This window comes from Tatumella sp. JGM118, assembly GCF_018257515.1.
In the GTDB taxonomy this organism is placed as follows: domain Bacteria; phylum Pseudomonadota; class Gammaproteobacteria; order Enterobacterales; family Enterobacteriaceae; genus Tatumella; species Tatumella terrea.
The window spans coordinates 1-57,671 of record NZ_JAERJR010000006.1; the positions used below are offsets into that span (position 1 = coordinate 1).

33 protein-coding genes, 1 tRNA gene and 6 pseudogenes (1 of these 40 running past the window's edge) are annotated in these 57,671 nt (G+C 52.3%); 24 read left to right on the plus strand and 16 right to left on the minus strand.

Annotated elements, in window-relative coordinates:
- Nucleotides 1–388: 388 nt before the first annotated feature.
- The 3 genes from JK223_RS08015 to pepA all read right to left on the minus strand — a co-directional run bounded on the left by JK223_RS08015 (nucleotide 389) and on the right by pepA (nucleotide 5,343).
- Nucleotides 389–3,244 carry a valine--tRNA ligase gene (locus JK223_RS08015; RefSeq protein ID WP_212713672.1) on the minus strand — a complete coding sequence of 952 codons (2,856 nt, stop codon included), beginning with the start codon at nucleotides 3,242–3,244 and terminating at the stop codon, nucleotides 389–391.
- Nucleotides 3,245–3,249: 5 nt separating this feature from the next.
- Nucleotides 3,250–3,708 (minus strand): DNA polymerase III subunit chi, encoded by a 459-nt coding sequence (locus JK223_RS08020; protein ID WP_212713673.1) that lies wholly within the window; start codon nucleotides 3,706–3,708, stop codon nucleotides 3,250–3,252.
- A gap of 123 nt (nucleotides 3,709–3,831) precedes the next feature.
- A complete protein-coding gene (pepA, locus tag JK223_RS08025; RefSeq protein WP_212713674.1) occupies nucleotides 3,832–5,343 on the minus strand; it encodes a leucyl aminopeptidase in 1,512 nt (503 codons plus the stop codon).
- A gap of 265 nt (nucleotides 5,344–5,608) precedes the next feature.
- Here pepA and lptF point away from each other — a divergent pair, with 265 nt between their 5' ends.
- Together lptF and lptG are read left to right on the plus strand one after the other, a co-directional pair.
- A complete protein-coding gene (lptF, locus tag JK223_RS08030; RefSeq protein WP_212713675.1) occupies nucleotides 5,609–6,709 on the plus strand; it encodes an LPS export ABC transporter permease LptF in 1,101 nt (366 codons plus the stop codon).
- Complete coding sequence (gene lptG, locus JK223_RS08035) at nucleotides 6,709–7,785, plus strand: LPS export ABC transporter permease LptG (protein WP_212713676.1); 1,077 nt, start codon at nucleotides 6,709–6,711, stop codon at nucleotides 7,783–7,785. Before lptF ends, lptG begins: the two co-directional genes overlap by 1 nt.
- Before the next feature lie 55 nt (nucleotides 7,786–7,840).
- Here the strand turns inward: lptG and JK223_RS08040 are convergent, their stop codons facing one another.
- The 3 genes from JK223_RS08040 to JK223_RS08050 all read right to left on the minus strand — a co-directional run bounded on the left by JK223_RS08040 (nucleotide 7,841) and on the right by JK223_RS08050 (nucleotide 14,026).
- Nucleotides 7,841–11,446 (minus strand): S6 family peptidase, encoded by a 3,606-nt coding sequence (locus tag JK223_RS08040; protein ID WP_212713677.1) that lies wholly within the window; start codon nucleotides 11,444–11,446, stop codon nucleotides 7,841–7,843.
- Nucleotides 11,447–11,710: 264 nt separating this feature from the next.
- Nucleotides 11,711–13,000: a DUF445 domain-containing protein gene (locus JK223_RS08045; protein WP_212713678.1), complete on the minus strand. Its 1,290-nt coding sequence runs from the start codon at nucleotides 12,998–13,000 to the stop codon at nucleotides 11,711–11,713.
- 108 nt (nucleotides 13,001–13,108) lie between these two features.
- Complete coding sequence (locus tag JK223_RS08050; RefSeq protein ID WP_212713679.1) at nucleotides 13,109–14,026, minus strand: LysR family transcriptional regulator; 918 nt, start codon at nucleotides 14,024–14,026, stop codon at nucleotides 13,109–13,111.
- Nucleotides 14,027–14,184: 158 nt separating this feature from the next.
- Here JK223_RS08050 and JK223_RS08055 point away from each other — a divergent pair, with 158 nt between their 5' ends.
- From JK223_RS08055 to tnpA, 3 genes and pseudogenes are all read left to right on the plus strand, one after another.
- Nucleotides 14,185–15,612 (plus strand): M20 family metallopeptidase, encoded by a 1,428-nt coding sequence (locus JK223_RS08055; protein WP_212713680.1) that lies wholly within the window; start codon nucleotides 14,185–14,187, stop codon nucleotides 15,610–15,612.
- The gene (locus JK223_RS08060) at nucleotides 15,609–16,871 is read left to right on the plus strand and encodes an MFS transporter (RefSeq protein WP_212713681.1); all 1,263 of its coding nucleotides are present in this window, start codon (nucleotides 15,609–15,611) and stop codon (nucleotides 16,869–16,871) included. The genes JK223_RS08055 and JK223_RS08060 overlap by 4 nt, the downstream gene beginning before the upstream one ends.
- Before the next feature lie 296 nt (nucleotides 16,872–17,167).
- Nucleotides 17,168–17,622 (plus strand): annotated as a pseudogene (tnpA, locus tag JK223_RS08065) (IS200/IS605 family transposase); the annotation flags it as partial.
- 117 nt (nucleotides 17,623–17,739) lie between these two features.
- Here the strand turns inward: tnpA and JK223_RS08070 are convergent.
- Nucleotides 17,740–19,239 carry a helicase HerA-like C-terminal domain-containing protein gene (locus JK223_RS08070; protein ID WP_212713682.1) on the minus strand — a complete coding sequence of 500 codons (1,500 nt, stop codon included), beginning with the start codon at nucleotides 19,237–19,239 and terminating at the stop codon, nucleotides 17,740–17,742.
- Between the two features lie 413 nt (nucleotides 19,240–19,652).
- Here JK223_RS08070 and JK223_RS08075 point away from each other — a divergent pair, with 413 nt between their 5' ends.
- Genes JK223_RS08075 through JK223_RS08085 form a run of 3 tightly spaced genes read left to right on the plus strand, consistent with a single transcriptional unit; the run spans nucleotide 19,653 to nucleotide 23,455 of the window.
- Nucleotides 19,653–20,381, plus strand: a complete 729-nt coding sequence (locus JK223_RS08075; protein ID WP_212713683.1) for a gluconate 2-dehydrogenase subunit 3 family protein — start codon at nucleotides 19,653–19,655, stop codon at nucleotides 20,379–20,381.
- Nucleotides 20,382–20,409: 28 nt separating this feature from the next.
- Nucleotides 20,410–22,179, plus strand: coding sequence for a GMC family oxidoreductase (locus tag JK223_RS08080; RefSeq protein ID WP_212713684.1), 1,770 nt, complete (start codon nucleotides 20,410–20,412; stop codon nucleotides 22,177–22,179).
- 4 nt (nucleotides 22,180–22,183) lie between these two features.
- Nucleotides 22,184–23,455 carry a cytochrome c gene (locus JK223_RS08085; RefSeq protein ID WP_212713685.1) on the plus strand — a complete coding sequence of 424 codons (1,272 nt, stop codon included), beginning with the start codon at nucleotides 22,184–22,186 and terminating at the stop codon, nucleotides 23,453–23,455.
- A 39-nt stretch (nucleotides 23,456–23,494) separates the two neighbouring features.
- Here JK223_RS08085 and JK223_RS08090 read toward each other — a convergent pair whose 3' ends face one another.
- Both JK223_RS08090 and JK223_RS08095 read right to left on the minus strand, forming a co-directional pair.
- A complete protein-coding gene (locus JK223_RS08090) occupies nucleotides 23,495–24,169 on the minus strand; it encodes a MarC family NAAT transporter (protein WP_212713686.1) in 675 nt (224 codons plus the stop codon).
- 238 nt (nucleotides 24,170–24,407) lie between these two features.
- Nucleotides 24,408–24,923 (minus strand): DUF2501 domain-containing protein, encoded by a 516-nt coding sequence (locus JK223_RS08095; RefSeq protein ID WP_212713687.1) that lies wholly within the window; start codon nucleotides 24,921–24,923, stop codon nucleotides 24,408–24,410.
- A gap of 893 nt (nucleotides 24,924–25,816) precedes the next feature.
- On the opposite strand from JK223_RS08095, the gene JK223_RS08100 reads away from it, so the two are divergent.
- The 4 genes from JK223_RS08100 (at nucleotide 25,817) to JK223_RS08115 (ending at nucleotide 33,583) form a co-directional block, all read left to right on the plus strand.
- Nucleotides 25,817–25,901: transfer RNA gene (locus JK223_RS08100), tRNA-Leu, on the plus strand.
- A 1,077-nt stretch (nucleotides 25,902–26,978) separates the two neighbouring features.
- Nucleotides 26,979–30,500 carry a type I restriction-modification system endonuclease gene (hsdR, locus tag JK223_RS08105; protein WP_249213532.1) on the plus strand — a complete coding sequence of 1,174 codons (3,522 nt, stop codon included), beginning with the start codon at nucleotides 26,979–26,981 and terminating at the stop codon, nucleotides 30,498–30,500.
- A gap of 66 nt (nucleotides 30,501–30,566) precedes the next feature.
- On the plus strand, nucleotides 30,567–32,189 hold the full coding sequence (locus JK223_RS08110; RefSeq protein WP_212713688.1) for an N-6 DNA methylase: 1,623 nt from the start codon (nucleotides 30,567–30,569) through the stop codon (nucleotides 32,187–32,189).
- Nucleotides 32,186–33,583, plus strand: coding sequence for a restriction endonuclease subunit S (locus JK223_RS08115; RefSeq protein WP_212713689.1), 1,398 nt, complete (start codon nucleotides 32,186–32,188; stop codon nucleotides 33,581–33,583). Before JK223_RS08110 ends, JK223_RS08115 begins: the two co-directional genes overlap by 4 nt.
- Nucleotides 33,584–33,632: 49 nt before the next feature.
- Here JK223_RS08115 and JK223_RS08120 read toward each other — a convergent pair whose 3' ends face one another.
- Nucleotides 33,633–34,550 (minus strand): restriction endonuclease, encoded by a 918-nt coding sequence (locus JK223_RS08120; protein WP_212713690.1) that lies wholly within the window; start codon nucleotides 34,548–34,550, stop codon nucleotides 33,633–33,635.
- Nucleotides 34,551–34,735: 185 nt separating this feature from the next.
- On the opposite strand from JK223_RS08120, the gene JK223_RS08125 reads away from it, so the two are divergent.
- Nucleotides 34,736–35,311, plus strand: coding sequence for a hypothetical protein (locus JK223_RS08125; protein ID WP_212713691.1), 576 nt, complete (start codon nucleotides 34,736–34,738; stop codon nucleotides 35,309–35,311).
- Nucleotides 35,312–35,440: 129 nt separating this feature from the next.
- Here the strand turns inward: JK223_RS08125 and JK223_RS08130 are convergent.
- Nucleotides 35,441–35,765, minus strand: a pseudogene (locus JK223_RS08130) (transposase); the annotation flags it as partial.
- Nucleotides 35,766–35,832: 67 nt separating this feature from the next.
- Here JK223_RS08130 and JK223_RS08135 point away from each other — a divergent pair.
- Nucleotides 35,833–37,077: pseudogene (locus tag JK223_RS08135) on the plus strand (IS110 family transposase).
- A gap of 229 nt (nucleotides 37,078–37,306) precedes the next feature.
- On the opposite strand, the pseudogene JK223_RS08140 reads toward JK223_RS08135, so the two are convergent.
- Nucleotides 37,307–38,099 (minus strand): annotated as a pseudogene (locus JK223_RS08140) (IS3 family transposase); the annotation flags it as partial.
- 335 nt (nucleotides 38,100–38,434) lie between these two features.
- Between JK223_RS08140 and JK223_RS08145 the strand changes: the two are divergent.
- On the plus strand, nucleotides 38,435–41,953 hold the full coding sequence (locus JK223_RS08145; RefSeq protein WP_212713692.1) for an AAA domain-containing protein: 3,519 nt from the start codon (nucleotides 38,435–38,437) through the stop codon (nucleotides 41,951–41,953).
- 418 nt (nucleotides 41,954–42,371) lie between these two features.
- Here JK223_RS08145 and JK223_RS08150 read toward each other — a convergent pair whose 3' ends face one another.
- Nucleotides 42,372–42,740, minus strand: a complete 369-nt coding sequence (locus JK223_RS08150) for a DUF1493 family protein (protein ID WP_212713693.1) — start codon at nucleotides 42,738–42,740, stop codon at nucleotides 42,372–42,374.
- Nucleotides 42,741–43,053: 313 nt separating this feature from the next.
- On the opposite strand from JK223_RS08150, the gene JK223_RS08155 reads away from it, so the two are divergent.
- The 9 genes and pseudogenes from JK223_RS08155 to JK223_RS08195 form a co-directional block, all read left to right on the plus strand.
- Entirely contained in the window at nucleotides 43,054–43,413 is a 360-nt protein-coding gene (locus JK223_RS08155; protein WP_212713694.1) for a type II toxin-antitoxin system RelE/ParE family toxin, read from the plus strand.
- A complete protein-coding gene (locus JK223_RS08160; RefSeq protein ID WP_212713695.1) occupies nucleotides 43,397–43,714 on the plus strand; it encodes a DNA-binding transcriptional regulator in 318 nt (105 codons plus the stop codon). The genes JK223_RS08155 and JK223_RS08160 overlap by 17 nt, the downstream gene beginning before the upstream one ends.
- A gap of 505 nt (nucleotides 43,715–44,219) precedes the next feature.
- On the plus strand, nucleotides 44,220–45,053 hold the full coding sequence (locus JK223_RS08165) for a YPO3983 family protein (RefSeq protein WP_212713696.1): 834 nt from the start codon (nucleotides 44,220–44,222) through the stop codon (nucleotides 45,051–45,053).
- A complete protein-coding gene (locus JK223_RS08170; protein WP_212713697.1) occupies nucleotides 45,053–45,511 on the plus strand; it encodes a DUF943 family protein in 459 nt (152 codons plus the stop codon). The genes JK223_RS08165 and JK223_RS08170 overlap by 1 nt, the downstream gene beginning before the upstream one ends.
- Nucleotides 45,512–45,688: 177 nt before the next feature.
- Complete coding sequence (locus JK223_RS08175) at nucleotides 45,689–46,156, plus strand: hypothetical protein (protein WP_212713698.1); 468 nt, start codon at nucleotides 45,689–45,691, stop codon at nucleotides 46,154–46,156.
- 327 nt (nucleotides 46,157–46,483) lie between these two features.
- The gene (locus tag JK223_RS08180; RefSeq protein ID WP_371813085.1) at nucleotides 46,484–46,819 is read left to right on the plus strand and encodes a DUF1493 family protein; all 336 of its coding nucleotides are present in this window, start codon (nucleotides 46,484–46,486) and stop codon (nucleotides 46,817–46,819) included.
- An 84-nt stretch (nucleotides 46,820–46,903) separates the two neighbouring features.
- Nucleotides 46,904–47,086 (plus strand): annotated as a pseudogene (locus tag JK223_RS08185) (DUF3289 family protein); the annotation flags it as partial.
- Nucleotides 47,076–47,540 (plus strand): DUF943 family protein, encoded by a 465-nt coding sequence (locus tag JK223_RS08190; protein ID WP_212713806.1) that lies wholly within the window; start codon nucleotides 47,076–47,078, stop codon nucleotides 47,538–47,540. The pseudogene JK223_RS08185 and the gene JK223_RS08190, both read left to right, overlap by 11 nt.
- 193 nt (nucleotides 47,541–47,733) lie before the next feature.
- Nucleotides 47,734–48,162 (plus strand): annotated as a pseudogene (locus tag JK223_RS08195) (transposase); the annotation flags it as partial.
- 243 nt (nucleotides 48,163–48,405) lie between these two features.
- Here JK223_RS08195 and JK223_RS08200 read toward each other — a convergent pair.
- The 3 genes from JK223_RS08200 to JK223_RS08210 form a co-directional block, all read right to left on the minus strand.
- Nucleotides 48,406–48,708, minus strand: a complete 303-nt coding sequence (locus JK223_RS08200) for a hypothetical protein (RefSeq protein WP_212713702.1) — start codon at nucleotides 48,706–48,708, stop codon at nucleotides 48,406–48,408.
- Nucleotides 48,695–57,532 carry a hemagglutinin repeat-containing protein gene (locus JK223_RS08205; RefSeq protein WP_212713703.1) on the minus strand — a complete coding sequence of 2,946 codons (8,838 nt, stop codon included), beginning with the start codon at nucleotides 57,530–57,532 and terminating at the stop codon, nucleotides 48,695–48,697. Before JK223_RS08205 ends, JK223_RS08200 begins: the two co-directional genes overlap by 14 nt.
- A 137-nt stretch (nucleotides 57,533–57,669) precedes the next feature.
- Nucleotides 57,670–57,671 carry a 2-nt sliver of an Ail/Lom family outer membrane beta-barrel protein gene (locus JK223_RS08210; RefSeq protein ID WP_212713704.1) on the minus strand. Its footprint extends 574 nt past the window's final position, so a 2-nt sliver of its 576-nt coding sequence is all that appears in the window; its start codon lies beyond the right edge, outside the window; its stop codon straddles the right edge of the window (only 2 of its three bases are visible, at nucleotides 57,670–57,671).

A 57,671-nucleotide genomic window follows, 5' to 3' on the forward strand; every position in this document is an offset into this window, starting at 1 on the left:
CACTCATTTGTCCTTGACGGACCGGTCACGATTCGCTCCTGCTCAGCGTGACCTCTCGCCGCGTCCCTGCGGCTCGTTCTGGACGTATTCGCTCGCTCAGCGGTGCGATGTCGCGGTAAGTCACCGGGTTGGCAGCCCGGAGAAAACCGGAGGATTTTTTTCTCAGGTTTGTGGGTAATGAGTTCGACTGTGGTTTTTTATTCTCAGCACGGTGAATATTCCGTTCGCTTTTTTGTCGGGCATGCTGCCTTTGCCCTCCGGGCCTGGCGACAAGCGCAGATCTGCGCCGGACGGGGAGTGTTAAGGCCTGTGCCTTCGGGGCTTATCCGTGGCTTTCGGGCACAAAAAAGCCGGGACAAGCCCGGCTTTCTCAGGTCGCTAAACAGACTTACAGCGCAGCAATTACTGCCTGTTGTTCGGTCAGTTTGGCTTTAGCCTGCTGCAGGTCGGCTAAGCGCTCACGCTCTTTTTCGACAACGGCGGCCGGGGCACGGGCAACAAAACCTTCGTTGGACAGCTTCGCATTGATTTTTTCAATCTCCACGTCCACTTTGGTCTGCTCTTTTGCCAGACGCTCCAGTTCCGCTTCCTTGTTGACCAGACCGGCCATCGGGATCAGTAACTCCGCACCTTCCACCAGTTTGGTGACCGAGACCGGCCCTTTGTCCCCGGCGGACAACAGTGTCAGGCTCTCCAGACGGGCCAGACGCTGCAGGAAGTTACGGTTTTCGCCCACACGACGGATCACGTCTTCGGTGGCACCACGTAATAACAGATCCAGCGGCTTGCTCAGGGCAATATTCATCTCTGCACGAATATTACGGACGGCGACGATGGCTTGTTTGATCCACTCGATATCCGCCTGTGCCTGTGCATCTTCTTTATCCGCATCCCAGGCCGGGAACGGCTGCAGCATGATGGTGTCATCGCTGTTACCGGTCAGGACCTTCACACGTTGCCAGATGGTCTCGGTGATAAACGGAATGATCGGATGAGCCAGACGCAGCAATTCTTCCAGTACGGTGACCAGGGTATGACGTGTACCGCGAAGCTCGGCCTCGCTGCCATTGTTCATCACCGGCTTGGTCAGCTCCAGGTACCAGTCGCAGAATTGGTTCCAGGTAAAGTCATACAGCAGGCTGGCGGCGATATCGAAACGATAGCTGTCCAGTGCCTCGCGGTAGGCTTTAACGGTACGGTTAAATTCGCTCAGGATCCAGCGGTCAGCCAGTGACAGGACTTTCTCGCCACCGTTAAAGCCGCAGTCCTGCTCTTCCGTGTTCATCAGCACGAAACGGCTGGCGTTCCACAGCTTGTTACAGAAGTTACGATAGCCTTCAAGACGCTTCATATCCCAGTTGATATCACGGCCGGTCGAGGCCAGTGCTGCCAGGGTGAAACGCAGGGCATCGGTCCCTGAAGGCTCAATCCCCTCCGGGAACTGCTTCTCGGTACGCTTACGGATTTTTTCCGCCAGCTGCGGCTGCATCATGTTGCCGGTACGTTTTTCGATCAGCTCCGGCAGGGAAATTCCGTCCACCATATCCAGTGGATCGATAACGTTCCCCTTCGACTTGGACATCTTCTGTCCTTCGTCATCACGGATAAGCCCGGTCATATAGACCGTTTTAAACGGCACCTGAGGCTTGCCATTTTCATCTTTCATAAAGTGCATGGTCAGCATGATCATGCGCGCAATCCAGAAGAAAATAATGTCGAAGCCACTGACCACCACGCTGGTCGGGTGGAAGGTACGCAGCGCTTCCGTGTTTTCCGGCCAGCCCAGGGTAGAGAAGGTCCACAGGCCTGAAGAGAACCAGGTATCCAGCACATCTTCGTCCTGACGCAGTTCCGTCGCTTCCGGCAGGTTATTTTCGGCACGAACTTCCGCTTCGGTACGACCGACGTAGACATTACCGTCGTTATCGTACCAGGCCGGGATCCGGTGACCCCACCATAACTGACGCGAGATACACCAGTCCTGGATGTCACGCATCCATGAGAAATACATATTCTCGTACTGCTTAGGAACGAACTGGATCTCACCGTTTTCGACGGCTTCTACCGCCACTTTCGCCAGCGGGGCGGTACGCACATACCACTGGTCGGTCAGCATCGGTTCGATCACCACGCCACCACGGTCACCGTAAGGCACGGTCAGATCATGAGGCTTAATTTCTTCCAGCAGACCGGCCGCTTCCACCGCAGCAACAATGGCTTTACGGGCGGCAAAACGTTCCAGGCCGGCAAATTCGGCAGGGATAGCGCCGTCATAAACGTCGCTCTCTTCGCCGTTAGTATCATACACCTGCGCCTGAGTGCGGATATCGCCATCAAAGGTCAGAATGTTGATCATCGGCAGCTGGTGGCGACGACCGACTTCGTAGTCATTGAAATCGTGGGCCGGAGTGATTTTTACGCAACCGGTGCCTTTTTCCATATCGGCATGTTCATCACCGACGATCGGAATACGGCGGTTGATCAGCGGTAATACCAGGTATTTGCCAATCAGGTCTTTATAGCGCGGATCTTCAGGGTTAACGGCGACGCCGGTATCCCCCAGCAGGGTTTCCGGACGGGTGGTCGCAACCACCAGGTAATCTTTACCTTCGGCGGTAGTGGCACCGTCGGCCAGCGGGTAGCGGATATGCCACATCGAGCCTTTAGACTCGCGGTTTTCCACTTCCAGGTCTGAAATCGCGGTACGCAGTTTCGGATCCCAGTTCACCAGACGCTTGCCACGATAAATCAGATTTTCTTTATACAGACGGACAAAGACTTCTTTTACCGCATTCGATAGCCCGTCATCCATGGTGAAGCGCTCGCGCTCCCAGTCCACAGAGTTCCCCAGCCGGCGCATCTGACGGGTGATGGTACCGCCGGATTCGGCTTTCCACTGCCAGATTTTATCGATAAACGCATCACGGCCGTAGTCCTGACGGGTTTTACCTTCTTCGGCCGCAATTTTACGCTCAACCACCATCTGGGTCGCGATACCGGCGTGGTCGGTACCTGCCTGCCACAGGGTGTTTTTGCCCTGCATCCGCTGATAACGGACCATGGTATCCATGATAGTCTGCTGGAATGCGTGACCCATATGCAGGCTGCCGGTGACGTTCGGCGGCGGGATCATGATGCAATAGCTTTCCTGGCTCTCATCACCATTTGGTTTGAAGTAGCCTTGCTTTTCCCAGTGATCGTAAAGCGGCTGTTCTATCTCTTGCGGATTATATGTTTTTTCCATTTCTGCTATGTCGTTTTGGGCGCCGGTAGGGTTGCCGTATTCAATTGGAAACCGACGCTGCGATACGCTTTATAGCGGTCACGCGCCAGCTGCTTCAAAGATTCTTCATCAGGGACAAAGTCTATCACTTCATGGAAAGCGGTAGCAAAATCTGCAAACCACGGCAGCAGGGTGATCAGCAGATCACGGGAGGCATTGCCCCGTTTTTCCGGCCAGGCCAGCTCAACCGGCGCGCCGTAACGCGGCCCTTCACCGGCCAGATTATGCGGCACAAAGGAATCTGCAGGTCGCTGCCAGAGCGCTTCGTCCAGACGGACTGCCTGCGCTTCGTTCTCACAGGCCACCAGAATACGTTTACCCTCGCGCCAGCGCGCCGCGGCCAGTTCACAGGCCAGGGCTTCAACCGCAGACAGGGTCTGGTGAGGTGTATCGGGGCCGGGAAGGTAAAAGGTGGCATTTTTCATGCGATTGCCTGTATTCCATGAAGTAAAAAGAGTGACCAAGGTCACTCAGGGTAATCCTGTTTCTGCCGTGAAGGTGACAGAAGGGCAGTCCCCGGTTCAGCCGGGGACTGCCGGTACACAACCTTACTCGTCGGTGCCCAGACCAGCACGGTTCAGCAGGAACTGTGACAGCAGAGGTACCGGACGACCGGTTGCGCCTTTAGCTTTACCTGAACGCCATGCGGTACCTGCAATATCCAGGTGCGCCCAGTTATATTTACGGGTAAAGCGGGCCAGATAACATCCGGCAGTGATCGCTCCGCCCGGCCGGCCACCGATGTTCGCCATATCGGCGAAGTTGGATTCCAGCTGATCCTGGTATTCATCGCTCATCGGCAGACGCCATGCGCGGTCACCGGACTGCTCGGAAGCGCTGATCAGCTCATGGGCCAGCGGGTTATGGTTAGACAACAGACCGCTGATATGATGGCCTAATGCTATCACACATGCGCCGGTCAGGGTGGCAACATCCACCACGACTTCCGGATCAAAACGCTCGACATAGGTCAGGGTATCGCACAGCACCAGACGTCCTTCGGCATCGGTGTTCAGCACTTCCACCGTCTGGCCGGACATGGTGGTCAGGACATCGCCCGGACGTAATGCACGGCCGTCAGGCATGTTTTCACACCCGGCCAGTACGCCGACCACATTCAGTGGCAGTTTAAGCTCAGCGACCATGCGCATCACACCGTAAACGGTGGCGGCACCGCACATATCATACTTCATTTCGTCCATGCCTTCCGCAGGCTTGAGCGAGATGCCCCCGGCATCGAAGGTCAGTCCTTTACCGACCAGAACAATCGGTCGCGCATCGGCGTCAGGGTGTCCTTTATATTCGATAACCGACATCAGCGATTCATTCTGTGAACCGGCACCGACCGCCAGATAAGCGTTCATCCCCAGCTCTTTCATCTGCTGTTCGCCGATGACGCGGGTGGTGATGTTCTGGCTGTACGCATCTGCCAGCTGCCGGGCCTGAGAGGCCAGGTAGGCCGGGTTACAGATATTTGGCGGCATGTTACCGAGATCTTTGGCCGCTTTCACCCCGGCAGAAACTGCCAGTCCATGCTGGATCGCACGCTCACCACTGGTCAGTTCACGACGGGTAGGGACGTTAAACACCATTTTACGTAACGGGCGACGAGGCTCGGCTTTGTTGCTTTTCAGCTGATCAAAGCTGTACAGAGACTCTTTTGCGGTTTCCACCGCCTGGCGGACTTTCCAGTAATTGTTACGGCTTTTGACATGCAGTTCGGTCAGGAAGCAGACGGCTTCCATCGAACCGGTGTCATTCAGCGTGTTAATGGTCTTCTGAATAATCTGCTTATACTGACGCTCGTCCAGTTCCCGCTCTTTACCACAACCAATCAGCAGGATGCGTTCAGAAAGAATGTTCGGCACATGGTGCAGCAACAGGGTCTGGCCCACTTTTCCTTCCAGTTCGCCACGACGCAGCAATGCGCTGATGTAGCCATCGCTGATCTTATCCAGCTGCTCGGCAATCGGCGACAAACGACGAGGTTCAAACACCCCGACAACTATACAGGCGCTGCGTTGTTTTTCCGGGCTACCGCTTTTTACACTGAACTCCATGTATTCTCCTGAATCTTAAAGACAACAGCGTTTGCTATCGCTAGAATGTATAACTCTTATTCTTATTATGAAACAGTTATGCCATGACAAACAGTGGATTGGCGTCATAATAAGTTAAGATTCTGAGGACGATGCCTCAGTATCCTGAGAAGGTGGTCATACAATTTTAGCCACGATAGCAGCCATTGATGAAGTAAAATGGCTAATAAGCGTTGAAACTATCGACTTTCCTGCAAAAAGACAAGTTTTCACAGGCGTATTTAGCGTGATTATCATTAGATATCTGGTTCGGGAGACGCTCAAAAGTCAATTCGCCATTCTGTTTGTCCTGTTACTGATCTTCTTCTGTCAGAAGCTGGTCAGGATCCTCGGAGCGGCGGTCGACGGTGATATCCCGACAAATTTAGTACTTACCCTGCTGGGGTTAGGTGTGCCGGAGATGGCACAGCTTATCTTACCATTAAGTTTATTCCTGGCGATCCTGATGACGCTGGGGAGACTCTACACGGAAAGTGAAATCACGGTCATGCATGCCTGTGGTCTGGGCAAAGATGTGCTGGTCAAAGCCGCCCTGATCCTGATGCTGATCACCTCGGCCATGGCCGCGGTCAACGTCATCTGGCTGGGGCCCTGGTCGGCCCGATACCAGGATCAGGTCACACAAAATGCCCGCGCTAACCCGGGCGCCGCGGCGCTGGCCGCCGGGCAGTTCCGGACCTCCAGCGACGGCAACATGGTGCTGTTTATCGAAAACGTGAAAGGCAACCAGTTCGGTAACGTTTTCCTGGCCCAGTTGCGTCCGAAGGGCAATGCACGGCCTTCCGTGGTGCTGGCCGATCACGGGCACATGGAACAAAAAGCGGACGGTTCGCAGACGGTGATCCTGGATAAAGGGACCCGCTTTGAAGGCACCGCGATGCTCCGTGATTTCCGTATTACGGACTTTACTCAGTACCAGGCGGTGATGGGGTATAAAGAAGCGACCCTGGACCCGAATGATTCAGATCAGGCCACCCTGTCGACACTGTGGCATAACCATACCCCGGCCTTCCGGGCGGAGCTGAACTGGCGTCTGACCCTGATTTTCTCGGTACTGGTGATGGCGCTGATGGTGGTGCCGCTCAGCGTGGTTAACCCTCGCCAGGGCCGGGTACTTTCCATGCTGCCGGCGATGCTGCTGTACCTGATCTTCTTCCTGGTTCAGAGCTCTTTCCGCTCGAATGCCACCAAGGGACGCCTCGACCCTGCGGTCTGGATGTGGTCAGTGAACGCAGGATATTTCGTGCTGGCGATTGTGCTGAATCTTTGGGATACGCTGCCTATGCGGCGGTTCAGAGCGCGTTTCAGCCGCAGTGAGGTAGCCTGATGTTTGGAGTTCTTGACCGCTATATCGGTAAAACGATCTTTAACACCATCATGATGACGCTGTTCATGCTGGTGTCATTATCGGGCATCATCAAGTTTGTTGAACAGTTGCGTAAAACCGGCCAGGGGGCCTACACCGCACTCGATGCCGGTTACTTCACCCTGCTGGGTGTCCCTACCGACCTGGAACTGTTCTTCCCGATGGCGGCCCTGCTGGGGGCACTGCTGGGGCTGGGAAATCTGGCTCAGCGCAGTGAACTGGTGGTAATGCAGGCCGCCGGATTTACCCGGTTGCAGATTGCTTACTCGGTAATGAAGACGGCCATCCCGCTGGTATTACTGGCGATGGCTATCGGTGAGTTTGTCGCCCCTGCCGGTGACCAGATGGCACACAATTACCGTGCACAGCAAATGCTCGGCGGGTCCCTGTTATCGACTCAGGGCGGGTTGTGGGCCAAAGACGGTAATAACTTTATCTTTATCGATCATATCCGCAACGAAAGCGAACTCAGTGGTGTCAGCATTTACCGCTTTAACGACCAGCGCCGCCTGACCGATGTCCGCTATGCGGCCAGCGCCGTCTGGGATAAGAGCGAACGCCAGTGGGATCTGACCCGGGTGGATGAATCTAATCTCACCGACCCGAATCAGATTACCGGTTCTCAGCGGGTCAGCGATGTATGGAAAACCACCCTGACGCCGGAAAAACTGGGGGTCGTCGCGCTGGACCCGGATTCATTATCGATCCGTGGCCTGACGGATTACATCAAGTACCTGAAACAGAGTGGTCAGAAAGCCGGACGTTATCAGCTGAACCTGTGGAGTAAAGCGATTCAGCCACTGTCGGTCGCGGTCATGATGCTGATGGCGTTATCCTTTATCTTTGGTCCGCTGCGTAGCGTGTCGATGGGGACGCGAGTGGTCACCGGGATAAGTTTTGGTTTCCTGTTCTATGTGCTGGATAAGATCTTCGGCCCGTTAAGCCTGGTCTACGGTTTGCCTCCGTTCCTCGGGGCGATTTTGCCGAGTGCCGCCTTCTTCTCTGTCAGCCTCTATCTGCTGATTAAACGGCGCTGATGCGGACAAAAAAAGGGGTCACCTGCCGGTGACCCCTTTTTTATTGAACCCGCTATCAGAACGTAAACTCCATGCCGCTGGCAATGTTCCAGTCATCGATGCCTTCTCTTTCCAGTCGTTTCTGATAACCGGCCCGCGTGGTTATCCGCAGACTATCGGTGAGACTGACGGCGGCATGGGTATTCAGTTGCAGGCTGTCTCCACCCCGGCCGGTACTGAACAGACTGCGCGTCTGCCCGTCGCTGATGGCAACCTGACGGGATGCGCCCGGCCGCAGTATGACACGGGCATCGGCTCCCAGGCTCACGCCACCCAGCATCATCCGGTAGTCCAGCCCGGCACTGAAATCAGGGGCCGTCGGGTGTTGATAGCTGACCCTGGCATTATCCCCATCGGTAAATGAGCGTATCCGCAGTTGCTGCCAGTGCATACCCAGTTTCGGCGTCAGGCGGTGAGGGCCGTACTGCCAGCCTTTACCGGCATCTATCCCTGTCAGCCAGCCAACGGCGGCCGGTGCTGCGACTTCACCCCGCAGCCCGGTGCTGACATGGCTGCGAAAGCGGGTATAGGCGAGCGGGATTTCCAGCAGCCAGCCATTATCGTTCTGCCAGCGGAGCAGTGTATTGATGCTGAAGGTATCGGCACTGCTGCGGCCGTCGCCATCTGCCGCAGAGGGTTTGACAGAAAGTGAGCCTTTACTGACGGCAAACCCGAGTGTGATTTGCTGTTGCCTGGCTTCCGGAGAGGACCAGCGACTGCCCATCATCCAGCCATTGGCCTTTCCGGTGGAGTCATAGCCGTAGTTCGCAAAATTCCCGGCCGAGTGATAACGCTCATTGCTGTGGTATCCGTACAGGAAAAAGGCCGAACGGGGGTCACGTACGCTGTCAGAAAACATCTGCTGCAAATCTTCACTCAGCCGGGTAAATGCGCCTGGCAGAGAGATGTAAACGGGGACCTGAGGCGTCGTCGCGGGCCTGATCGGCAGAGGTTCCGGTACAGGAACAGGTGCGGGATCAGGCACCGGAGCGGGGTCAGGCACCGGTAACGGACCAGGTTCAGGCTGGGGCTGGGGTTCCGGGACAGGGTCAGGAGTGGGTTCCGGGACAGGCAGCGGCTCCGGGGCGACCGGCACCGTGTTCCCGTCACTGTCGAGCAGGATATTCTGCAAACGATAATCCCAGTACTGGTTGCCTTCCCCCTCAAGTAAGCGTTCACTGACAGCGGACTTACCGGGAGCAAATGCATACAGGCCATAAGCCCAGGCACCTCTTGCCACGTATTCTCCGGCCAGTTTGACGCGTTTCTCATCGGACCGGCCTCCGACCTGTAACACCGTGATCCCTTCATTGTTATCTGCGCGATGATTACCGTTGCTGTCGGTATCCTGCCAGCCAGCCGGTGAGAGGATGCTGAGCAGCAGGGGGGCGTCTTCAGTCGCATTCAGGTCACCGGAAATAAGTAAGTGGTCACTGGCGGCAGGAGATTCACCTGCCCTGAGGATCACCCGGTTATTCCCGCCGGTCGTCAGGGAGTTCATCCTCATCACTGAACTGTCGCCGGACGCATTGTGCAGGCCGGGGTAATAGGTCACATCCGTCTCCCCGGTGACGTCTGCGAAACTGCCCGCCCCGGTGAGCCGCGTACCTGACCGCAGTGTCAGTGCCCCGGTCACCCGGGAGAGCACCTCCAGCTCGCCCTGGCTGACTGTGATCCCGCCAAGGTTCCCGCTGTGTCCGGCCAGGGTCAGGCGGCCCTCACCGGTTTTCAGTAAAGAACCCTCACCACTGAGGCTGGCCTCAATCCGCGAGGCCAGTTCACCGGCAGTACTGATATTCGGGCTGATATCGGCAATCAGTTGTGCGTCCGGCCCGTCCAGCAAGGTGCTGCCTTTCAGCGTGCTGCGCGCCAATACGCGGAGCGTGGCATGATCAGCCACCCGCAGGCTGGCCTCTGCCGTGGCGTGCTCTGCCAGCGTCAGCGAACTGTTTGCAGCCAGATCAATGCGCTCTGCGCTGTACTGTTGCGGTAACCAGTCATCGGCAAAGCGTACACCGCCCGCATGCAGCACCTGCTGCCCGGATAACTGCAGCTCACCGCTACTGACCTGCAGCGCGCCCAGTGTGGCTCCGCCGCTGAGCAACCACTCTCCCCGGGTGGTCAGGTTCAGCAGGCCACCGGCCTCCGCAGATCCCAGGGACCCGGCAAACGTCTGCTGATTACCTGACAGAATCAGCTCAGAGGCCTGCGCGGCATTATTATTCAGCAGACGGGCACCGTCATCGTTATGTTTGATCTCGCTGAATGTCAGCGATTGTCCGTTCATATCCAGCGTGCCCCCCCGGTAGCCAAACCGGATATTTTCGCTGTCGACTTGCCCGGCGCTGCCGAGGACCACCACAGGCCGGCCACTGACCAGCGTGATTTTCGAAAATGCCTGTCGCTGTCCGTGACTGTCGGCCTGCTGGTTGAGGATAACCGTGCCGTCACCGGTATTGAGTTCTCCGGGGTTAACGCCGGTGGCATTCACCTGCAGTATCCCGGCCCCGATTTTATGCAGCGCATCGCCCGCCTGCCCGTTCACCTGCCAGTCGACGGTCAGGCCTTCATCGACTTCAATACCGCCGCCGACCCAGCGATAGTCTTCGTCCTGCGGGCTGACCACCCGGTAATTCCCGGAAAACTGCAGCTTTGCCGCACCGTGATTGACCGACTGCTGTAAGACAATGGTGCCGCCCGCGCCCGCAAACCGGAGATCTTTCGAGGCATCCAGCGCCTCATTACTGGCGTCTGCCGGAATAACGCTGTCCGTGCCGTGCCATAACCACCGGGTATCTCCCTGCCGGAGGGCATCGGCAGACCAGAGAATATCGCCGCCCCCCGCCGTATCGGTCACGGAGGGGTCGGTATTTTTCTGTAAAATATCGGTAATTTCCTGGTCCCGGAGGTACAGGACATATCCGCGCAGTTTATAGGGGGCCGTACCGCCGCCGCTGGTCAGCACACCCGCCAGCCGCCAGATTTTATCGACATTATCGTAAACCAGCATCGGGCTGCCGCTGTCACCGGATCGGGACATGGAATCCAGTGGCTGGACCCGCGAGTCCGTGGGCGAGTAATTGCCCCAGTGCAGCCGCCAGCTTTGAAGGGTCGGATTCAGGATAGTGCCGCCGCTTTTCCATTTATATGCACCGCTAAGACGGATCAGGGTCTGTGTGGCAGCATCGACCTGGTACTGCGAACCGGTGCCCACCCGGGTGAACCAGGTATAACGCTCTTTATTCGCCGCCAGCGTCGCGCCTTTTACGGTAGCTACCGGGGCGGCCTCGGTCACCACTTTATTTAATCGCGGGACATGAAAGTCATAGCTTGTCGAATTATTCCGGTTAATTAATTTATATTTTGTTTTAAATTTCGCATTATTTCCGAAATCAACGGTTTTATATCCGCCATTATGGCGTACGCCGACCACATAAGACGGGGAGATAAGGGTGGCATATCCCGCCGAGTTAACCGCAGCAAAATCCGGCATCGGGTAAGATAAAACACCGGCTACGCTGCCATCGGTTTTAAAAACAGAAATGTTGGTCACTCCGGGGCGGTATTTACCTGAATTTTCAGCAAAATCCCGATATTCCTGAACCGGAACATCTTCGCGCATAACACCGGCGTTTCCCGGCAACGGGCTGAGAGAAAAACAACAGAAAAGAGTCACTGAAAGGGGTCTGTTCAATGGGGATATCCTTATTATTTGCAGGGTCTTCCTGACCCTTCCGCGTTTATAACGGATTCACCTGACCTTGTCCAGACACGGTGGCTGAGAATATTTTTATTATGAGAAGCAGGCCGTGAAATATCCCTGCAGTGAAATCTTCCGGCCATTTAACGGCCGGAAGATTATCAGCAGGAAATATTTTCCGTCAGATCAGAAAAAGGTATGACGTATTATCTGAATAAACAGCGGGAGTTGTGACAATAAAAAAAGTAATAATCCTAATACTCCGCCCACCAGCGTGCCATTAATACGGATAAACTGTAAATCGCGGCCGATATTCTGCTCTATCTGGGCCGACAACTGGCGGTCATCCCAGCTTTTGATCGTATCGCTGATATGCCGTGTCAGGAACCGCGCAACGTCCGGGCCACCCTGAACGATGGCCTGCTCCAGATGGTGCGTAAAGGAGGCCCGTAATTGCGGGTCATCGCCCAGGGTTCGACCAAACCATAGCGTGGCCCGGGTCAGGTGTGCGCCGGTTACCGAATCCTCCCGGGACAAATCCTGCTGCAGCCAGTCACGCAGGTCATCCCATAGCCCTGTGGTATAGCGGTTAAAGGTTTCGTCTTCTTTCAGCCAGACTTTCAGCCGTTCGGCCCGGTCCTGCATTTGCGGATCGGTTTTCAGTGACTCAATAAACCGCATAACCATCCGGTTAGCGCTGTCCCGCAGCTGGTGGTGCTGATCCTGTGCCACATCCAGCAGTAAGGTATCGATCATCGCGGTAACCTTACCGGCCCCTTTCTCGCCCAGCCACTCTACCGGCACCAGCCTGGCCATCGTCGGATACTCTTTGCTGAACCACTGACTGATTTGTCCGGCAATAAACTGCCGTGACTCCGGGTTCGCCAGCATTTCTGTGATTTTTTTGATCAGGGCATCCAGCAGTTCCTGATGCCGATTTTCCCGCGTCAGGCTCTCCAGCAATAAAACAGCGGCCTGACGGAAATCGACAGTTTCAATGGCCCGGTGGATCCCCTGTTGCAGAAAGCGACGGATGTTCTGGTCATTTCCCGCCCGCAGAAACCCGGCAATCAGCTGGCGGATAAGGGTACTGAGTCTGGCGGCATTTTCCGGTGCACTGAGCCACTGCGCCATTTTCTGCGCCGGATCGTGACGGCGGATCAGGGTGATCATACTGTCGGTGGACAGGAATTTCTCCTCGACAAACCGGCCCAGATTGTCGGCGATCCGTTGTTTATTGCGCGGAATAATCGCGGTATGGCGACCGATAAACGGTAACGGGATGCGGCGGAACAGGGCGGTCACAGCAAACCAGTCGGCGAGCGCCCCGACCATGGCCGCTTCTGCTACCGATTTGATGGCCTGTACGGCCAGCGTTTGCGGCAGAAAGAGGGTCGCCACAAATACGCAGCTCACCAGGGTGAGCAGGCAGAGTGCCAGCCGTTTGGTTCGGGTCAGAGCGGAAATTTTATCCATACAGTTGCCTGAAAAATAAAAAAAGAGGGAGAGCCAGTCGCTGACGGCAGCCGGCCTTCAGCATAGCAAGCGGATCAGAATTTTTCCTGCCGGGATCGTGCCGCAGATCTATTCCGCTTCACTGAAATGGTCACTGCGTTGCTGTAACTGGGCGGTCAGGAACTCCAGAAACAGGGTGATCGCAGCGGACTGCTGACGTCCCGGTAACAGATGGATCTGCAGGGTGCGCTGGGTGAGATGATTTATCTCCAGATGACGTAACACCAGCGGATGATCGTGATGATCATAAGGCACGGTAAACCGGCTGCACAGGGTGACGGCCAGCGGCGTCTGGCGCAGAAAGTGGTACAGGGTCGCAAAACTGTTACAGGTCAGTGTCGGCTCAATAAACACGCCGTTCATCTGACAGGAAAGATCAAATAACTGACGCACGGTGGTCGTCTGATCCGTCAGTGCCACCGGATAGCTGCTCAGATCCTGCAGATGAAAGTTCTGGCTGGCCAGCGGATGCCGGGCAGACATCACCACCAGCACCGGCGCGGGCCAGCTACCGGCGATCTGTACCCCGCGCTCGGGATGCAGACAAAACTGCAGGGCCAGGTCACACTCGCCGCGATGCAGACTTTCGTACACCTGGCGGGTATTCCCGGTTTGCAGATAGAAACTGACCGACGGGTAGTGTTCGCGAAACCGTGAACATATCGCCGGCAGCAGGTCAAAGGCGACCCCTTCGGTACAGGCGATACGGATAGCCGTGCGACGGATGGCGGTCAGCCCTTTTATCTCTGACAGGGTGACTTCCATATCACGCTGGCTCTGACGCAGGCGGTGCTCTAAGAGTTTACCGGCATCATTCAGCACCATTCCCCGGGCATGCCTGTCAAATAAGGTCACCCCCGCGTCCCGTTCCAGACGCCGTATCTGCCGGCTGATGGCGGAGGTAGCCACAAACAGTTGCCGGCTGGCGGCACTTAATGACCCACTCTCGGCCACGGCCAGGAAATAACGCAGTTCGGTACTTAACATCAGCTTGCCTTATAACGGTGCATGCCGTCTTTTTGTGCAGTTCAGCGTTGCCGTGAAAGCAAGGCTTGTTTGATATTTTGATAATTGTGGCAAAGGTGGAGAGTAGCTTAGATTGTCTGAACAATAAAATAATTCTCATAATAAAAGCGGACAGACAAATGACAGCAGAAAAAGCAGTAGCCAGCGCCAGTGCCTGGTTTGACAGCGGGGAATTCAAACGTGTTCTGGCACGCCGGGTGGCAATCCGTTCCGAAAGTCAGCGCGACGATCGGGATGAGGCCATCCACGCTTATCTGACGCAGGAAATTACCCCTGCGATGGAAGCGATGGGCTTTACCCTGACGCCGCTGGCGAACCCGCAGGCCCCTGAACGTCCGATGCTGCTGGCCACGCGCATCGAAGACCCCGCTCTGCCGGTGGTGCTGTGTTACGGGCATGGCGATGTGGTGTTCGGTGACGATGAAAACTGGCGCAGCGGTTTAGATCCCTGGTCGCTGACCGAAGAGGGTGACCGCTGGTATGGCCGCGGCAGTGCGGATAATAAAGGTCAGCACTCGGTAAATATCGCGGCGCTGGAACAGATTTATGCGCTGCGTGGCGGCAGCCTGGGGTTTAACTGTAAGTTCCTGTTTGAGATGGGGGAAGAGATCAGTTCACCGGGGCTGGCGGAAGTGTGTGAACAGCATCGCGAACTGTTACGGGCCGATGTCTTTATTGCGTCTGACGGACCCAGGCTGGATGCGGAAAGACCGACGCTGTTTCTCGGCTCCCGCGGGGCGGTGAATGTCCGTCTTACGCTGCATGCCCGTGATCGTGATTATCATTCCGGTAACTGGGGGGGCTTGCTGACCAACCCCGCGACCCGTCTTTGTAATGCCATTGGCAGCCTGGTGAATCAGCACGGGCAGCTACAGGTTGCGGCGCTGAAACCCCCGGCCATCACGGACAGTGTCCGTAAAATCTTAAGTGAAATTGAACTCCGGCCGGGTGCGGATAGCCCGCAAATCGACCCTGAGTGGGGTGAAGCCGGTCTGACTCCGGTCGAGCGTCTGTACGGCTGGAACACGCTGGAAGTGCTGGCGATGACCAGCGGTAATCCGCAGCGGCCGATGAACGCCATCCCCGGGAAGGCCACGGCGGTCTGCCAGCTACGCTTTGTGGTGGGTACCGACTGGGAAAATATCGCGCAGCATCTGGAAAATCACCTGGCGGCCGCGGGTTTTGCGGATGTAAAAGCAGAACTGTTACGGGGCAGCCCGGCGACCCGGCTGGATCCTGAAGATCCGCTGGTGGGCTGGGCGCTGGCGTCGATGCAGAAAAGCAGCGGTAAAAAACCGGCGTTACTGCCTAACCTGGGCGGATCCTTACCGAACGATGTGTTTGCCAATATCCTGCAACTGCCGACACTGTGGATGCCGCACTCGTATCCGGCCTGCGGTCAGCATGCGGCAGATGAACATATGCTCAAATCCATCGCCCGTGAAGGCCTGATCATGATGACCCACCTGCTGTGGGAATTCGGTGAAAACGGCGAACAGCTGGTGGCCGCGCATAAGGCCTACCAGCAGAAGGGGCAGGCATCATGAGTTCAGTCTCCGCCTGGCAGGCACCCAACCTGTACAAAACGCTGTTCTCCACCTGTGTCGGTAATGCGCTGGAATGGTTTGATATCGCGGTCTATGGCTTTTTCGCCCGCTATATTGCCCATGCGTTTTTCCCGACCGAAAACCCGTCCGTGTCGTTATTGCTGACCTTTGGCAGCTTCGGTGTCTCGTTCCTGATCCGCCCGCTGGGGGCGATTGTGCTCGGTGCGTATGCGGACCGTCATGGCCGGAAAAAAGCCCTGATGCTCTCGATCACGTTGATGACCTTCGGCGGCGCGATGATTGTCTTTATGCCGGGCTATGCCACTATCGGACTGGCGGCCCCGGTACTGATCCTGCTGGCGCGACTGATCCAGGGGTTTTCCGCCGGCGGTGAGTTCGGCAGTTCGACCGCGTTTCTGGTAGAGCATTTTCCGCACCGTAAAGCCTTTATTGCCAGCTGGCAGTTCGCGACCCAGGGGGCCAGTACGCTGCTGGCCTCGGCCTTCGGCCTGGGGCTGACCCAGTGGCTCAGTGAAACAGAAATTCAGCAGTGGGGCTGGCGCATCCCGTTTATCTTCGGTCTGCTGATAGGGCCGGTGGGCTGGTATATCCGTCGCCACGTGCAGGAACCGGAAAGCTTTGTCAGTCAGCAGCACGACCATTCGCCGCTGAAGCAACTGATGGGCAGCCAGCGTCATCTGTTAGTGCTGGCGATTGGCCTGATGGTGATCTCAACCGGGATCAACTACATGCTGAACTACGTACCGACCTATGCGACCAAAAACCTGCATCTGGCCGGTAAAACGGCCTTTACCGCCACCCTGCTGGCCGGTGTGATCCTGACGGTCGTGACTCCGCTGGCCGGACTGTGGGCAGAGAAAGCCGGACGACGTCCGCTGATGTGGACATCGCTGGTCTTGCTGCTGATCACCATTTATCCGGCCTTCAGCCTGGTGGTGAACCATCCGGATGCCAATATGCTGATCCTGCTGGTGGGCTGGCTGGCATTGCTGAAGTCGGTCTATTTTGCGACCGTGCCTTCGATGATGGCCGACCTGTTCCCGGTCAGCACCCGGGCCAGTGGGATGGCGATCAGCTATAACATTGCGGTGACGGTGTTCGGGGGCTTTGCGCCGCTGATCTGTAGCCTGCTGATCAGTGCCACCGGGACCAGCCTGGCCCCCGGGTACTATCTGATGGTACTGGCGATCATGAGCAGTGTTGCGCTGGCGTTCACCCGACGTTATCAGCACAGCTGAGAATCAGAAAAGCAGCGGGGGCCATCGATGGCCCCCGGGTACTATCTGATGGTACTGGCGGTCATGAGCAGTGTTGCCCTGGCGTTCACCCGGCGTTACCAGCACAGCTGAGCCGCAGAAAAGCAGAGGGGGCCATCGATGGCCCCTTTTTTTGTATCCGGAAAACCCCCGCTCAGGCCGGGGGTTCCGTAACGCTTTCAGCGTTGGACCGCAGATAAAAACCCCTTTTGATTTGTTAAAACACCTGGCGGTCTGGCAACGGCAAAGGTTTAACAGGGAATCAAGAGGGGGTCCCGATGAGGGACGAAAAAAGCTTAGCGCCTGCCCGATGGAACTGTAACTATCACAGCGTTTTCGCACCTAACCACCGAAGGCAGGCCTTTTATGGCGCACGGCGAAGGGCAATCGGAGCATTTTAAGAAAGCTGTGTGAATGGAAAAATGTGAATAGCCAGGAAGCAGAAGGTTGTTCTGACCATATTCATAGGCTTCCGGAGATCCCGCCGAAGATGAGCGTATCCGGGGTTATGGGTTATCTGAAGGTCAAAAGCAGCCTGATGCTTTATGAGCAGTTCGGGGGTTTTAAGTTTAAGCACAGAAACAGGGAGTTCCGGTGCCGGGGATACTACGCAGACACGGCAGGCAAGAACACAGCAAAGATACAGGACTATATCAGGCACCAGCTCGCAGCGGATAACATGGGAGAGCCGTTGTCGATCCCTAATCCGGGAAGCCCGTTTACGGGCCGTAGGTCATCCATAATGCAAATGTCAGATTGCGATGTGCCTGTCAGGGCGCGGCGGGTAAGAGCGCCTGACAGGCGTATTTGAAAAACCTCCGGCGATGCCGGAGGATATTTTTTGTGCGGGTTACTTTCTGCCGCCAAACAGGCTGCCCAGCACGCCACGCAGGATCTGGTTGGTGACCTGGCGGGTGGCGGTTTTTGCCATCGTCTGAACCACACCATCGTGCTGACCGCCACGCGGCCCGGTGTAGCCGAACAGAATTTTCTTCAGGCCGTCGATGACCGGATTTTCTTCACCCGAAGCACTGCCTTTTGCCGCCGGCGCAGCGTTCTGCTCTCCTGCCGCCTGTACTCCTTTTTTCAGCAGTTCATAGGCAGATTCTCTGTCCACCACCTCATCGTATTTACCGTACAACGGAGAGTGGTTGATCAGGCCGTTTCGTTCGTCGGCAGTCAGCGGCCCCATACGGGAACCGGGCGCGATCACCATCGCCCGTTCGGTGACGGACGGGCTGCCTTTTTCATCCAGGAAGGAGATCAGGGCTTCACCGGTGCCGAGGTTTCGGATGGCCTCTTCGGTATCAAAGGCCGGGTTAGGGCGCATTGTTGTGGCCGCCGCTTTTACGGCTTTCTGATCTTTTGGGGTAAATGCGCGCAGGGCATGCTGCACACGGTTACCCAGCTGCCCCAGTACGGTCTCCGGAATATCCGACGGGTTCTGGGTCACAAACCAGACGCTGACCCCTTTGGAGCGGATAAGCCGCATCACCTGCTGGATTTTTTCCAGCAGCACCGCCGGCACATCATCAAACAGCAGATGGGCCTCATCAAAGAAAAACACCAGCTTCGGTTTCTCTGCATCCCCGACTTCCGGTAACTGCTCATACAGTTCAGACAGCATCCACAGCAGGCTGGTGGCATACAGTTTTGGCATCCGGTAGAGCTTTTCGGCGCTGAGGATATTAATGATGCCGCGTCCCTCTGCATCGGTACGCATCCAGTCATGTATATCCAGCATCGGCTCACCAAAGAAATATTCCGCCCCCTGTTGTTCCAGGGCCAGCAGGCCACGCTGGATGGCACCGACCGATGCCGTGCTGATATTACCGTATTCGGTGGTGAAAGATTTTGCGTTATCACCGATGTACTGCACCATCGAACGCAGGTCTTTGAAGTCCAGCAATAACATGCCGCGATCGTCGGCAATCCGGAAGATGATCTGTAACACACCGGACTGAATTTCATTCAGGTTTAGCAGCCGGGCGAGTAATAACGGCCCGAGATCCGATACCGTCGCGCGGACCGGATGCCCTTGTTCACCGAAGATATCCCACAGCACCACCGGGTTGTCCTGCGGCTGCCAGTCGGTGACGCCGATGTTATCCAGCCGGGCCTGGAGTTTTTCACTGCTGACACCGGCTTTTGCTATCCCACTGAGGTCACCTTTTACATCGGCCATAAAGACCGGGACGCCGATAGCAGAAAAAGATTCCGCCAGTTTCTGCAGGGTGACCGTTTTTCCGGTGCCCGTCGCGCCGGTGATCAGTCCGTGGCGGTTGGCAAGGGCCGGAAGCAGGTTCAGGGTCAGTTCCCGGGTGCGGGCGATGAGTAAAGGTGCAGTCATTCGATGTTAATCTCTGGAGTTAGCGTGAGTTTTTTATCATCTCACTGTCGGCGGTGATGATCCAATCGGTGTTATCTTTCACACCGGCGGTTCCGGAAAGGCAGCCGTCACAAGGCTCTGCGGGCCGGTGTTTCTCAAACTATAGTCAGAGACGCCTGAAAAATATACCCCTGTTTTTACCATGGAAATGGCATCTTCTTCGGTGGCGGTCTACGCTTAAAAAAAAGCGGCTGTCACGGTCACCGGGTCATTCTGTGACCGGCGGCCGCAGAAAAGCCCTGAAAGATGACTCTGTTGCACTCTTTGTGTCGATGACTTTGATAGCGTTGATAGCAGCGCTGTTATTTAAACCTCTGGCGGGTGCCTGCCTGCGCAGGCTTATAAAAATCGTGAGCCAGTGAGAGTCATCGCTTATGCTTTTGCAAAAAAACACCACCCGCCGCAAGTTTCTGCTCGGCTCGCTGATGGCGCTGCCCCTGACGGAACTGGTCCTGAAAGGCTTAACTGCGGCACAGGCCGCAGAGATGGCTGCGCCGGACCTTAACCATTATCAGCCCGCCTTTTTTACCCCGCAGGAATGGCAGTTTATTCTGGCGGCGACGGATCGCATGATCCCGCCGGGCGGTGCGGGAAAAGCCCCGGGCGCGCTGGAAACGAATGTACCAGTGTTTATCGATCAGCAACTGCACGATAAAAACTTCGGTCAGGAAATTTATATGCAGGGCCCGTTTGATGCCCATGCACCGGCCACCATGGGGTATCAGGTTCCTCTCTATCCGCAACAGATCTATCAGACAGGGATCCGCCTGACGGACCAATGGACTCTGCAGCATCTGCAAAAACCTTTCCATCAGTTATCCGACACGGATAAAGACAACGTATTAACCGCATTACAGAAAAACACACTCGACTTTGCTGCGCTGGGGGAAAACACCCTCAGGGGATCGCTGTTTTTTAGTCAGTTACTGGCTGAAACCAAACATGGCTATCTCGCTGACCCGATGTACGGCGGCAATAAGGGCATGAAGGCGTGGATTGCTATCGGTTTTCCCGGCGCGCGTGCCAGTTACCTGGAGTGGGTGAAACAACACAATGTGAAGTACCCCCTCGGGCCGGTCAGCCTGTCAGGCGAAACCGCCTGACACTCAATTTTCTGGATAAAGGTTTCTTATGGCTCAGATGACTAAGAAAGAAGTCGACGTCGTGGTATGCGGATTCGGCTGGGCAGGTTCACTGATGAGTATTGAACTGGCGATGGCAGGGCTGACGGTACGGGCGCTGGAAAAAGGCCCCGAGCGCGATTATGACGCTTTTGCCTACCCAAAGCCCGCCGATGAGTATGCGTATGCGGTCCGTAACAAAGTGATGACCACCCCGGCAGATTCGGCGGTGACGGTGCGTTACACCGCACAGGATACGGCATTACCGACCCGTAAATGGGGGGCATTTGTGCCGGGCGGCGGCGTGGGCGGTGCGGGCATGCACTGGACCGGGGTACTGCTGCGCCCGACCCCGACAGATATTAAACTGAAAACCTATGCCGATCAGGCCTATAAACCCGGCATCCTGCAGGAAGAGATGCGGGTAATGGACTTTCCGTTCAGCTGGGAAGAGATCGAACCCTGGTATGAAAAATTTGAACGTATCTGCGGGTTGTCCGGTAACACCGGGAACCTGCGCGGACAGATCATGGAAGGGGGGGACCCGTTTGAAGGCCCCCGGGCCAACCCGATGCCGCTGCCTGCGCTGGAAAATACCCTTAACTGCGATATGTTCGCCGCCGCCACCAAAAAAATGGGCTATCATCCGTTTACTATCCCGTCGGCCGCGGCATCCCGCGTATGGACCAACCCGTACGGTAATACCATCACCCCCTGTAACTATTGCGGGTATTGCTCCAAATACCCCTGCCTGAACTATTCCAAAGCCTCGCCGCAGACCGCGGTCCTGGATTCGCTGAAACAGATGAAAAACTTCTCTTATGAAGTGAACGCGGAAGTGCTGCGGGTGGTTCTGCATGACGATAAAAAAACGGCGAAAGGCGTTATCTATATCGATGAGCAGGGCAACGAATGTTTTCAGCCGGCCAGGATCGTCATCCTCAGCAGCTTCCAGTTTTATAACGTCCGGCTGATGCTGCTTTCCGGGATCGGCCAGCCGTATAACCCGATCACCGAGGAGGGGGTGGTGGGCCGCAACTACGCTTTTCTGAGTAACGGGGCCGCCACCTTATTTTTTAAAAACGAAAACTTTAATCCGTTTATCAGCTCCGGCCCGACCGGCGTGCAGTTTAACGACATCTCCCCCGGGAACTTTGACGGGCCGGGGCTCGGGTTTATTGGCGGTGCCAAAATCCAGAGTGCCCAGTCCACCGGCACACCGATCAGTACGGCATTACCGCCGGGCACCCCGGCCTGGGGCAGCGGCTGGAAAGAAGGGCTGGAAAACTGGTACGGCCATTCGATGAAGGTCAGTATCACCACCTCCTGTATGTCGTACCGGGATGTCTATCTGGACCTCGACCCGACCTATAAAGATCGGCACGGTCAGCCCCTGCTGAGGATGACCTTCAACTGGAAACGCAACGAACTGCTGCTGCAGCAACATCTGAAAGGGGTGGTCGGGGGTATCGTTAAAGAGATGAACCCCGACAGCTACAGCATGAGTTTTCTGCCGATGGGCGCTGATTTTGACCTGACGAAATATGTTTCCACCCATAATGTGGGTGGCGCAGTGATGGGGGATAACCCGAAAACCTCGGCGCTGAACCGGTATCTGCAGAGCTGGGATGTTCATAACGTGTTTGTGCCGGGAGGCAATGCGTTCCCGCAGAACTTCCAGTCGAACCCGACCAACACAATCGGTGCGATCACCCTGATGGCCGCCAATGCCATCAGAGAACAGTATCTTAAAAATCCAGGCCCGCTGGTACAGGTGTAATCAAATGATAAAGCTGACGTTGAAACGCCTTATGGTGACAAATGCATTATTACTAGCCTCAGGACTGGCGACCGCACAGGCTGCAGAGAATGACCAGGACGCGCTGATAAAGCAGGGAGAGTATCTGGCCCGACTGGGAGACTGTATGGCCTGTCATACCACCGCGGGCCGTCCGGCCTATGCCGGCGGGCTGGCGATTAAATCGGACCTGGGGACGATCTATTCCACCAACATTACGCCGGACAAACAGTATGGCATCGGGAATTATACCGAACAGCAGTTTGCCGATGCCGTACGTAAAGGCGTCCGCCCCGATGGCAGTTACCTCTATCCGGCCATGCCGTATCCGGATTATGCCGCGATCAGTAATACGGATATCCACGCGCTGTACACCTATTTTATGCACGGTGTCACCGCCAGCAACAGCAAGCCTCCGGCGACCGACATGAGGTTTCCGTTCAGCCAGCGCTGGGGGATGCGTTTCTGGAATCTGGTCTTTACGTCGGACAAACCTTTTCAGCCGATAGGCGGGGCCTCTGCACAGGTCAATCGCGGGGCTTATATTGCTGAATCACTGGGGCACTGCGGCAGTTGCCATACCCCGCGCGGGTTTGCGATGAACGAGAAAGCGCTGCATAGCGATGACCGTGATTTCCTGGCCGGCGGGGATCTTAACGGCTGGGATGTGCCCTCGCTGCGCGGTATCGCCCGCTGGAGCCCGCAGGAGATCGTCGACTATCTGCAAACCGGACGGAATGATAAGGCCGGTGTGGCCGGGGAGATGACATCGGTGGTAGAAAACAGTACTTCCCATATGACCGATGCGGACCTGCAGGCGATTGCGGCCTATCTGAAGTTCCTCGGGGGGAACCCGCCGTTGCAGGCCTATGATCAGCAGAAAAACCAGGCCACCACCGACACCCTGACCGCTGCGGTGAACCTGACCGAAGGGCAAACGCTTTACCTGAACAACTGTGATGCCTGCCACTTTGCAAACGGGCTGGGCGCGCCCGGCGCCTTCCCGCAACTGGACCAGGCCGCTGTGGTCAATGCGCAAAGCCCTGACGGACTGATCCACATCATTCTGCAGGGGGCACAGTTACCTTCGACCCCGAAAGCCCCTTCGATGCTGAAGATGCCGGCGTTTGCGCACCGTTTGTCGGACGACCAGGTGGCAAAACTGGCGACCTTTGTGCGCCAGGGCTGGAGCAATAACGCCCCGGCAGTGACAGCCGATCAGGTACAGAAAGTGCGTGCCACGCTGACACAGCACTGACCCCGCCGATCCGGTCCCCGGCGATACCGGGGGCCGGATTCAGCGCAGATGCGTGGCCACGTCCAGCACACCGTTAATCACAAACTGTACGCCCATACAGACCAGCAGAAAGCCCATCAGACGGGAAATGGCTTCGATACCGCCTTTACCGACCAGACGCATAATCGCCCCGGAACTGCGCAGGCTTAACCACAGAATGACGGCCACCAGCAGGAAGGTCAGCACCGGTGCCACATGCAATACCCAGACCGGAAAATCCCCGCTTTTGACGGTGGAGGCGGTACTGATAATCATCGCGATGGTCCCTGGCCCGGAGGTACTCGGCATCGCAATCGGTACGAAGGCGATATTCACCTGTGAGTCATGATGCTCTGCGGCCTCTATCTCTTCCTGCTTATGCTGTACTTCCAGAGTATCGTGGAGTTTCTGTACCGGAAACAGCATCCGGAAGCCGATAAATGCCACAATCAGCCCTCCGGCAATCCGCAGCCCCGGGATAGAGATACCGAAGGTATCCAGCACCGCATTGCCGGCATACCAGGCCACCATCATAATCAGAAACACATAGACCGAGGCCTGGAAGGCCTGACGGTTGCGCTCGCTGAAATTCATCTCGCCGGACAGGCCGAGGAACAACGCCACACTGGTTAACGGATTGGCCAGCGGCAACAGAACCACCAGCCCCAGCCCGATCGCCTTGATAAGTTCCTGCATAAAACCCTCGAATTTTCAGAACACCGGTGACCGCTGCCTTCCGGTTACCGGCCAGGATAATGAATAAGTCAGATTTTTGCCTGAGCGGCGCACAGTATAGAGTGATGTGCCGTGCGGACAGGGGCGAAAGTTGCTCCGGCAATTAACGGGAAACCGTAACAGAAAAGCGGGGGAAGGGCAGTAACGGAAAGCGCGGGGGAATAAATTCAGTGCAGGCGGGCCTGCACTGACGGGGGGATTACATACCGAGGTATTTTTTACCCTGATCCAGAACCACATTACAGGCTTTGGTTTTCAGCTTTTCACCCATCGGGGTGTTGCTCAGGCTTTTCAGGCTGATCTGCTGGTTATTACCGGTATTCAGCAGACCCTGAATGCCGTCCAGATAGCCGGTCTGTTTCTGTTGTGCGCTGGTATCGGTCAGGCCCAGTTTGCTTTTCAGCTGGTCAGTGACCGAAGTGACATTATTTTTCACCAGATTGTTCTCTGCACAGTACTGCAGGATACCGGTCGCATTGCTCATACTGTTGGAACTCACCGCTTTATTACCGCCATTCAGCAAACCGGTGATAGAGGATAAGGATAAGCCGCCTTCAGTACCGGTACTTTTACCGCTGGTGGCTGAAGAGGAATCCAGCAGATCCGACGCTGAACTGCTCAGCTTATCCTGCCAGCTGGAAGCACAGGCGGATGCACTCACCAGCGCGGCAATCAGGCCCATAGCCAGTAAAGGGGTGCGTGTCGATTTTTTCATTAATACAGCCTCATTTTGCTTATCTTTTATTTCCGGTACTCAGTTTAGTCTGTTATTGCTTCAGATAAGTTCCTTTTTTGTGTGCCCCCGGGCCACCGCGCTGCAAAATAGGATTTCTTCCCGTGCTTTACCGGCAAGCCAGTAAGGCAGGCTGGCAGGTAAAAAGCCAAAAGCCCAAAAGCCAGCTACGGATACAGACAGTCAGTCACACGGGCATGCAAACAGCCAGATAGTCAGCCACGGATACAGACAGTCAGTCACACGGGCAGAAAAACAACCAAATAGCCAGCCACGGATACAGACAGTCAGTCACACGGCCAGGCAAACAACCAGATAGCCAGCCACGAACACAGACAGTCAGACCGCCAGCAATCCCGCCAAATCGATGAGCAGGCACGACCCGCTGGCTATACCACCTACATCCCGGGCAAGCACACGGGGCAGACTGCATCCCTGCGCGCTAACGCATCTAAAGCTCTTCAGACCCCCATTGCGGGACTGAATACCAAAACCCAAAACCCAAAACCCAAAACCCAAAACCCAAAACCCAAAACCCAAAACCCAAAACCCAAAACCCAAAGGCCGGAACCCAAAGGCCGGAACCCAAAGGCCAGAATCAAAGACCAAAGACCAAAGACCAAAGACCAAAGACCAAAGACCAAAGACCAAAGACTCAACTATTCTTCCGGAACCCATGGCCCGGATATGTCAGAGAGTAGGGGGATTTTATACAGATAAAGGGCCAATAAAGGGGAGATAACGACCCCAATCCGGGCCGATAACAACGAAGAGAGTGTTTGTTTTTCCAGCGATTAACGTGTTACCTAATGGAATCATCTTGCACCCGCCACGACTCAGGGTATAATCCCGTTGTTTTCCGCATACCCTTCAGTGCCGAAGTGGCGAAATCGGTAGACGCAGTTGATTCAAAATCAACCATCGAAAGATGTGCCGGTTCGAGTCCGGCCTTCGGCACCAGGTCTGCAAAATTAAGTCACCTAAGGGTGGCTTTTTTTGTGCCTGGGATCCAGTAGCCGCAAGGCTTTACCCGCATTTCCACTCAACAGAGGTTAATCTGCATGACTATCTTTGGTAAGCCGGTATTGGTTTAACCTTGTAATAGAAATTTCCCTGAATGAAGCAGTTGTAACAGCATCTCTCATCTTCATAGCAACACAGGATTGAACACACGCATATAATCCCGATACGTGACCTGACAAGGCACCTGAATAAGCTAATGGTAGTAATGTAACTACAATTTTATTCTTTCGGCGCTATGCTCTGGCTTCTGAAGATTTCCTGGCATCCTTATAAGTAGTGGTCATACACGACACTTTGATAAACCGTGAAGTTCCGGTGGTTAGCTGTGCCCGTGACAGGATATTTAAAGCTCATATTCAGTTAGATTAAAATCAATTAATTTTATTTAACAAATATCTTGAATATCACCTTACTGGCGCATTACATTCAAAGTGTTTCCCGTTGAATGTTAAGGAGGGTTTATGTCGAGTTGCCATGATCAACATCGCTATTGGGATTTTTTTGAGGCGCTTCCGGACGATCAGGGTGGCGCTGGACGTCACAGATGTTGTGGGTGCGCATATGAGAAGGGTTACCAGGCAGGAATGCGTCGTGATGAAAAGCTCAACATCGATCTGGATTCCTTACATGAAAGTCAGGCTGGTACTGTTCGCCACAAAAGTCCCCATGCTGCATTTGCGCAGGGATACTTAGATGGTGTAACAGCTTCATATAAGTGAATTACAACTGATCTCTCCCCGGAAAGTGGAATCAGACTTAATCAGAGAATATGCAAAAACAGATCATGTTTGATCCTTGGCCGTATTTATGGAAGGAATGTGATTCTGCCGGAGAAAACATTTGGTGATGGCTGCCACTTGTATTCTTTCCAACAATATTGGTAAGTAAATAAGGTTAACCTCTTGATTAAAAATAGCACAGCGCTATGATTTTGGGAGATATTTCCCAAAATCGAACTTTTCAGCCGTTGCCTGGCAGCAATAAGTGACGGGTGATTGCGAGAGGAGCCTGACGTTGACCACCTCGATCCCCCCTTTATCAGCGAACTTTGCTTTTCTGGAAGAGTATGACCCGCTATTTGTACAGATAACCACAACGGCTGAGCAGGTGTTTGCCAGTGATCCGAATACCACGCTAATGAAACTGCGGCAATTTGGTGAGATCCTTGCCCAGAATATTGCTGTGCGGTTAAATATCAGTCTGGAAGACAACCCCAGCCAACAAGAGCTGCTTTATCGACTGGACAGGGAATTACAACTCGACCCGGCCATTCGCCAGCTGTTTCATACCTTACGTATCGAAGGGAATAAAGCCACCCACCAGTTCCAGACTAAACACCGAGAAGCGATGGATGCCTTGCGCATCGCCCGTGCTTTAGCTATCTGGTTTCATCAAACCTTTGGCAGTGCAGGCAGTAGCTTCAATCCCGGCCCCTTTACCGCGCTTCATGACCCCAGTACCCAGTTAACCCAGTCCCAACTTGCTATTGAAAAGCTGAAACAGACGTTGCTGGCCACCAATCAAAAGCTAGAAAGCAGCGAACAGCTTCAAGCGTTACTCAAACAGCAAAAAGAAGAGTATGCCCAACTGGCCGAGGCGATGGATCAAGAAGCGCGGGAGCAGCAAACCCTGCTGGAAATTAATCAGCAAGATTTACTGCGCTTGCAAAAAGAGTATGACGCTAAGTTAAAGGCCCTTCAGGAGCAGCTTGCCCAACAAGCTCAGCAGGTGGTCACCGCTCAACGTAAAGAGTTTGGTCGGAAGTCCAGTTCAGCCCGTAAGCAGGTGATGACCGAAGAACTGACGCGTATTCTGATTGACCAGCAGTTGAATGAATGGGGCTGGCTGGCAGATACCCAGGAACTGACCTGGAAAAAAGGCGCTCGGCCAGAAAAAGGGGTTAATAAAGCCATTGCGGAATGGCCCACCTCTCTAAATGGTGAGCGTGGCAGAGCCGATTATGTTTTATTCTGCGGGCTTATCCCCATCGCAACGGTTGAAGCGAAAAAGAAAAATGAAAATGTCGCCGGGAAAATTCCTCAAGCGGAGCGTTATAGCAAAGGCTTCCAGTTTGATGCTTCCTTAACGCCTGCCTGGAAGGAAGAGGGGTTAACGGCAGGTTGGGATGACGGTACCGGAGAGGTGTTCCAGATCCCCTTTGTATTCTCTTGTAATGGACGCCCTTACGTTAAACAGCTGGCAGAGATGTCCGGGACTTGGTTCCGGGATGTCCGCTCCCCGGATAATACCCGTTATCCACTGGAAAACTTTATTACACCAGAGGGGCTGATAGACCGCCTCCATCGCAGTCGGGCGGATGCCGAAGCCAAACTGCATAATGAACCTTTTGGCTATCTTGGCTTACGTGATTATCAGGAAAAAGCGGTTAAAGCGGTGGAATCAGCTCTGGAGGACGGGGCGCGAGAAGCGCTGCTGGCGATGGCCACCGGCACCGGTAAAACCCGGACTATCATCGGCCTGATCTACCGCTTTTTAAAAGCCGAGCGCTTTAAGCGGATTCTGTTTCTGGTTGACCGTTCAGCGCTGGGGGAACAGGCTCAGGATGCCTTTAAAGAGGCCTCATTAGAGCAGAACCAGACCTTATCGCAGATCTACAATATTGCTGAGCTGGGAGATATGGCGGCCGAGGCGGAGACTCGCGTTCAGGTGGCCACAGTGCAGGCTATGGTCAGCCGTATCTATCGCTCAGGCAATCCGCCCGCGGTGGATACCTTTGACTGCATTATTATCGATGAAGCGCACCGGGGATATACCCTTGATCAGGAGATGACTGAGGGTGAACTGGCTATCCGCGATAATGCCCAGTATCTTTCCAGCTATCGTCGGGTGCTGGACTATTTTGATGCGGTAAAAATTGGCTTAACGGCGACACCAGCCAAGCATACCAGCGAGATTTTTGGTCATCCGGTCTATATCTACTCTTATCGTGAAGCAGTGGCGGAAGACTGGTTAATCGACTATGAGCCACCGATTCGCTATACCACAGTGCTTAGTAAGCACGGCATTCATTTTGATAAAGGGGATGAGGTCAGCGCGATTGACACCAAAACCGGTGAGGTGGATATCAATGAACTGGAAGATGAGCTCGATTTTGATATCGAGGCTTTTAATCGCCGAGTGATTACCGAAGAGTTTAATCGGGTGATTTGTGAAGAGTTGGCGAAAGAGATCGATCCTGGCGGGAATGAAAAGACCCTGATTTTCTGCGCCACCGATGCCCATGCGGATATGGTTAAACGCTTATTAGATAAAGCTATGGGTGATGTTAATCCCGATTTTAACCAGGCCGCAATACAAAAAATCACCGGTAAAAGCGATCAGGTGAGCAAGCTGATTAAATGCTTTAAAAATGAACGTTATCCGAGTATTGCCATTACGGTTGACCTTTTGACTACCGGGATTGATGTCCCGCCTATCACGCATCTGGTGTTTTTACGGCGCGTGAAGTCCCGCATTCTTTATGAGCAGATGATTGGCCGGGCAACACGGCGCTGTGATGAAATCGGTAAAACCGTTTTCTGGATCCACGATCCGGTGGATCTCTATGCCACGCTACAAGATGTTAATACCATGAAACCGCTGGTCAAAAATGCCGGGGTCAGTATTGAACAGCTGGTTGCAGAGCTCGCCAATGATGATGTGCTAGCCACCGCCCTCAATACACCAGGGGATAGCGCCATGGAAACTCAAGCGGATAGCTTGCTTAATCAGCTGAGCCAGAAAGTGATGCGGGTGCTGCGTAAAGCCGAAAGCAAAGCCGACAGGCAGCCGGAGGTGCGTGAAAAATTAAACGAGCTGGAAGCCTTATGGGGCGTAGAGCCGAAAAATCTGCATCAGCACCTGCATAAAATCGGCCCGCAGCAAGCCTCCGTGTTTCTAAAACAGCACCGCAATCTGATTACGCAGCTGGAAGATGTGGATGCGCTGCTGGGTAGTGAATACCGTCCGGTGATCTCTGACCATAAAGATGAGTTGCTCAGTAGAGAACAAAACTACGGGCGCTATCAAAAACCGGCGGACTATCTGCAGAGCTTTAGCGAGTTTATCAAAAATAACCTCAACCAGTCCGCAGCCCTATCGGTGGTGGTAAATCGTCCGCGCGACCTGACACGGCAGCAGCTTAAAGAGATCCGCTTATTGCTGGATGAGGCGGGCTACAGTGAGGCTAGTCTGCGTTCTGCTACCCGTACGGATAGCAATCAGGATATTGCCGCGACCATTATCGGCCATATACGCCAGGCGGCTCTGGGTGAATCCCTGGTGCCATTTGAAGAGCGCGTTAAACAGGCACTGGAGCGAATTTACGCCCAGCATAACTGGACCACCGTGCAGAAAAAGTGGCTGGATCGTCTGGCTAAACAGCTGGTACATGAGGTGGTGCTGGATAAAAGCATGGTCAACCAGTCATTCGCAAACATTGGCGGCTCCAAAGGACTCAATAAGGTACTGGATGATCAATTAGACAGTATTCTTGAGCAGATGAACGACACCTTATGGGCTCCAAAAACAGCCTGATCGTGCTACCCTTTCCCATAATTTTTCAGCAAACAGGCCGGGTCACCGGCCTTCTTCGGAACTCCTATGAGCAATAATAACGAAATCGTCCAGAAACTCTGGAACCTGTGTGATGTACTGCGTGATGACGGCATTAACTACAGCGACTATGTCACTGAGTTGGTATTGCTGCTGTTTATCAAGATGGTGCATGAGAACACCGAAGCTGAAACGCTGGATAAACACACTTTACCAGAAGGCTGCCGCTGGACCGATTTAAACGCCAAATCCGGTATTAACCTGCTCAATGATTACAAACAAATTCTGCTGAAACTCTCTACCGGTAAAGATGCCGAAGGTAACCTGGTACATGCCGACCCGCTGATTACCGCTATCTATGCCGATGCCCAGACTCGCCTGCGTGAACCACGCCATCTGGAGCAGCTGATCCGCTCTCTGGATCAAATCGACTGGTTTAGTGTCCAGAAAGACGGCCTGGGTGATTTATATGAAGGTCTGCTGGAAAAGAACGCCGGCGAAACCAAGTCAGGAGCCGGGCAGTATTTTACCCCGCGGGTACTGATTAATAGCATGGTTAACTGCATCAAACCCCAGCCGGGGGAAGTGGTGCAGGATCCTGCAGCAGGCACCGCCGGTTTCTTAATCGCTGCTGACCAGTATATTAAGTCTCACACCGATGATCTCTATGACTTAACGGCCAAAGCGCAGCAGTTTCAGAAAAACAAAGCCTTTGTCGGTATTGAACTGGTGCCCTCAACCCGCCGTCTGGCCCTGATGAACTGCCTGCTGCACGGCATGGAAGGGGATGATGAAGGGGTAGTCCATCAGGGCAATGCCTTAGGTAAGGCTGGAGAAACGTTGGCGAAAGCCGATATTATTCTGGCTAACCCGCCCTTTGGCACTGCGAAAGGGGGCGAGGCCAGTATTACCCGGGACGACCTTACCTATCCTACCAGTAATAAGCAGCTGGCCTTTTTACAGCATATCTACCGTAATCTAAAACCGGGTGGCCGCGCCGCCGTGGTCTTGCCGGATAACGTCTTATTTGAGGCCGGTGTCGGGACAGATGTGCGCCGTGACCTGATGAATAAATGTAATCTGCATACCATCCTGCGCTTACCCACCGGGATTTTTTATGCTCAGGGCGTGAAAACCAACGTACTGTTTTTCACCAAAGGCACCGAGGCGGATAAATATCAGGAAGAGAACTGTACGCAAAATATCTGGGTCTATGATCTACGCACCAATATGCCAAGCTTTGGCAAGCGTACCCCCTTCAATGAAAACCATTTAAAACCTTTTGAAAAGGTTTTCGGTGATTCGCCCAACGGTAACAGCCCACGTCAGGAAGGGGAGTGGAGTTTTAACGCTGAAGAAATTGAGGCCCCTGATACGGCTGAAAATGACAATGTGGCCGAGCGCCTCACAACCAGCCGCTGGCGGGCCTTTACCCGGGAGTGGATCCGCGATACCAAAGGTGACTCGTTGGATATCTCTTGGCTGCGGGATAACAGCAGCGTGGATGCTGCCAGCCTGCCAGAGCCCGCTGTATTAGCCGGAGAAGCCATGAGTGAACTGGTACAGGCCTTGGGTGAGCTGGATGCATTGATGCGGGAGTTAGGGGCTGGGGAAGAGGCTGATGAGCAGCGCCAATTGCTGAATAAAGTATTTGGTGGGATTAAAGCATGAGTATAGAAAAATTACCGGATAGCTGGCTAAAGGTTGATGTTGGAAATGTTGCAGATATTATTTCCGGGGGAACACCAAAGTCGGGAGTCATCGAAAATTTTACCACTTCGGGTGAAGGTATTGCTTGGCTCACGCCTGCAGATCTCAGTGGCTATAAAGATAAATATATTTCTAATGGTGCTAGGGATCTGACTGAACAAGGTTATTCTTCTAGTTCAGCTAAACTAATGCCTGCTGGTTCTATACTTTTCAGTAGTAGAGCACCGATTGGTTATACTGCTGTAGCTGCTAATAAAATATCTACAAATCAGGGCTTCAAGAATTTTGTTTTTACATCAGATATTTACCCTGATTATGCATATTATTATTTCCGTAGCATCAAGCATCTTGCTGAAAGCATGGGCACGGGAACGACGTTTAAAGAAATATCAGGAAGCGCTGCTAAGAAATTACCATTTATCATTTCACCATTAGCAGAACAAAAAATCATCGCCGATAAACTCGATGACCTTTTAGCTCGCGTGGAGAGTATTAAAACCCGGCTGGAAAATATCCCTGAAATTTTGAAAAAATTTAGGCAGTCGGTGTTGAGTGCGGCGGTGAGTGGGCGTTTAAACTCGAAGCACTGCCCCATGAAATCTATTCATGTTGGATATGGTTGGCCCCATGATGTAGAAGGCCTCTCTCATTGGGTTGAGTATAAACTTTCCGATATTATTAAGATAGTGGGTGGCAGTCAGCCACCAAAGTCAGATTTTAGAGACGTTTGCGTTGATGGCTATATAAGGTTAATACAAATAAGAGATTATAAATCTGATAACCATAAAGTTTTTATCCCACGTGATAAAGCAAAACGTTTTGTATATAAAGATGATGTTATGATAGGCCGTTATGGCCCACCTATATTTCAAATACTCAGAGGATTGGAAGGTGCCTACAATGTTGCTTTGATGAAAGCTGTGCCAAATGAGGAAGTGATAAGAAATGATTATCTCTACTGGTACTTGCAAAATTTCAATATATTTAATTATGTAGAATCAGGTTCTGATCGCACAGCTGGACAGTCAGGAGTAAATAAAAAACATCTTGAATCGTATCCTATGTTAATACCATCATTAACAGAGCAGGATGAAATAATAAAGTCATTAGAGATTTTTTTCTCTTATGCTAAATCAATTGAATTGAAAGCAATAGATGCTTTAAATAAAGTCAATAATCTAACTCAATCGATCCTAGCCAAAGCCTTCCGCGGTGAGTTAACCGCCCAATGGCGCGAGGAAAATCCCGAACTGATTAGCGGGCTTAATAGTGCGGAAGCATTACTGGAAAAAATCGCCGCTGAAAAGCTGGCTACTGGTACGGTAAAAAAACGCGCTAAAAAGACTTCTCACTAAAATCAGCCCACGTTGATGGGCTGTCATTGATATAATCAAGTGCTTGTTATTACTGCTCAAAATAATCCATATCGATTTTGGGCAGTTTAATCTGTTGTGAGGTAACCCCCACTTCATTATCCATCATCAAGTTAACCAGCCGGTTGCCATCAATTAGCACTAAACCTTCAACGGATCGGGAAAATTCCACCGCATGGGCGGTAAAGCCTGAGGTGGTGATAAAGATACCGCGTTTGGCTTTTTGCCCCGCCAGTGCGCCATAGAAAGCCTGCAGTTCCGGGCGACCAACAGTGCCTTGCCAACGCTTCGCCTGGACATAGACCTTTTCTAGCCCAAGTTTATCCAGAGAAATAATGCCATCGATACCGCCGTCACCGGTGCCGCCGACACGCTGGAGATCGTCCCTATGGCCGCCGTAACCAAGCTTATGCAACACATCTAAGACAATCACTTCAAAGCGATTCGGTGAAACCTGCAGTAAATTTTCCAGTAATTCGCTGGCGACAGCGCTACGGATCTCTGCCAGAGCTTCCGCTAAGCGGTCATCCGGGCTGCTGGTTTGGGGAGATATAGCCGTGTCTGGTGCACCATCATCGTCCAGCATAACCGCATCCGTAGGAGTGGTCAGTCGGACGTTCATAAAATCAAACGCCAGATGATCAACCTGCGCTTTACTCAGGGGAAAAGGGTGCTGCTTAAGCCAGTTGAAGCCTGCTTCCGTTAAGCACCATTTACCACGTGACAGGCTTTGGGATAGGCCTGCATGTTTGAGCCGGTCGTGAGCCCATCCGGCCCGATTTTTGTAAACTGGTTGGCCGCTGGGGATAAGTTCATTGCGCTGGCTATCATCGAGATGCAGTAAGTTGGCTGCTCCCTCATAAACCTCTTTCGCGGCGACACCGGCAGGTGATTGCTGTAATACCCGTAATACAGGCTCAATAAAGTTATCGTAGGTAGGAACCGACATGGTGTACTCTTCTCTATTAAGATTTGCTCTTTTTATTATGGCATCGAACTTATAAAGCGTGAGGTTCGATAACCAATTATTTTTTATTGATTATGTTCTTTGCTCATAAATAATAGGTTATATTTAATGGGTGCCATTAATAATCTTTACTCTCCTTTTTATTATTTTCTTCGAGGTTAATTATAATGGATAAAAAGATTGATTTTATTTTTCACCCCCAAATAAATGAAGCTTATTCTTCCAATGATATTTTTGATGATGAAATGATTGGTTTGGAAATATCAGTGGAATATTACGATTTTAGTCTTGATAACTTCCAACGGGAAATTCTGCACTGGTTTAAGCCACGCTTTGCGGCAGGAAAATTATTAGCGAGTATCCAGCAGTTAGTGAAAAAGCAGATCCCTGAGATTCAGCCACATTCTATTGAAGTGAATGTGATACCTGAGGTTTTGCCGTTTGATGACGAAAATGGCGATATACTGAGCTTGCTGCAAATCTGCAGTTTAAGGATGACTGACTGGCAGCGCATTCGCGCGGATGTAGAAGTGACCACGCTGCCGCTCTGGCATGGTGAGGAAGAAGAGATCGTGCTTAATTTTTCCCCCAAGGTTCCGGCGGAGGTGATGCAGTATGTGAAACGCCTGCATGGCTGGACAGCCTATACGGGCATCACAGTGAGTGAGGTTGACCCAAGCATTATCGCCCATCACGGACTTTTACCGTATGTCGCTGAAGCGCGGCAATCAGAAAATTTATAGTTATCAGTAAATTATTCTTAAAGCATGAGTCCGGCCTTCGGCACCACGTATGCAAACTTAAGTCACCCATGGGTGGCTTTTTTTGTGTCTGAAATCCGCGTCAGACAGGGCTTTGTAAGTAGACCTGTTTTAGTTCCAGACACTTTTTGAGGTTTCCGGTTTTTCAGCCATCAACCGGTATTCTTCCGGCGTCAGGTTATTCAGGGATTCATGAGGTCGTACGCTGTTATATTCTGTCAGCCAGCGATCTGTTTCTCCCGTACTTCATTCAGTGTTCTCAACAGATAAAATCCAGTATTTCAGTCCGGTATGTCCGGTTAAATCGTTCAATAAAAGCATTCCGGGTGGGTATACCGGGCTGAATGAACTCTGGGTGTACATCATGATCTTCAGTCCATTGGGCCAGTGTCAGTGAGATAAATTCCGGTCCGTGATACCTATTGAGTGCATCCGGCTGGTATTTAAGTCAGCTATTTTCTACAACTTGTAATGTCCGTGTCTGTCACAAGGGGATAAAATCAATGAACACTTTAGTTAGTAACATCGGTGTGTCGGGGACTCTGATTGCCCTGGATATCGCTAAAAAACATCACGATGCAAAAATTCGGCACCCGGATGGACGAACATCCTATCTGCGTATTGAAAATACCCTGGAAGGATTCAACCGACTGCTTGCGCTCACCGCTTCACCCCATGAAGATATTATCGCTGCATTTGAACCTACAGCTGATTATCACCGTAACATCGCATGGTGGTTACATAAGCAGGGAGTTCAGTGACATCTTGTTTCCTCTGTCAGATGTGCGCGAGCTCGTGAGATGCTGTTTAGGACCTGGGATAAAAATGATCGCAAAGATGCCAGTGTCATTATGTATTTGCTCGAACAAGGATTATCTTCACCATTTTATGATCCTCTGGCGAATGGCATTATCGATATACAGGAGATATCAAATACATACCATCAGGTTACTCTGGCACGAACACGATGTCTGAACAGCCTGGTTAACCACTATCTGACCCTTTATTTTCCCGAAGCTGAGCAGTTTCTGCATATGTCCCGGGCAGAGTGGTTCTGCCAGTTTTTACTTCAATTCCCTACACCGTCTTGTATCACGTCACTTAACCGGGATGTGTTTGTAAAACAGTCATGGGATGTTGTTGGGCGGAAACAGTATAAACAGCAATTTCTAGAACATCTCTATGATGTTGCAGCGAATTCCATTGCATTACCGTTACCAGATGATTCTCTGGCAGTGGCCACGTTCAGATTACAGCTTCATCGATATATCGAACTTTCGGCCCAACGATTACAACTTGAGAAACAAGCAGAAAAATATTTGCAGGAACGAAGTGACTACCAGCATTTACGTACGATCCCGGGGATTGGACCTGTAATTGCCCTTATGGTTATTGCTGAAAGTGGTGATTTGACACGTATCGCTCATTATCGGCAGTACCTCAACTTTTGTGGTTTTAATCTCTCGGCCATTCAGAGCGGGCAAAAGCACAGTGGTTACAGATTATCAAAACGTGGAAATGCGCGGTTAAGATATGCCTTCTGGCTTGCCGCCACAGTAGCAGTAAGAACGAGGGAAAACAGTTTCCGGTACAAATATGAACGCTATCTTCGGGAAAATGGAGACAAGCCTGATCAGAAAAGAAAAGCCATGACGGCTGTGGCAACAAAAGTCGCCAGAGTGGCGCATGCAATTGTAAAGCAGAATATTGATTATAAAGGGTATTATGAAATAAGCCATGGGACGTGATTCAACGGGCCGTAAGGCGCATCGCGACCATTAGATAATGCTCAACGTCCATGGTTTCCCAAAAATGCTGTGTTAAGTCCTGTCGGGCCATTTCGGACCCTTGTATGTCATGGTAAGCATATTTATAAGCCGAAAGGAAATGTGGGCAGTATCGGATATTAAAATGAACTATCGTCTTTGTATTAGATGGTAGTATCCCTGCGTGTAAAATAGTTGACTCAGACGGTAGTCCGTTATCTATCCTCAGTTTCAGCGGATAGCCACGGTGAGCAACGATTCGATCCAATACTCTGATGACCCGCTGAGCCGGAATATTCAGGTCAATCTCTATGGCCAGTGCCTCACGGTTAAAATCATCCACCACATTGAAGGTCCGGAAGCGTCTGCCGCAGACCAGCGAGTCGTGCATAAAATCGATGGACCCGCTCTGGTTCATCGCCTCTGGCGTTGCCAGCGGAGCCGGATTACGCACCGGAAGGCGCTGTTTTCCCTTACGGCGAAAATTCAGTTTCAGCAGACAGTAAATCCGGTGAACGCGTTTATGGTTCCGGGCGTTACCCTGCCTGCGCAGCAACTGAAACAGCTTCTTAAAACCGTATCGCGGGTAGCGCTCCGCCAGTTCAGTCAGCACCTGGATCACCGGTTCATCACGCCGGGTATTGGGCTGATAAAAATACACCGTCCTGCTCAGCGATAATGTCCTGCACGCCTGGCGGATGCTCATGCCAAATTGCGCCGTCAGATAGCTGACGAGCTCCCGCTTTATCGCTGGTTTTAAAGCTTTTTTTCGATTACGTCTTTCAGAGCACGGCAAACATCTGTTTGAGACGGCGGTTTTCATCCTCCAGGTCTTTCATCTTTTTGATATCAGAGGCTTCCATACCGCCGTACTTTGCTTTCCAGTTGTAGTACGAGGCCTCCGATATTCCCGCCTCGCGGCAGACATCTTTAACGGTCCGGCCTGCTTCGACGGACTTCAGTACGGCAATAATCTGGTGCTCGGTGAATCGGGCTTTACGCATAGCGATCTCCTTCAGGAAACATATTCAGTATGTCCGAAGATCTCTAAAAGTGAATGGCTCTTTTTACAGGGATACTTACAAAACCAGTTACGCTATTGTCCAGCCCTGAACCGGGGTAAGAAAGTGGTGCGGCATATAGTTCTATATTCATGTAGAGCCATCTAATAAGTGGCCTCATCTCCGGTTGTCTTAACCGCTTCAATATAATGGATAATTTAATACTCCTCCCCTTACTAACAAAATCTTGCGATTGTCCTCGCATCATGGACAATGTTTAACCATGATGGTTTTATATCAACAAAACCAATAGTTTCATTTTAGTTACGGGATGGGGAATGGACAGCAATACTCAAGGATTCACTTCATACTGGCGTAATACCTTAGCTGATGCCGAGTCCGGAAAAGGGGCATTTGAGCGTAAAGATGAAGATTCATTCACACAATGGATCAACGTTGAACAAGGAAGGTTGGGTGAAGAGATCGTGCAATCGTTCTTTGAGGGCGAAGACGAACAGGTTAAAACCGTCGAAGTACTGTTACGGCCACAGGTATGGCTCCGTCAGCTGAAGCATGGCAAAGAGCGGACCGCGGGGGCTCCTGGAATCGTTACACCTTTGGTTACCTCTGCTCTCCTGAATCGCAAAGGTTTTTTGTTCCCCACATCCTCTTCCTCCATCCCCCGTGATCTGCTTGAGCCGCTTCCGAAAGGGACCTTTTCAATTGGTGAAATGTCTGAGTATGACAAATATAAAACCACCCATGATTCCATTACTATTACCCCCGGTGAAGATGATGGATTGCGTGAGGAGAATGATGAACAACGAGCGATACGGTATGCACGTTATCAACAGTTGTGGCAAAAGTACCTTAAAGATTCAGGTGAACTTTTAAAACATGTTGCCGGTAAATGGCTCGTATCTCGCGAGGAATATGAACAAGCTGGATATGGCTACATTATTAAAGCCAGCAAGTCTGGAGGTGCCAGCATTCATATCCTGCCTATGTACGATCATCTTCTGTCGTGCAAAAAAGAGGTCCCATTACTGACCCGTTTTGCTTCAAACGAGAGGTCTCCTGTTGAACCGCTCCTTGCCAGCAATGCCATGTTCAGTGACCGCCTGGGTCATTCCGGTGATAAATTTCCGCTGGCTGTGGCGCAGCGCGATGCACTTAGCCATTATCTCACTCAACAATCGGGCGATATTCTTGCTGTGAATGGTCCTCCCGGAACCGGGAAAACGACGTTGGTTCTTTCCATTATTGCTACTGAGTGGGCGAGAGCAGCGGTAAGTAAAACTGAACCGCCAGTGGTGATTGCGACATCAACCAACAATCAGGCCGTTACCAACATTATCGAGGCTTTCGGTAAAGATTTTTCTATTGGCACCGGGCCTATGGCTGGACGATGGCTGCCTGATGTAAAAAGCTTTGGTGCTTACTTCCCTTCTTCAGGTCGAAAGGCTGAGGCAGCAAAAAAATACCAGACTGAAGATTTTTTTAATTGTGTCGAATCCCTTGAATATATAGAAACTGCTCAGTATTTCTTCCTTGAAAAGGCAAGAAACGCTTTTCCGGCTAAGGAGTGTCATTCACCTGAACAGGTTGTGGATCTCTTGCATCAGCGTTTAGTGGAACTCTCTGCAGATCTTGAGCAAATTGAACCTGCATGGGACATCCTACACGCAATCCGCCTGGAGCGGATGGCCATCAGCGATGATCTCGAACAGTATATTCAGGATAAGAGAACGTTACTGCTTAATTGTACAAATGAAGTCTCATTATTAACGCAGGGAAAAACCCAGTGGGAACAATATCGGGCGAGTGAGTCGATTATGTTCGCTCTCTTCTCCTGGTTACCAGCCGTTCGCACTAAGCGTCATTATCAAATGAAGCTGTTTCTGGAGGCAACGTTTGGCGAAAGAATGACAGCATTCCAGGGTGTTCTGCCTGATGGAGTTGAAGCCTTTATCGATGGCTTGATTGCACAAGCGCTTAAAGAACAGGACGAATATCAACACCAAATTGATCTTGCTGAGGACATTTCGAGACTTGAAAGGGAAGCGGCAATACGCTGGCGTGAGATTACTTACTCACTGGGACATACGGGTGAAACAGAGTTGAACCTGCGTGAGGCCGATGAGCTGGCCGATACACAGCTCCGTTTCCCTGCATTTTTGCTGGCGACGCATTACTGGGAAGGCAGGTGGCTGATGGATATGGCTGCTATTGATAATCTTCAAAAAGAAAAAGGCCGGACTGGCGCGAAAAGCACAAAGGCGCGTTGGCAGCGCAGAATGAAGCTGACTCCCTGTGTAGTCATGACCTGTTTCATGTTGCCTTGCCATATGAAAACCAGTGAGTTTGTCGGCGGTAATAAGAGATTCGATGATAACTATTTATATAACTTTGCCGATTTACTGATCGTCGATGAAGCGGGGCAGGTACTCCCTGAAGTTGCCGCAGCATCTTTCGCACTGGCTAAGAAGGCATTAGTGATTGGTGATACAGAACAGATTGCCCCAATCTGGAACAGCCTGCCTGGTATTGATATCGGCAATATGGTTGAGGAGAATATTCTTCCGGGAGGTACGCAGGAAGAACTTACAGAAGCTTATGCTCTGGTGTGTGACTCGGGAAAAAGTGCTGCATCTGGCAGCGTTATGAAGGTTGCACAGTTTAACTCTTGTTACCAGTACGATCCGGACCTGGCCAGGGGGATGTACTTGTACGAACACCGTCGTTGCTTCGATAACATCATTGGCTACTGTAACACCCTCTGCTACCACGGTAAGTTGCAGCCCAAACGGGGGGAGGAAAAAGGGACAATATTTCCTGCAATGGGTTATCTGCATATAGATGGTAAAGGCATGCAGGCCAGCGGTGGAAGCCGTTATAACTCTTTTGAAGCTGAGACGATAGCTGCGTGGCTTGTGGCCAATAAAGAAGCGATTGAGCGTCATTACGGTAAGTCTTTACACCAATTAGTCGGAGTTGTGACGCCATTTTCGGCACAAGTTCGTACGATCAAATCGTCACTACGTAAGCTGGATATCAATTGTAGTGGTGATGAAAATTCCCTGACAGTGGGCACTGTTCATTCATTGCAGGGGGCGGAGAGAGCGATTGTAATTTTCTCTCCAGTCTATTCGAAGCATGAAGATGGTGGGTTTATCGACAGTGACAGTAGCATGCTGAACGTAGCGGTTTCACGTGCTAAAGATAGCTTCCTGGTCTTTGGCGATATGGATCTTTTTGAGATCCAACCCGGCTCCTCTCCCCGGGGACTGCTGGCAAAGTATCTGTTTGCTTCCGTTGATAGTGCATTACAGTTTGAGTTTCAGAAGCGGCAGGATTTAATTACCTCGCAAACGCAGATTTCAACACTGCACGGGGTGGAGCAACATGATGCTTTCCTGAACCAGACGTTTGATGCCATTAATCAAAGTATTACGATCGTTTCCCCATGGCTTACCTGGCAAAAGCTGGAACAGACAGGCTTTTTGGCGTCAATGTCCCGGGCGCAAGCACGTGGTATAGATATCACGGTAATAACGGATAAAACGTATAACACAGAGCATGCAGATTTTGAAAAGCGTAAAGAGAAACATCAGCGCCTGAATGAAGCAGTGGAAAGGCTGAATGACATGGGTATCACGACGAAGCTGGTCAACCGTGTTCACAGTAAGATTGTGATTGGTGATGAGGGGCTGCTCTGCGTGGGTTCCTTTAACTGGTTCAGTGCTACGCGCGATGAGAAGTATCAACGATACGATACATCGATGGTATACCGTGGCGAAAGTTTAAAAAGTGAAATTAAAACGATATCTTCCAGCCTGAAACAACGACAGTTGTAATACTCAAGAATCGTTTCCCGGTTTAACCTCAGAGACACCAGGTAGCATCGCTATTTAGATGTTATCTGGTGGTTATCCGGCTATAATTCTTAACTACAACTTTATAATTTTATTGTAATTAAGACGATGACCTGCCTCCGCTGATTAACAGACCCCGATGATAGCAATGTCTTCGTAAATCATATGTGGACATCCCTCCCTAAAAACGTTTTTTGACCAACAAATCATCAACATTTTCTGCGAAGCTTCAACTGGGATATTAGCCCTGGAGCTCTGTCGAAAGTAATGATGACAACCCCGAGGAGGCAAGACATATTCTTTAAATCAGATGCAATTATTGCGAGATGATATCATTTCAACTGATGCCCTGAACGAGAGAACGACTGCATAACTTATACGATCAGAGGCCACAGCCCCCTTAATCATAAAGCCAATAGCCCGCTTTTGCGGAAGCCACCAGCATTTGAATAGTGAGCGGCTGTGGTTCAACATAATGAAATCTATTTTCTTTTTTTCTGAGAAAATTCAGAGGGATGAAGGTTTCTTCGTTTGGCCAGTATTTTATAAATGAGAAATTCCGGCGTTCGACCTTAAATCTTTCAAAGTATTCTACCAGGATGTCCTCAGCGTCTTCCCATGCCCAGGGGTATTTACCCGTTGACAGGCTGGTCTCCGGGGTGAGTTTTGGTTTTCGGAAAAAGGGGAATACAGGGCTATTCCAGTTTTCCTCATACCAGGAAATAACCTCATCAGATGTATTTTGGTCGGGCTTCTCTACCGTATCCATGCGCCATATCCTTTTAGCGTGCAGGGTTAAAAGGATACCTGCATGGAAGGGGCTCAGCAATAAAAGCGGTGGCTGAAAAATGCTACCAGACCAAACATCAGGTAACCCTTCAGCCGCTTAGGTCCTCTCAAAAGCGTTCCCGCAAACCACTCGCAGTATCCTGGTTCCGGAAGCATTGGCTGGCTGTCATTAGCAGCAGATAGACATGATTAAAAGTATGCCGGTATTTTGTTGGCGGAGATCATTTTTCATCAGTAAAAAAAGAGCAGTCTGACACCAGGTGCTATAGTTAAGGTAAGAGGATGTCAGCCCGATGCGCGTATTCAATACTAAATGGTTCAGCCAGGCAGCTAAATCGCACGACATTAAAGATAGTGAGTTATGCCAGGCTGTCGAGGCGGCGATGCAAGGTAAGGCTGACGACCCCGGCGGGGGAGTTTACAAGAAACGGCTGAACCAGAATCGCGATCGCGCCATTATTCTGGCGAAAGGCGGGGAGCACTGGTTTTACACGTTCCTTTACGCCAAACAGGATAGGGCAAACATTGATAATCGTGAACTGGCCGGATTCCGTGAATTAGCAAAGCACTACGCTGCCCTTGCTGATAAGAAGATTACGGCACTGATAAAGAGTGAAGAACTGGTGGAGATTTGCCATGACTGCAAAAAGTAAATTCAGGAGTCCTGCATTTGAGGCTATCCATAGCGCGGCTTCCGGTTTATTCAGCGTCGATGCTATCCCGCAGGAAACGATGCGTAACTTTGATAAAGCGTGCCTTAATAACGTGGATGAGCTTCAACCCATTGAGATTAAGGCGTTGCGCGAGAAGCTCAACGTGAGCCAGCCCGTTTTTGCCAGCTACCTGAACACCAGTGTGTCAACGGTGCAGAAATGGGAAAGTGGTGCAAAGCGTCCTGGTGGAGTAGCGCTGAAGCTGCTGACCGTGGTGCAGAAGCATGGGTTGATGGGTTGAAGGTACTGGTTTAGTTATCCCGGCTTATCCTGGCAGAGTAGCGACATGATTTATCAGGTTCCGGGTAAGGGAATTGACCTTAAGACCATAGCCTGCCAGTGGTTCATTAGTCATCTGACATGGAGCGATGATTAATGCCAACGAGTTCTAATAGTATTATTTTCCCCTCTGATCAGCCCCTGCAGCCCGGACGTTTAAAACTGTCAGCTCCTGGCACCGGTTCAGGCTTTAGGTATTGCAGGGAAATATGCTTCCGCCCGGAGTCTGTAACTGCGGGTAACAGCAATTATACGTTACGGTACTCAGAAGAGAGTAATGGCCCAATCCGGCTAACGTTATGTCGGGGCTCTTGCTAATTGTATAACTATGTACTGCCCGGTGCAGCTTCCTGCAGGAATCTGAAAATCACGTACAAGTGACACTGCAGGATTTACACTGCAGCTAATCGCGGCATATTATTCACCGTGAAAACCCTGCCGGACGATAACACAAGGAGTGTGTCACGATGGTTGCACTACAGTTTCCCTTCACCTTGTTTAGAACCCAAAAATGGATGGACGACTACGGCGCCAGAGATATGCGCTGTGGAGATTTAACTGAAGAACAGTTAAAAATGGATTATCACCTCATCGATATTTCAGCCAGGGTTAACCCTTACACTCTGACGAAAATTACTCCATTTCATCAACCCCAGTCTATGTTTTATGGCTCCCGTGGGGTGGGTGAGAAAATTACCCCGCAGGTGTGCGCTGGGATCCTGTTTGATGAATTTCGTCACCTGTCACAATTTTTTTCTGTATATGGCCCTTACAGACATCTTATCGGGCAGATGATCACCCATATGCAAAACGGAAACGGTTCACCCTTCAGTAGTATGCTGCTGGACAGGGCGCTGAAGGAGCATATTGTTAATGACAGGACAGAGAACAGTACATTCGCACGATTAAAAGAAGTTATTAGTAAAAACATTGACTGGGATAATAAATATTATCCCGTTAGTGAAAAAGGGGGGCTAAAGAGGGCGATAACAGACAGTAAACTCCCTAAGTTTGATCGGTTTAAGGATAATTTCAATGGAATGGGTATCACTGTTCATGATACCTGGGCGACATACATAACTATAAAATCGCTGAAGATTAATAGTAACCATTACAGGGGCATGGTGAATTATAAAGTTCAGGATCACTTTGGCCTTGATGTTGACGATATTTCTAAACTCAGATTTAACCAGTTACGTTTTTTTCGTATCTGGTTTGTATTACAGAGATATAACCGGTTTGGTTTTAAACCTTTTATGACCAATATGGAAGCTACCATAGAAGTTACCGGATACCGATAGTGAAAATAAAGAATAAGAAAGCGATGGCCTTGCTCTTGCTGGCTGGCTGTGTGGCGGCGGGCTACTGGTGTTGGTTATGTCTTCGTCCGGTTGAGATTGTCGCTGTTCATGAAGAGGATAATCATGCCTCTGTTTTAGTTAAAAATTTCCCATTCACGGATAAAGGAAAAATAAACTGGTGGCTGAAAAATAAAAATTTCATGAAAGAAAAATATAATATTCCTAAACCCTCATCGTCAGGAAGTTTCACTATTATCTTCTGGCTTTTTGGAGATGGGTATCAGGAAGAAGGAAAATATGACAGGCGTTGTTTTGATGATATGAAAACGAAAGTAAATTGCATCGATAAGAATGCTGTGTTCGCTATCAGACAGTATAACGATGATGACGTTATCTTTGCTACTTACGAGGGCAGATACACGTTAGATAAGAACTCTAATATTATTAAAAATGAATGAGATGAGGATGATATCCCTGGCTCAGTAACAGCGTCGAAAGCATTTGTCTTGTTCTATTTACATCAGTCATGCGGAAGTGTTGTGGCCCGGCAATTCTGGATGCAAACAGTGTTTTTTTGCAGTGACCACCCGTGTCGCGCTTACCGCCTGGGAAATGGGATACTTCTGGAGGTAATCATGCGACAACTCAGCACATTATCCCTGGTTGAACGTTCTGCGCAGAACAGGTTCTCACAAACGCGTTCAGAAGTTTATTTTGAAGGGAACCCCTCGGATATAGTGGTGCAGGGAAAGGAGCTGGAAGCGGCTTTCCAGGTGGATGATGACAGATATTTAATCTTTACCACCGATGATGTTCTGTTTGAAGAATCGCTGATCATAACCCTGATCAGCCGTGAGTCTGGCATTATTGAGATAGCCCATCCTGGCGGTGAATACGCATCAGGCATATTTGAAAATGCTTTCTCAGAGGATGACAGTGTTCATTTTCAGTTCATCAATAAAGTAATATGGACTGTAAAAATCTCAACGGCACCACATTGGCGTGTTCCTTTCCTGTCAGATCCACGTGGAGTGAAGCGTTCTTGCGGATTAAAAACCTGTATGACTTTTTCAACGGTTCCGGTTTCTGAAAGTGTTAAATGAAGAGTGGGGATTTGGTTGGGGAAATACAAAAATTCAAATCGTCTATGATCATGTAAGACGAAAACTAATCAATGTGACTATGATGCCAGGACTTCATAAGCAAATAGCACTTCAATTCCAAGGGGAATCGTTGGCCGAACCTTACAACGGAGAGTATTCAAAGTCTGAAGTTTAGCTACGTTAATAATCCGTGAGACCTGGCAAGCCACTGGATACCCTTCTATGGAATATTATTTGTAATAAAGGATATGACTCAAATAATCCGAAAATGTCCTGTAAGTATAAGCTCATTACAAAGGAAGGTAATACGTTATGGTAAATTCCGGGATGGAAGAAGCTGTTTTTGAGTGGTATGATAATACTTATAATTGTAAGCCGCTTTTTTCTAAAGTGAAGCCAGAGTTAAGCCTGGAAACGAGTCTTTCAACAGGAAAGTATCCCTGGGCAAGAGAGACGGGTGATGAAATCATGAATGACTATTTTAAACGATTTAATGTAGATGATAGTAAATTTGATTTTATAGCGTACTGGCCTTATGAAAAAGGTTTTCTGCCTAATTTTCTGCGTCCTCGTTCCCAAAAAGTTCCGGATATTGAACCAAAGCCTTTAACACTCCGAATGCTGGTCGAATCAGCAAAATCCGGGTACTGGCTTTTTTATTAGTTGGATTAAATGCTGCTGCTTCGCAGAAATGAGTGTTACTGAGGTAGTTTCTGTTTTGAAATTACCAGGGGTTAACAGGTCTGGAATGATTTTAATGGGATGGGTATCACTGTTTATGACACCCGGGTAACGCACATCATTCTATGTTCACTGCAGATTAAGAATGACTGCTACCGGGCTGTCGTACAGGATCACGTAAGCTTTCAACCCTATATGACCAATATGGAAGCTACTGTTGATATTATAGGTGAGGGCAATTTTAATTAAAAATAAGAAATTTATTTTTGCAGTATTACTGATTGGTTGCGTGTTAGCGGGGTACGTCCTGTGGTTGAGTCTGCGTCCCATCGGGATCGTGGCTGTTCACCAGCGTAATCACTACAGCGATATTTTGGTGAGAGATTTTCCGGTAACAGAAAAGGGGAGGATTCATTGGTGGCTGAAAAACAGAGGGATGCTTACAGGGAAGTTTGACATACCTAAACCCGATGAAAATGGTTTTTATTCTGTCATTTTCTGGGGTTTCGGTGAGGGATATAAAGAAACCGATGGTAATGACAGACTCTGCTTTGATGATAAGAAAACAGAGATAAATTGCATAGATAAAAATTCTCTGATGATGGTGGTGTACAGTAAAAATACAGGCTTGTATTTTCGAATGAGCAGCGGGAAGTATTATCTAAGAGATAACGGTGTAATGGAGAAGAGAAGATACGAGTAATTTTCCTGTCGACCAGTGTCAGTCATGAGAGGCGAGAGAAGCATTTATTCAGGTTATCATGAAGAGGATAAAATCGGCATCGACTTACTTTATGATATTGGCAGCCTAATCATTCGAAGCTAATCCTCAGTAGCTTTTTGCGCGGCAGGTGGTGCTGTAAAAAATGGATATTCACTATCTGCCACTTAAAGATAATTTTTATCTGTTCAGAACACTGAATTAAGTCCGGAAAATCACAGAGTGCTGGCTGATGGCACATAACCGCCAGCGGCCTTATAACTTCCTCAGTAACCTGACACCTGAAGAATACTGGTTGATGGCTGAAAAGCCGGAACCTTCAAAAGTGTCCGGAACCAATACAGGGATGCTTACACTGACGTCTATGTGCGATCCGTTTCATTATCCGAAAGCGGATATCGTGGTTCTGAACGGTAATCGCTGGGAAATCGAGCATGGCTTCAGGGAGATGAAGCAGCACATGCTGAATAATGAACTGCTGCTGAGAAGCAAAAAGCCGGAGCTGGTACAGCAAGAATTGTGGGGAGTGGCACTGGCGTATAATTTACAGTGCGTTATGGTGGCTCAGATGGTATATAGCCTTAAAAATATAGAGCCTCATTAGCTGGGCTTTAAGCAGGCGGCACTGTATCTGACCGGGCAACTGAGTCTGTTGCCGGCGGTTGCACAGGGACGAATACCGAAGATGATAAATGAAATAATGGCGATGGCGGAAAGCTTCGTATTATCTATCCGGCGGCAAAGTCATTATCCAGTGTTGGTAAAAAAGAAGCCACAGCGCTATCCGCTGCGGCATTCTCAAAAGCTTAACTGACAAGCAGTAGGCTTTTTGGGACGAGATTTTTTTTCACTTTAATGTCCTTAGCAATTCGTCCATTAATTCAGAAGCATCTTGTTTGTAGTCTGATTCCCAACGATTTTTCCAGTCAGTGGGCCGGCCTTCATTTTCCCATTCAGACAGAGCAAGTGCATTGATAATTTCCAGCTCAAACCATATTTGGTGGTAATTATCCCTGCTGTGCTTATCCTCAAACAGCTCATTCAACTGAGGTAAATTTTCCGCATAACTGACGAACCTCGCAAAACTGACGACATCATTTAGTGAGCTACGTGCGTATTCACAGATATCATTTTTCTTATTTATCGCCATATTTAACCGTGACCACCCTACCAGATTTGTTGGTAACTACAGATATTTTACTCTCAGGATCAAAATGAACTGTTGTTTCGCCTCGACTGGGCGTTGATTTACCATTTTTGATCGTATCTTCGACAACAGAAGGTGTTATTCCTCTATCCTGCATTCTGTCTAAGGCGTGACCAGAATATTCTCTATTACTGATCGTACCTGGCTGATTTCTTACAGGTTGATAAGAGGGATTGCTTGGTTGATTCATCGGATTGCGCTTACTTCCCATTGGGAGAGTAGCAGAGACATCGTCACTAGCTTTATTAATCAGCTTCGATGCTTCAGCCACATCGCCTTTCTTCAGCGCCGTTTCTGCTGCCTTTAATACCTTTCCTGCCGCATCCCCTGCACCAGGAATTATACCGATTGCAGCAGCAAGGTAATCAATCGCCGACTGCGCTTCCGCGAAGCTTTTGATATCACCCACGACAGGCACGAAGTCAGCGCCAAGTGACACTGTTTCTTTCAGCTGCTCACGCCGCTCATCATACATCTTCACCGAACAGGCTTCAGCGCTCATGCCGCCGCAGTTTGCCTTCTTATAACGCTCGTTTTCCGCCTCAACGTACTCACCGGCCTTCTGTTCCACCGTCTTGCCTTCAGACTGTGCCTGCACAATATCACCCAGCGAGTTATTCTCCACCGCATTTTTACCCGTCTGTGCACCGGAAACCGCGTCGGCGGTGCTGTTGCCGGTCAGGCCGCCGGCGAGGCCTGCGGCCAGTGTGCCGAGTGCGGATATCGTCTGTTTCTCTGTTTCCGTGAGTTCACTGATCGTTTTACCCGGATATAACCGAGCCATTACCTGTTTTGCCATCAGCTCTCCGCTGACTGCGCCTGCGGCACCGGCCAGTGCATTGTTACCGGCCGCATAGGAGGTGACGGCTCCGACAACCGCATGGGCTATCGCTTGCGCCTGCGGGTTGCCGTCGGTCAGTTTATGGATCTGTTCTGCCAGATACGGCGATGCCGCGCCACTGACCGCCTGCCCGATATTACCTCCGGCCAGTCCCTGGACTGCGGCGGTGGCGGCCTGGATTCCCTGCTGCAGGGCGCTGCCGGTGCCGTAGGATGACATCGCGGTGTTAAACGCCTGATCGGCTATCTGTTTTTCGGTAGGGGAGAGATTGCCCTGACCGGCCAGTTGTTCTCTGGCGGCCTGAAGGGCTGCCGGGTCTTTTTTCGCTTTCTCCCCGGCTATCTGACCCTGCGTCCGCGCAATATCCGCCGCCTGATTACCAATCTCGCCAATCAGTTGCGCTTCTTTCAGCCGGTTCTGCTCTTTCTCTTTATCAAAGATGGGGGAGAGCGTCTGGCTGGCATGTGCGACATCGCGGCTTAGTTCCTCCGTATCCTGCGTCTGATGCTCCTTATTCCGCAGGGTGAGGGTACCTTCTGATACCGCCGACCGGGTAGTGGAACTGTCGTTGCCACGGCTGTTAACGCCCGTCAGCAGGCCGTTCGCCAGGTTGCCCGCGAACTGGCCGCCCACGCTACCGCCCGTGCTTACCCCCACGCTCTGGTGCTCAACGCTGTAACCGGCACTGTTTTTGATATCAGTGAAGCCTAACGTGCCGGTGTCGAGACTGTTACGGCTGGCATCGGCCGTCGAGCCGATCACCGCGCCGTTAAGTTGCGTATGGTCACCGACGGTGACAGTAAAGCCTCCCTTACCGGCGAAGATCCCCGTCTGTTCCTGCACGCTTTGGTAAGTACTGTGCATATTATCGCGGCTCAGGTTGACCGAAATAGCGGGGCCGTTGGTGCTTACGCTGCCGCCGGCACTGGCATTCTGCTGTTTCGAATCGTAGTTATCGGTATCCTGCTCGCTGGTCAGGGTCAGGTGACGCCCTGCGTCCAGCGTCACTTTTTCACCGCCGATCTGCGCACCGGTAAGGGTCGTGTCACGGCCGCTGCGCAGGGTCAGCTGATTTCCGGCATTGATAACGGTTTCATTATGGCGGGTGCCGTTGCCGCTTTCGCTGCCTTTGCCTTTATTGACGCTGGCATTAAGCGATAATCCGATACCGCCCTGACCGGCATCGATCCCCACGCCCACAGACGTGCCGTGGCTCTCATTTTTGCCTTCAAGCGTCTGGCTTTCCAGCGCAGAAAAGAGGTTAACGTCCCGCGCCGCCCCCAGGTTCATATCCTTGCCGGCCTGTAACCGGCTGCCCTGAACGTTAATATCGGTGCCGGTCGCGTTTATCGTCAGGTTGTTCCCTGCGGTCAGCGTACTGCCCTGGCTCCGGTTCTGCGTGCTGGTCTGTGTGGATGTTGATGACTGACGGCCATACGACAGGTTAACGCCTGCCATGCTGCCGGGACGGCTGCCCGTCGCATCAGCCAGCGAAACGGCCTGCGCCGCCTGTACGCCGCTCAGAGCCGCCTTCATTCCCTGCAGGGCGGCCAGCCTGCCACTGCTCTCTGTACCGGCATCACTGGCGGCAGACACTGCAGTGTTTATCGCGCTGCCGACCGTCCCGGAAAGTGCCAGCGTCAGGCCACTCTGTTTCTGTTCTGTGGAGTGCGTTTGCGAGCTCTGGTGATCTGCCGCCAGCAGGCTGACGTGTTTACCGGTCAGATTCACATCGCTGGCTGCCAGCACGTCTGAACCTTGCGTGGTCAGCCCGTTCCCTGCCGTCAGAGTAACGCTGCCCCAGGTACTGCCGACGGTACTGCCCGTGCTGCTCAGGGTGTTGCCGTCATCGGTGGTTTTCAGGCTGCGGGTGCCGAGGCTTACGCCGATGCCGCCCGTGCCGGAAAGGCCAGATTTTTTCTCGCTGTAGAAATGCGATTCCTGGTGCTCTGTGGCTGCCGCCAGAATATTCAGATCATTCCCTGCAGTCAGACTGACGTCCTGCGTACCCGCCACACTGCTGCCGGTGACCGTCAGGTCATGCCCGGCGCTCAGGCTGATACGCTCACCCTCCAGCCGGCTGCCCCCGACGGTCTGGTTGCTGAAACTGTCCCGCACTTCGGTGGTGGTTTTGGACATCAGGCCGCGGTTACCGGTGGCTTTAAAGTGCTGATCAAACGTTTCGGTATCGGTGCCGTGGCGGAGGCTGATGTCATCACCGGCCGTCAGGCTGAGCTGTTGCCCGGCGGATAATTTCCCGGCGGTCACATCGATATTCCTGCCGGCATCCATGCGGATATCCCCGCCACCGGCTACCTCACTGCCTGTCTGCTGACTGGCGGACTGGTGCAGCCAGTTTTCCCCCCACTGAAGGTTATCTGTGCTGCCGGTGGTCACCGTGTTCAGACTAATGTCCCGACCGGCGATAATCGACGTACTACCGCCATCCCCCTGGTGACTCACCTGCGCGGCGGTCAGGCTGACATCTCGACCGGCTTGTAATACCATCGCCCCCTCCGGATGCTGAACACTGAAACCGGCCACCCGGTCAATCGTGGTCCGGACAAAATCACCCCCGGCACTTTCTGCGCTGCGCGTGGTGGTAAGGGCGTTAATGTCCCGCCCGGCAAGCAGAGAGAGGGTCTGGTTGCCCGAGAACAGGCCGCCCGTATTGCTGATATCGGTACGGGCCTGCACCGCGACAGCATTCCCCTGAATCAGACCGCCCTGTTGGATGATATTCTCCGCCAGCATTCGGGTATTTTGCTGTGCGGTGATCTGTCCGCTATTGTTCAGGTCACCGCTCAGCGTCAGGCTGACGTTTTTACCGGCCAGCAGTGCGCCACTGCCGTCCAGGTCACCCGCCTGCAGCCGTGCATACACCTGCGGCACCAGCACCTGCTGTGTACTGCCATCGGCAAGCTGAACGGTTTGCGTCACCAGCCAGACCATATTGCCGGTTATCAGCTTCATCTGCTCTGCGGACAGGGCAACGCCGGGGGTCAGATGATACTTCTGACCGAAGGCGATACCTTCGGTCATCAGCGCTTTGTACTGCTCTTCATCATTTTTCGCCCCCTGCAGATAGCGCTGTCCCGTCAGGGCAAGGATCTGTTCTCCGATAAGCCGCTGTTCATAATAACCATCGCCCAGACGTTTCAGCACATTGTCAGGATTACGGGTGAAGGCATCCAACATGTAATCGGAACCCAGCCATTTTTTCTTATCGGTAAAGCGCGGATCGGTTTCCACCAGAAACGGGCTGTTATTTTCAGGATGGGTGCGGAACAGGCTGTTATCCGGCAGGCGGGTGTCGGGCCCGACCCCGCGAATAACGCTGCCCGGTGATTCTGTCGTTACCTCGAACGTTTTACCGGCGGGCAGGGGCACGGCACCCGGCACCCCGGGATCGACACTGTCTGCCCCGGGCAGGGGAGTCAGCTCATCTGCCTGCCGGAGTTCGCCGCTGATCTCGCTGCCCTGATGGTCAGTTACATTCAGGCCGCTGCCTTGCCCGTGGGTATATTCCTCTACCGTACCGGGTTTCAGGGTAATGGCCTGAATGATCGCCGGGGGCCGATAATCCGAGATTTTCACTCTGGAGGAGTCAGTGCTATGACTCTGCTGATGACGGGAGTAAAAAATGGCTTTACCGGCATCGGTTATCTCCCGGTGGCCTTCGGCGTCCACGTTATTGAGGGTACTTCCCTGCAGTGCCAGCGCGCCACCGGCGACAATCCGGCTCTTGTCATTGAGTACCTGTCCGGCATTGATGCTGAGGTTCCCCCCGGAGCGGATGTTCGCCGGGTCGCTCTCTTTGATCCGGTCTTCCGTAATGGTGCGGGTGTAAGCGAAATGGGTAAAGCGGTCCCCGTCGGTGGTGTTACAGATAACCCCTTCAATACAAAGCGTATTGACCTCATCCTGATAAATATAGATGGTGTAATCTTTATCGTTATAACGAACGCCATTGTGCAGGCGTGAGACCTCGTACTCAGAAATCGCTTCCTGAGAAACCAGTACTTTTTCCAGCGTCAGGTGGTCGTTGATATTGTTGATGCCGGCAATGTTCAGGGTCATATCCCCGGCAGATTCGATCGTCGCACTGTGGTTATTCAGCACCGCAGCCTGGCCGGTCGCCTGTCCGTCGGCATTGAGGGCACCGCCGATGGCCATCTCCCCGTCGCTGTAGATCAGGGAATGATCGCGGTTATTAATGGTGGTGGCTCCGATATCCAGCCGTTGCCGCGCCGCGAGGGTGGCCGCCTGTCCCTCCTGCCCAAGGTTGTTGAGCGTACCGGCACCGATGGCCAGCACATCCCCGTAGAGTCGACCGCTGCCGGTATTACTAACGGTCTGTCCGTTGATCCGGGTGTAAACCCCGTCAATCAGGCCATAGTTCGTCAGGCTCTGCTTTGCATTCAGTTGCGTGGTCCCGGCGTTGATTTCCGCCGTTGCATCATTGACGATATCGTTCGCCGTCAGCGTCAGGGCATTACCCGCCCGCATCAGCGACGCATTCGTCAGGTTCCCCCCGGTGGTCAGGTTAAGGTCACCACTTGCCTCGACGGTACCGGTATTCATAAAGGTCTGCGTCAGGTTAAGTGTCAGGTCACCCAGCGAGAGCAGGTGGCCGTCGCCGGTCAGGGTATCGGCGGTCATCGTCAGCTGCTTGCCCGCCTCAGCCTCACCGTCGCGGTTGATGATTTGCCGGGCCTGCGCGCTAAGGCTCTGTTGTGTACTCAGCAGACCGGCGCGGTTATTCAGCACGTTGCTGAGCGTCAGCCCCATCGCATCGCGGGTCAGGATCTGCCCGTTGCTGTTATCCAGGTCGCCGGCCTTAAGGGTCAGTGTCTCCGCGCGGATCCCCAGCCCGTCCTCCCGGGTATTCTGATTAAGCACCTGCACGGCATTAAGGGTGACATTAACTGCTCCCTGTATCAGCCCCGTACTATTATCCAGCACCGATTGCGCCACACTGAGCACCATATTCCCCAGTGAGCGGATGTGCCCCTGACGGTTATCGAGTGACGGAGGCATCAACTCCGGTGACGTCTGACCGGCAGGCAGGCCCGTCGGTGGGTTACCGGCTACGCCGGTGATGACGGTCATCGCTTCACCGGAGGCCAGTAATCCCTGCTGATTATCCACGGTCGCGGTAGTCAGCGTCATGTCACGGCTGCTGATGATTGTGCCTTGCGTATTTTCCAGCGCACCGGTATTCAGAGTCAGGTTCCCCTGGCTGATGATACCGCCAGTGTCACCGCTGCGCTGATTACTCAGTAATGCCCCGTGGGTATCAAGCAGCAGGTCCTTAGCACTGCGGATCAGGCCGCCGTCATTGTTTTGTATGCTCCGCCCGGAGATCGAAAGGTGGCCCTGTGCTGAGAACCGGCCATCGTTATTATTGAGCGAAGAGGTTTGCAGGGAGGCATCGCCGCCACTCAGGATGTTACCGTGGCGGTTGTCCAGCTCACCACTATGAATAGCCAGTTCCCCGGTCGCAATCATCTGCCCGGCAGAGTGATTATCGACAGGCTGGTTATGGGTCGTCAGATTCAGATTTCCACCGGATTGCAGCAGGCCGCCCTGATTGTTCAGGGCACCGCTGTTCAGAGACAACGCCTGTTGGATCAGCCATTTTCCGGCCTGATTGTTAACAGCCCCGCTGGTGGCGGTCAGTGATTTCGCCGCAATAAGCCCGTTATGGTTATCGATATCTCCGGTGATGAGTTTTATGCTGCCGTCACTGATAATACCGCCCTGATCCCCGCTGTCAGCATTGAGCAGGGCGTGGCCCCGGCTGTTAAGCGTTAATGCTGCGCCTGACTGGATCAGGCCGCCGCGGTTATCCACCGCATCGCTCAGTGAGGTTAACTCTCCCCCGGCGGCGATAATACCGGCACGGTTATTCAGTTCTCCGCCGGGGAGCAGTTGCAGAGTCGTGTCACTGGTGGCGATCAGTTGTCCCTGCCGGTTATCCAGTGCTGCCGCGGTCAGCGACAGTGCGCCTTTTGAAAACACTTCACCATGCTGGTTATCGAACCGGCCGGTGATCTCCAGGCGCATCAGCCCGTTACCACTTTGTATCATCCGGCCTGAATGGTGTGATAGCGCATCGGTACTGAGCGTAATCCCCGCCGCCTGGGTCAGCGCGTTATCCAGGCCGAGTACCGACCCGCTCAGACTCAATGCCCCGTTACTGATGATCTTCCCATGTTCGCCGTCTGTCCGGCCGGTGGTGATCATCAGCTGGCCGTCTCCGGCATGTAAAATCGTCCCCTGCTGATTGTTCAGCGTCCCGCTGGTTAAGGTCAGATTACGGCTGTTAGTGGCGAGGTTGCCTTCGCGGTTATCAATGCCTCCGGCATGTACCAGCTGCAGATCCCCGGTTCCCGTTTGCTGCACAGTCCCTTTCCGGTTGGATAGCCGGTTGGCTGTCAGGTGAAGCTGACCCGCGGCGAGCGTACCACCGTCGTTGTTAAGCGTTCCCCGGGTGCTGGCCGTCAGCTGATGGGTGGCGGAAAGACGGGCGTCAGTGGTAAGGATATCTCCCTCACTGGCCTGCAATAACAGGCTGTCGCCATAGGTCTGGCTGCCTGCGATATCGAGTGATGTGGCACTGGCGGTCAGTTTGCCGGCAGCTATATTCTGTCCGCTGGCCTGTAATTCGCCGTGGCTGGTCAGCGTTAACTCTCCGGAGGAACCGAGGGTACCGTCACCGGCGATCCCGGCGGCGAGTACGCTTTTCTTCCCGCTGTGGATCCCGGCAGCCACAATGCGGGTATCCGCCCCTGCGGCGATAATGCCGGTATTACTCAGGCTGGCCTGACTGGTGATGTCCGTCCGGCCTGCGGCATAGACGGTTCCCTGATTCATCAGCGTCGCCGATGATGCCAGTTGCACCTTCTGCGACGCGTTGATGGAGCCGCTGTTAGTCAGGGTGCCATCGGCATTGATGACAACATCACCGGCTGTCGCACCCAGTGCCCCCGCATTATGCACACCCACGCCGGATTCGGTGCCCAGCAGGCGAATTTTTTGGGCATACATCCCGCCCAGTTGTGAAACATCCACCGCCAGCAGTGGCCGGAGGCTGCCATCATCGGTTTTTTTATCAATGCGCTGGTGTGCGGCATCGACCTGATTACGCCCGGTCGTCACGTTCAGTGCCTTCGCCCAAATCCCGGCGTTCACTTTTACGGCGCGGGAGATCAGGTCAGTGCTATCCTGACGGCTGCTGTCCAGCCCGTAGCCCTGAATAACAATCTCGCCCCGGTTAACGTCATACCCCGTCAGCTGCCCTTTCTCCATCAGCACCTGACCGGTGGTCAGGGTGGCGCGGTTAGCGTTAATAAAGCCGCACCCGTCACAGGTGATCCCCGCAGGGTTGGCGATGACCACCTGCGCCTTACGCCCGGCGACTTCAATAAACCCGTTGAGCTGACTGGGGGCGCGCGCATTCACTTCGTTGAGGATGATCTTCGCTTCGCCTCTTGCCAGCCACGGATTGCCGTTAACCATGCCGGCTATTTGCGTTTGGGTGCTGGCGTGTGAGTTATTGAGCACCACGCCTTTACTGTCCACATCGAACTGACGATAAACGTTGCGTGATACACCGCCTGCACCCGGGGTCTGTATATTGACCTGCGGTGTACCGTTAGCGGTGTTGATTATGGTCGGCTGCTGACTGCCCGGGGCATGGCCATCCGCGACGATCCCCGCCTGAACGGGCTGGACCGCCCCCTGAGCCAGCAGCAAGGCAAAACACAGGCGGTGCAGTTTTCCTGTTATCTGCCTGAGGGCAGGGCGGGGGCGGGCGGAAGGCGACGACGTTCCTGCGCGGCCTGAACCTGCAATATCCGGCACAACCATCAGCAAACCGCGTGCTTTGTTGAAAACAATACGGTAGAGATTCTTATTCATGACAGCATCCTTGCTATAAAATAACTGTGTGCAGCGTAATGACTATTTTCTTATTCCCTGATACCGCCAGCGCACGGTGTTGCCAGGGAATAAGAAAATACAACGCAACATCCCGGCATCCACCGGGATGCCTTAGGTC

Coding starts and splice junctions, on each gene's coding strand:
- JK223_RS08160 (WP_212713695.1), top strand. CDS start 43,397: ATGACTGCAAAAAGTAAATTCAGGAGTCCTGCATTTGAGGCTATCCAT.
- JK223_RS08020 (WP_212713673.1), bottom strand. CDS start 3,708: ATGAAAAATGCCACCTTTTACCTTCCCGGCCCCGATACACCTCACCAG.
- JK223_RS08060 (WP_212713681.1), top strand. CDS start 15,609: ATGAGTTCAGTCTCCGCCTGGCAGGCACCCAACCTGTACAAAACGCTG.
- JK223_RS08110 (WP_212713688.1), top strand. CDS start 30,567: ATGAGCAATAATAACGAAATCGTCCAGAAACTCTGGAACCTGTGTGAT.
- JK223_RS08115 (WP_212713689.1), top strand. CDS start 32,186: ATGAGTATAGAAAAATTACCGGATAGCTGGCTAAAGGTTGATGTTGGA.
- JK223_RS08080 (WP_212713684.1), top strand. CDS start 20,410: ATGGCTCAGATGACTAAGAAAGAAGTCGACGTCGTGGTATGCGGATTC.
- JK223_RS08055 (WP_212713680.1), top strand. CDS start 14,185: ATGACAGCAGAAAAAGCAGTAGCCAGCGCCAGTGCCTGGTTTGACAGC.
- JK223_RS08015 (WP_212713672.1), bottom strand. CDS start 3,244: ATGGAAAAAACATATAATCCGCAAGAGATAGAACAGCCGCTTTACGAT.
- pepA (WP_212713674.1), bottom strand. CDS start 5,343: ATGGAGTTCAGTGTAAAAAGCGGTAGCCCGGAAAAACAACGCAGCGCC.
- JK223_RS08155 (WP_212713694.1), top strand. CDS start 43,054: ATGCGCGTATTCAATACTAAATGGTTCAGCCAGGCAGCTAAATCGCAC.
- JK223_RS08180 (WP_371813085.1), top strand. CDS start 46,484: ATGGAAGAAGCTGTTTTTGAGTGGTATGATAATACTTATAATTGTAAG.
- JK223_RS08090 (WP_212713686.1), bottom strand. CDS start 24,169: ATGCAGGAACTTATCAAGGCGATCGGGCTGGGGCTGGTGGTTCTGTTG.
- JK223_RS08125 (WP_212713691.1), top strand. CDS start 34,736: ATGGATAAAAAGATTGATTTTATTTTTCACCCCCAAATAAATGAAGCT.
- lptG (WP_212713676.1), top strand. CDS start 6,709: ATGTTTGGAGTTCTTGACCGCTATATCGGTAAAACGATCTTTAACACC.
- JK223_RS08085 (WP_212713685.1), top strand. CDS start 22,184: ATGATAAAGCTGACGTTGAAACGCCTTATGGTGACAAATGCATTATTA.
- JK223_RS08075 (WP_212713683.1), top strand. CDS start 19,653: ATGCTTTTGCAAAAAAACACCACCCGCCGCAAGTTTCTGCTCGGCTCG.
- JK223_RS08205 (WP_212713703.1), bottom strand. CDS start 57,532: ATGAATAAGAATCTCTACCGTATTGTTTTCAACAAAGCACGCGGTTTG.
- JK223_RS08120 (WP_212713690.1), bottom strand. CDS start 34,550: ATGTCGGTTCCTACCTACGATAACTTTATTGAGCCTGTATTACGGGTA.
- JK223_RS08165 (WP_212713696.1), top strand. CDS start 44,220: ATGGTTGCACTACAGTTTCCCTTCACCTTGTTTAGAACCCAAAAATGG.
- JK223_RS08145 (WP_212713692.1), top strand. CDS start 38,435: ATGGACAGCAATACTCAAGGATTCACTTCATACTGGCGTAATACCTTA.
- JK223_RS08045 (WP_212713678.1), bottom strand. CDS start 13,000: ATGGATAAAATTTCCGCTCTGACCCGAACCAAACGGCTGGCACTCTGC.
- JK223_RS08150 (WP_212713693.1), bottom strand. CDS start 42,740: ATGGATACGGTAGAGAAGCCCGACCAAAATACATCTGATGAGGTTATT.
- JK223_RS08050 (WP_212713679.1), bottom strand. CDS start 14,026: ATGTTAAGTACCGAACTGCGTTATTTCCTGGCCGTGGCCGAGAGTGGG.
- JK223_RS08175 (WP_212713698.1), top strand. CDS start 45,689: ATGCGACAACTCAGCACATTATCCCTGGTTGAACGTTCTGCGCAGAAC.
- JK223_RS08200 (WP_212713702.1), bottom strand. CDS start 48,708: ATGGCGATAAATAAGAAAAATGATATCTGTGAATACGCACGTAGCTCA.
- JK223_RS08095 (WP_212713687.1), bottom strand. CDS start 24,923: ATGAAAAAATCGACACGCACCCCTTTACTGGCTATGGGCCTGATTGCC.
- JK223_RS08040 (WP_212713677.1), bottom strand. CDS start 11,446: ATGCGCGAAGATGTTCCGGTTCAGGAATATCGGGATTTTGCTGAAAAT.
- JK223_RS08070 (WP_212713682.1), bottom strand. CDS start 19,239: ATGACTGCACCTTTACTCATCGCCCGCACCCGGGAACTGACCCTGAAC.